At 68.5% G+C, this 56,944-nt stretch carries 47 protein-coding genes (1 of these 47 cut by a window edge); 11 read left to right on the top strand and 36 right to left on the bottom strand.

Annotated features, from left to right (window positions below):
• From tssI to tssB, 17 genes are all read right to left on the bottom strand, one after another.
• Positions 1-1,344, bottom strand: a 1,344-nt coding sequence (gene tssI / locus HPA02_RS10775) for a type VI secretion system tip protein TssI/VgrG (protein WP_146803201.1), incomplete at its 3' end; no start/stop codon positions are given.
• Position 1,345: 1 nt separating this feature from the next.
• Positions 1,346-1,633, bottom strand: a complete 288-nt coding sequence (locus HPA02_RS10780) for a type VI secretion system PAAR protein (protein WP_146803202.1) — start codon at positions 1,631-1,633, stop codon at positions 1,346-1,348.
• Positions 1,634-1,661: 28 nt separating this feature from the next.
• A complete protein-coding gene (locus tag HPA02_RS10785; RefSeq protein ID WP_146803203.1) occupies positions 1,662-2,252 on the bottom strand; it encodes a GNAT family N-acetyltransferase in 591 nt (196 codons plus the stop codon).
• Positions 2,236-5,874 (bottom strand): type VI secretion system membrane subunit TssM, encoded by a 3,639-nt coding sequence (gene tssM / locus HPA02_RS10790; protein WP_244945910.1) that lies wholly within the window; start codon positions 5,872-5,874, stop codon positions 2,236-2,238. Before tssM ends, HPA02_RS10785 begins: the two co-directional genes overlap by 17 nt.
• Positions 5,875-5,933: 59 nt before the next feature.
• Positions 5,934-7,340 (bottom strand): type VI secretion system protein TssA, encoded by a 1,407-nt coding sequence (gene tssA, locus HPA02_RS10795; RefSeq protein WP_146803205.1) that lies wholly within the window; start codon positions 7,338-7,340, stop codon positions 5,934-5,936.
• Between the two features lie 10 nt (positions 7,341-7,350).
• Positions 7,351-7,989 (bottom strand): type VI secretion system-associated protein VasI, encoded by a 639-nt coding sequence (gene vasI, locus HPA02_RS10800; protein ID WP_146803206.1) that lies wholly within the window; start codon positions 7,987-7,989, stop codon positions 7,351-7,353.
• A complete protein-coding gene (locus HPA02_RS10805; RefSeq protein ID WP_232341089.1) occupies positions 7,986-9,509 on the bottom strand; it encodes a sigma-54 interaction domain-containing protein in 1,524 nt (507 codons plus the stop codon). Before HPA02_RS10805 ends, vasI begins: the two co-directional genes overlap by 4 nt.
• 33 nt (positions 9,510-9,542) lie before the next feature.
• Entirely contained in the window at positions 9,543-12,152 is a 2,610-nt protein-coding gene (gene tssH / locus HPA02_RS10810; protein ID WP_146803208.1) for a type VI secretion system ATPase TssH, read from the bottom strand.
• A gap of 8 nt (positions 12,153-12,160) precedes the next feature.
• The gene (icmH, locus tag HPA02_RS10815; protein WP_146803209.1) at positions 12,161-13,000 is read right to left on the bottom strand and encodes a type IVB secretion system protein IcmH/DotU; all 840 of its coding nucleotides are present in this window, start codon (positions 12,998-13,000) and stop codon (positions 12,161-12,163) included.
• Between the two features lie 3 nt (positions 13,001-13,003).
• Entirely contained in the window at positions 13,004-14,338 is a 1,335-nt protein-coding gene (tssK, locus tag HPA02_RS10820) for a type VI secretion system baseplate subunit TssK (RefSeq protein WP_146803210.1), read from the bottom strand.
• Positions 14,338-14,874, bottom strand: coding sequence for a type VI secretion system lipoprotein TssJ (gene tssJ / locus HPA02_RS10825; protein ID WP_146803211.1), 537 nt, complete (start codon positions 14,872-14,874; stop codon positions 14,338-14,340). Before tssJ ends, tssK begins: the two co-directional genes overlap by 1 nt.
• Complete coding sequence (gene tagH, locus HPA02_RS10830) at positions 14,871-16,217, bottom strand: type VI secretion system-associated FHA domain protein TagH (protein WP_146803212.1); 1,347 nt, start codon at positions 16,215-16,217, stop codon at positions 14,871-14,873. Before tagH ends, tssJ begins: the two co-directional genes overlap by 4 nt.
• A 5-nt stretch (positions 16,218-16,222) precedes the next feature.
• The gene (gene tssG, locus HPA02_RS10835) at positions 16,223-17,239 is read right to left on the bottom strand and encodes a type VI secretion system baseplate subunit TssG (protein ID WP_146803213.1); all 1,017 of its coding nucleotides are present in this window, start codon (positions 17,237-17,239) and stop codon (positions 16,223-16,225) included.
• The gene (tssF, locus tag HPA02_RS10840) at positions 17,203-18,966 is read right to left on the bottom strand and encodes a type VI secretion system baseplate subunit TssF (RefSeq protein WP_146803214.1); all 1,764 of its coding nucleotides are present in this window, start codon (positions 18,964-18,966) and stop codon (positions 17,203-17,205) included. Before tssF ends, tssG begins: the two co-directional genes overlap by 37 nt.
• 22 nt (positions 18,967-18,988) lie before the next feature.
• Complete coding sequence (gene tssE, locus HPA02_RS10845) at positions 18,989-19,411, bottom strand: type VI secretion system baseplate subunit TssE (protein ID WP_146803215.1); 423 nt, start codon at positions 19,409-19,411, stop codon at positions 18,989-18,991.
• A gap of 13 nt (positions 19,412-19,424) precedes the next feature.
• Complete coding sequence (gene tssC, locus HPA02_RS10850; protein ID WP_146803216.1) at positions 19,425-20,906, bottom strand: type VI secretion system contractile sheath large subunit; 1,482 nt, start codon at positions 20,904-20,906, stop codon at positions 19,425-19,427.
• A 33-nt stretch (positions 20,907-20,939) separates the two neighbouring features.
• Complete coding sequence (tssB, locus tag HPA02_RS10855) at positions 20,940-21,446, bottom strand: type VI secretion system contractile sheath small subunit (RefSeq protein ID WP_146803217.1); 507 nt, start codon at positions 21,444-21,446, stop codon at positions 20,940-20,942.
• An 849-nt stretch (positions 21,447-22,295) separates the two neighbouring features.
• On the opposite strand from tssB, the gene rpiA reads away from it, so the two are divergent.
• A complete protein-coding gene (gene rpiA / locus HPA02_RS10860) occupies positions 22,296-22,970 on the top strand; it encodes a ribose-5-phosphate isomerase RpiA (protein WP_146803218.1) in 675 nt (224 codons plus the stop codon).
• A 99-nt stretch (positions 22,971-23,069) separates the two neighbouring features.
• Here rpiA and waaA read toward each other — a convergent pair whose 3' ends face one another.
• Genes waaA through HPA02_RS10875 form a run of 3 tightly spaced genes read right to left on the bottom strand, consistent with a single transcriptional unit; the run spans position 23,070 to position 26,877 of the window.
• On the bottom strand, positions 23,070-24,353 hold the full coding sequence (gene waaA / locus HPA02_RS10865) for a lipid IV(A) 3-deoxy-D-manno-octulosonic acid transferase (protein WP_146803219.1): 1,284 nt from the start codon (positions 24,351-24,353) through the stop codon (positions 23,070-23,072).
• A gap of 30 nt (positions 24,354-24,383) precedes the next feature.
• Positions 24,384-25,814 carry a bifunctional D-glycero-beta-D-manno-heptose-7-phosphate kinase/D-glycero-beta-D-manno-heptose 1-phosphate adenylyltransferase HldE gene (gene hldE / locus HPA02_RS10870; RefSeq protein ID WP_146803220.1) on the bottom strand — a complete coding sequence of 477 codons (1,431 nt, stop codon included), beginning with the start codon at positions 25,812-25,814 and terminating at the stop codon, positions 24,384-24,386.
• The gene (locus HPA02_RS10875; RefSeq protein ID WP_146803221.1) at positions 25,804-26,877 is read right to left on the bottom strand and encodes a glycosyltransferase family 9 protein; all 1,074 of its coding nucleotides are present in this window, start codon (positions 26,875-26,877) and stop codon (positions 25,804-25,806) included. Before HPA02_RS10875 ends, hldE begins: the two co-directional genes overlap by 11 nt.
• Here HPA02_RS10875 and HPA02_RS10880 point away from each other — a divergent pair.
• Positions 26,876-27,592: a 3-deoxy-D-manno-octulosonic acid kinase gene (locus tag HPA02_RS10880; protein WP_146803222.1), complete on the top strand. Its 717-nt coding sequence runs from the start codon at positions 26,876-26,878 to the stop codon at positions 27,590-27,592. The two genes, HPA02_RS10875 and HPA02_RS10880, sit on opposite strands and share 2 nt — an antisense overlap.
• Here the strand turns inward: HPA02_RS10880 and HPA02_RS10885 are convergent.
• Together HPA02_RS10885 and HPA02_RS10890 are read right to left on the bottom strand one after the other, a co-directional pair.
• Positions 27,580-28,587, bottom strand: coding sequence for a glycosyltransferase family 9 protein (locus HPA02_RS10885; RefSeq protein WP_146803223.1), 1,008 nt, complete (start codon positions 28,585-28,587; stop codon positions 27,580-27,582). The two genes, HPA02_RS10880 and HPA02_RS10885, sit on opposite strands and share 13 nt — an antisense overlap.
• Positions 28,584-29,726 carry a glycosyltransferase family 4 protein gene (locus tag HPA02_RS10890; protein ID WP_244945911.1) on the bottom strand — a complete coding sequence of 381 codons (1,143 nt, stop codon included), beginning with the start codon at positions 29,724-29,726 and terminating at the stop codon, positions 28,584-28,586. Before HPA02_RS10890 ends, HPA02_RS10885 begins: the two co-directional genes overlap by 4 nt.
• 41 nt (positions 29,727-29,767) lie before the next feature.
• Between HPA02_RS10890 and HPA02_RS10895 the strand changes: the two genes are divergently transcribed.
• Positions 29,768-30,838, top strand: coding sequence for a glycosyltransferase family 9 protein (locus HPA02_RS10895; protein WP_146803224.1), 1,071 nt, complete (start codon positions 29,768-29,770; stop codon positions 30,836-30,838).
• A gap of 61 nt (positions 30,839-30,899) precedes the next feature.
• Here the strand turns inward: HPA02_RS10895 and HPA02_RS10900 are convergent, their stop codons facing one another.
• Positions 30,900-31,682, bottom strand: a complete 783-nt coding sequence (locus HPA02_RS10900; protein ID WP_146803225.1) for a glycosyltransferase family 2 protein — start codon at positions 31,680-31,682, stop codon at positions 30,900-30,902.
• A gap of 171 nt (positions 31,683-31,853) precedes the next feature.
• On the opposite strand from HPA02_RS10900, the gene HPA02_RS10905 reads away from it, so the two are divergent.
• Positions 31,854-33,542: a sulfatase-like hydrolase/transferase gene (locus HPA02_RS10905; RefSeq protein WP_244945912.1), complete on the top strand. Its 1,689-nt coding sequence runs from the start codon at positions 31,854-31,856 to the stop codon at positions 33,540-33,542.
• On the opposite strand, the gene waaF is transcribed toward HPA02_RS10905, so the two are convergent.
• Positions 33,539-34,582: a lipopolysaccharide heptosyltransferase II gene (gene waaF, locus HPA02_RS10910; protein ID WP_146803226.1), complete on the bottom strand. Its 1,044-nt coding sequence runs from the start codon at positions 34,580-34,582 to the stop codon at positions 33,539-33,541. The genes HPA02_RS10905 and waaF overlap by 4 nt on opposite strands.
• A complete protein-coding gene (rfaD, locus tag HPA02_RS10915; RefSeq protein ID WP_146803227.1) occupies positions 34,575-35,531 on the bottom strand; it encodes an ADP-glyceromanno-heptose 6-epimerase in 957 nt (318 codons plus the stop codon). The genes waaF and rfaD overlap by 8 nt, the downstream gene beginning before the upstream one ends.
• A 124-nt stretch (positions 35,532-35,655) precedes the next feature.
• Here rfaD and glyQ point away from each other — a divergent pair, with 124 nt between their 5' ends.
• The 3 genes from glyQ (at position 35,656) to gmhB (ending at position 39,433) form a co-directional block, all read left to right on the top strand.
• The gene (gene glyQ / locus HPA02_RS10920) at positions 35,656-36,606 is read left to right on the top strand and encodes a glycine--tRNA ligase subunit alpha (protein WP_146803228.1); all 951 of its coding nucleotides are present in this window, start codon (positions 35,656-35,658) and stop codon (positions 36,604-36,606) included.
• Positions 36,607-36,608: 2 nt separating this feature from the next.
• Positions 36,609-38,675, top strand: coding sequence for a glycine--tRNA ligase subunit beta (gene glyS / locus HPA02_RS10925; protein ID WP_146803229.1), 2,067 nt, complete (start codon positions 36,609-36,611; stop codon positions 38,673-38,675).
• A 185-nt stretch (positions 38,676-38,860) separates the two neighbouring features.
• Entirely contained in the window at positions 38,861-39,433 is a 573-nt protein-coding gene (gene gmhB / locus HPA02_RS10930) for a D-glycero-beta-D-manno-heptose 1,7-bisphosphate 7-phosphatase (protein WP_146803230.1), read from the top strand.
• 101 nt (positions 39,434-39,534) lie between these two features.
• Here the strand turns inward: gmhB and gyrB are convergent, their stop codons facing one another.
• The 4 genes from gyrB to dnaA all read right to left on the bottom strand — a co-directional run bounded on the left by gyrB (position 39,535) and on the right by dnaA (position 45,758).
• The gene (gene gyrB, locus HPA02_RS10935) at positions 39,535-41,955 is read right to left on the bottom strand and encodes a DNA topoisomerase (ATP-hydrolyzing) subunit B (protein WP_146803231.1); all 2,421 of its coding nucleotides are present in this window, start codon (positions 41,953-41,955) and stop codon (positions 39,535-39,537) included.
• A gap of 26 nt (positions 41,956-41,981) precedes the next feature.
• Positions 41,982-43,070, bottom strand: coding sequence for a DNA replication/repair protein RecF (gene recF / locus HPA02_RS10940; protein ID WP_146803232.1), 1,089 nt, complete (start codon positions 43,068-43,070; stop codon positions 41,982-41,984).
• 56 nt (positions 43,071-43,126) lie between these two features.
• On the bottom strand, positions 43,127-44,233 hold the full coding sequence (dnaN, locus tag HPA02_RS10945) for a DNA polymerase III subunit beta (protein ID WP_146803233.1): 1,107 nt from the start codon (positions 44,231-44,233) through the stop codon (positions 43,127-43,129).
• A gap of 64 nt (positions 44,234-44,297) precedes the next feature.
• Entirely contained in the window at positions 44,298-45,758 is a 1,461-nt protein-coding gene (gene dnaA, locus HPA02_RS10950; protein WP_146803234.1) for a chromosomal replication initiator protein DnaA, read from the bottom strand.
• Positions 45,759-46,314: 556 nt separating this feature from the next.
• Between dnaA and rpmH the strand changes: the two genes are divergently transcribed.
• The 4 genes from rpmH (at position 46,315) to mnmE (ending at position 50,120) form a co-directional block, all read left to right on the top strand.
• Positions 46,315-46,449, top strand: a complete 135-nt coding sequence (gene rpmH / locus HPA02_RS10955) for a 50S ribosomal protein L34 (RefSeq protein ID WP_010626003.1) — start codon at positions 46,315-46,317, stop codon at positions 46,447-46,449.
• 13 nt (positions 46,450-46,462) lie between these two features.
• A complete protein-coding gene (rnpA, locus tag HPA02_RS10960; protein ID WP_146803235.1) occupies positions 46,463-46,846 on the top strand; it encodes a ribonuclease P protein component in 384 nt (127 codons plus the stop codon).
• 115 nt (positions 46,847-46,961) lie between these two features.
• Positions 46,962-48,641, top strand: coding sequence for a membrane protein insertase YidC (yidC, locus tag HPA02_RS10965; RefSeq protein WP_146803236.1), 1,680 nt, complete (start codon positions 46,962-46,964; stop codon positions 48,639-48,641).
• Between the two features lie 105 nt (positions 48,642-48,746).
• Positions 48,747-50,120, top strand: a complete 1,374-nt coding sequence (gene mnmE, locus HPA02_RS10970) for a tRNA uridine-5-carboxymethylaminomethyl(34) synthesis GTPase MnmE (protein WP_146803237.1) — start codon at positions 48,747-48,749, stop codon at positions 50,118-50,120.
• An 83-nt stretch (positions 50,121-50,203) separates the two neighbouring features.
• Here the strand turns inward: mnmE and HPA02_RS10975 are convergent, their stop codons facing one another.
• The 7 genes from HPA02_RS10975 to thiE form a co-directional block, all read right to left on the bottom strand.
• A complete protein-coding gene (locus HPA02_RS10975; protein ID WP_146803238.1) occupies positions 50,204-51,043 on the bottom strand; it encodes a 23S rRNA (adenine(2030)-N(6))-methyltransferase RlmJ in 840 nt (279 codons plus the stop codon).
• 66 nt (positions 51,044-51,109) lie between these two features.
• Entirely contained in the window at positions 51,110-51,784 is a 675-nt protein-coding gene (locus HPA02_RS10980) for a YiaD family glycine zipper/OmpA-like lipoprotein (RefSeq protein WP_146803239.1), read from the bottom strand.
• A 35-nt stretch (positions 51,785-51,819) separates the two neighbouring features.
• Entirely contained in the window at positions 51,820-52,992 is a 1,173-nt protein-coding gene (gene hemW, locus HPA02_RS10985; RefSeq protein WP_146803240.1) for a radical SAM family heme chaperone HemW, read from the bottom strand.
• Positions 52,989-53,588: an RdgB/HAM1 family non-canonical purine NTP pyrophosphatase gene (gene rdgB / locus HPA02_RS10990; protein WP_146803241.1), complete on the bottom strand. Its 600-nt coding sequence runs from the start codon at positions 53,586-53,588 to the stop codon at positions 52,989-52,991. The genes hemW and rdgB overlap by 4 nt, the downstream gene beginning before the upstream one ends.
• A gap of 223 nt (positions 53,589-53,811) precedes the next feature.
• Positions 53,812-55,389 carry a bifunctional aminoglycoside phosphotransferase/ATP-binding protein gene (locus HPA02_RS10995; RefSeq protein WP_146803242.1) on the bottom strand — a complete coding sequence of 526 codons (1,578 nt, stop codon included), beginning with the start codon at positions 55,387-55,389 and terminating at the stop codon, positions 53,812-53,814.
• Between the two features lie 22 nt (positions 55,390-55,411).
• Positions 55,412-56,701, bottom strand: a complete 1,290-nt coding sequence (hemL, locus tag HPA02_RS11000; protein WP_146803243.1) for a glutamate-1-semialdehyde 2,1-aminomutase — start codon at positions 56,699-56,701, stop codon at positions 55,412-55,414.
• Between the two features lie 79 nt (positions 56,702-56,780).
• On the bottom strand, positions 56,781-56,944 hold the 3' end of the coding sequence (thiE, locus tag HPA02_RS11005) for a thiamine phosphate synthase (RefSeq protein WP_146803244.1). Its footprint extends 487 nt past the window's final position; only the last 164 of its 651 coding nucleotides appear in the window; its start codon lies beyond the right edge, outside the window; the stop codon is at positions 56,781-56,783.

Below are 56,944 nucleotides of genomic sequence, written 5' to 3' on the forward strand. Positions count from 1 at the left end.
AAGCGGCTGGTCCGGGTCGCCCTCGAGGAAGGAGACCACCACCTCGTGGCCGATACGCGGGATGGCCATACTGCCGTAGCCGCCGCCGGCCCAGTCCTGGCTGACCCGAATCCAGCAACTGGCGGTGTCGTCGGGCTCGGCGTAGCGGTCCCAGGGGAACTGCACCTTGACCCGGCCGTGTTCGTCGCAGTGAATCTCCTCGCCCTCGGGGCCGACCACGAAGGCCACCTGGGGGCCATCGACCCGCGGCCGGACGGGCGGCGCGGGGCGCCAGGCGCGGTCGGCGGGGGCCAGTACCAGCTCGTTGAAATAGCGGGTGCGACCGTCGCCGCCATCCTCTTCCAGGGCCTGGGGCTGCTCGCCATGGTGCACCACCGCGATCACCTGCCAGTCGCGGTTGAGGGCGGCGATATCGTGATCGGTGAGGGTGAAGCGAGAGCCCGGGGCCAGCTCCGGCAGGTCGCTCTCGGCCTGGGCGGTGTTGGCCTCGGCGCGCAGCGCCTCCAGGCGCACCCGGGTGAAGGGCACCCCGGAGGCCGCGGCCTTGTAGCGGCCCGGGTAGTCGTAGTGCTCGTAGTCGTCGCGCTGGGCGTGCTCGCCGAGGTCCGGTGCCGGGTGCTCGTGGCGCTGGTCATAAGCCGGCTGCTTGAAGGTGTAGTCCTTGAGGGTCACCGCCGCCGGGCGCACCCGCGAGACCTGGGTGAGCTTGCGCACATGGCGGCGCGGCGGGGTGCCGCCGGCACGGCCATGATAGGTGCGCGCGCCCAGGTGGGGCAGCAGCGTCGGCGCGTCGGCGAAGATCAGCCGGTGGGTGCCGCCGACCGCGGGCTCGAACTCATGGAAGTAGACCAGCCCCTCCTCGGCGGCCAGGCGCTCGACGAAGGCCAGGTCGCTCTCGCGGTACTGCACGCAGTACTCGCGCGCCTCGGGCTCGCGGGTCAGGGCGAAGGCCACGTCGGTCAGGCCGCGCTCGGCGCACAGGGTGGCGAGGATGTCCTGGGGCGGGACGTCCTGGAAGATCCGCGCGTTGTGGCGCAGGTCGAGGCGCCACAGCGCCGGGCGGATGACCAGGGTGTAGAAGGTGCGGCGGTGGCCGCGGTCGCCGCGGCCGAACTCGCTGACCACGCCGTGGAGGTGGCGCAGCGGCTCGCCGTCCTCCCAGACGACCAGGGTGGCGTTGCGCTCGAGCACGTCGGCGGGGCCGAGGTCGGGGTCGCGGCTGGCCACGGTAAGCGTCAGGGTGAAGGGGGCGGAGAGCGCCTCGCGATGGGTGAAGTCGACCACCGCCAGGCCGGGGATGCCGGCGAGGCTCAGGGTGAACTGGAGTCCGGTGGCATCGGCCATCTTAGCTGCCCTCCCCGCTGGCGGAGCCGATCACCACGCCGCCGCAGTCCACGGCGTGACCGGTGAGGGCGGCGGGCTTGCCGTCGATCAGAATGGTCCCCGAGCCCTCGGCGATGACGCGCGGGTGGGGCGGGCTGCCGGGCTTGGCGTGGGGGACCAGGGGATCATCCTGGCGAGCCATCGGCTTGCCATCCATGATGACCGTGGGGCTGCCGGCGATCACCGGAGTCGGCGGAAACCCCTCATGGTCGGTGCCGATATCGCCGACGAGTACGAATATGCGTCCCATGCGTCCTTGTCTCCTCTCTTGGGTGGCGTCAATGCCATTCGGCGGGGGCTTCGAAGCTGGCTACCTCGGTGGCATCTACCTGCATGCGCCGGAAGCCGGCGCGCTCCAGGCTAGTCACGGCGGCGCCACAGGCCAGCGGCAGGCGGCAGTGCAGCGGCGTGCCGTCCAGCTCGCGACGGGCGGCCAGCAGCAGGCGGGCACCGTGACCGCTGCCCTGCCACTGGGGGTCGATAAAGAAGAAGCGCAACTGCCAGGCCGCCTCCTCGTCGGGGCGTACCGCCAGCAGCATGCCCAGCGGCGGCCCCTCGCCATGGCGGAAGGCCAGCAGGCGTCCCTGCCAGTGGGCGACGGCCTCGCCTTCCCGCTGCAGCCAGCGACCGCGATGCAGGGTGAACTCCAGGGCGCGGCGCAGGGTGACCAGGTGGGCCTCGTCGCGCAGCACCCAGGGGGCGTGCCCCCGGGAATCGGCGCGGCGGACCGCCTCGAGAAAGGTCTCGAGTTCCTCGGCCCGGGCGGTCACCAGGCCCCCACCGACGGCCTCATGATGAGCCTCAGGCGGTGACTCGGGAGCCGCCACCGCGCTGCCGCGGCCCAGCCAGCGCTTAAGCGTCGTCAGCATCGGGGCCTCCTTCGGCATAGAGGGCGGTGGGCAGTCGGAAGCCGGCGGCCGGCGGCCGGATGAAGGGGTTGCGGCCGCCGTTGGCATGCAGGCGGTAGCTCATGGTGCCGCCATCGACCCGGAAGCGCAGCTCCAGCTCGCGCTCGCCGGTGCCGGTGACCTGCGCCTGGTCGAGCAGCCGGAACCAGGCCCAGGCACCGTTACGGGTCAGGCTGCGCGGCGAGCGATTGACTTCGCTGGGCACCAGGGTCACCCGGCTCTCGGTGTCGCCGCGCAGGGCATTGGGCCAGATCATCGCGACGCGACCGCCACCGCTGTGGGCATAGTCGATCAGTTGGCCGTCGACGCTGATCACGCTGCGCCGCTTGTCGGGGCTGAGGCTCAGGGGCTCCAGGCTGAACTCCACGTCGAGGGCACCGTCGCGGCCGAAGTAGGCCTCGCGGATGCGCGCTCCCTGGCGCACGGCGGTGAGTACCGCGGGGCGGATCAGGGAGTTGCCCTCGGCGTCCTCGAGCTGCTCCGGGGCGGCCTCGATAAAGGGTTGCAGGTTGTCCTGATAGAAGCCGTCGAGGATGCCGCCGGGGGCAAAGAAGGCCTCGAAGTCATTCAGGGCCACCTCGCGGGAGGCGTCCCGGGCCAGTGGGTAGCGGCCCGCCAGGCGCTCCCGATAGGGGGCGACCACCTCATCGAGCCACTGGTGCTCCATATGGCGGATGGCACTGGTCATCAGCAGCCGCCAGCTCTGGTCGGCCAGGCTCTCGAGCATCGGCCCCACCGGGGCCGGGGTCTCCTCGGCCAGGCGCCGCAGGGTATGGATGGGGTCGCCGCCGCTCAGCACCAGGCGGTCGCGGACCGTGACGAAGGCCGCGCGGCCCGGGTCGCTGGCGCCCTGGACTTGGCGCAGGTAGTCGCGCAGCTCTCCGACGGCGCCCTTGATCTCGGTGAGGTCGGCGGGGTTGTCGCCGCGCGCCTCGAGCAGGCCGTTGAGGGGCACGAAGTGGCGTTCGATATCGCCGGCCAGGCGGTAGCGGGGCGAGCGCTCCAGGGCCTGGCGGGCGGCCTCGTCGTCTTCCGGTAGTTCCGGGTAGAGGCGGGTCTGCCGTGCCACCTCGCCGAGCAGCCGGTCCAGCGGCCGGCTGGCGCCGAGTAGGGTGTCAGTGACCACCACCGCCTGGTGCAGGTCGGGCAGCGGCACCAGCTCGATGCGCGCCAGGGCCTCCCGCCAGGTAACGTGATAGTCGCTGATATAACGTTGGCGCAGGGCATCCTGAAGCTGGGCGCGATCGGCCTCGCTGAAGTCGATGTCGTCACGCTGGCCGAGCACCCAGAGGTCGATCAGCGCCAGCTCGGTGGCCTGTTCCAGCTCGTTCAGGAAGTAGCCCTCGAAGCCGCCCCGGGTCACCAGGCTGGGGATGCGCAAGGCATCGTTGTCGTCGTCGCGAGCCATGAAGACGGCGCTGAATGAGGGGCCGACCCCCTGGCGCAGGTCCAGGGTCGCCGCGCTACGCCGGTCACTGCCGGCCTTGAGGGTGGCATAGACCCGCTCGTCCATGGGCAGCTCGGAGAGCACTCGCTGGGCGGCCTGGAGGCTGCCCCCGAAGGGCGCCATGGCCAGTTGGGCGTCATGATCGCCGGCGGCGGCATGGCCTACCAGGTCGGTATGGGCCAGGGCGTAGTCGAGGTGATCGAGGAGGCGGCGCTGTACGCTGCCGCGCTGGGGGAAGTCGCCTTGCCAACGGCGCGCCATGAAATCGTGCACTCGCTCGGGTTGGCGGCCGCTGGCATCGGAGAGCATGCGCAACTGGCGCAGCAGGGCCAGTTGCTCATTGCTGCCCGGCTCGGCGCGGTTCATGTCGTCCATGATGCCGACCATCAGCGAGGGCAGGAAATAGTGCTCAAGCACGGCGCGGTAGGCGTCATCCACGACGCGTCCCACCTTGTGGCCCTGGTAGAGGCCCATATCGGCCAGCCAGGGCAGGTGGGGCTGAATGCCACCGAAGGTCTGGGTCGCCTCGCGCAGGCGATCCAGCGGCTCCAGCAGCGCATAGCCGGTGGGGTCGTCACGGCGCAGCTCATGGGGCTGGGTGGCGAGGAACGCCTCGGCCCGCTCCTCCACCGCTGCCAGGGCCTGGGTGTTCTTCTGATAGAAGTGGCTCCAGCCTCCCACCAGCACGGCGCCGCCGAACAGGCAGGCGAGCAGGCTGAGGCGGTAGGCCTGGCGCCGCCGCCGGGCGGCCCGGGCGTTGTCGCCGGCCAGCCCGGCCTCCGGGTAGATCACCCGCTCGAACAGCTCCTCGGTAAAGTAGAGGGCGCTACGCGTGGCGCGGTGGGCGGGCTGGACCGCATCGCTCATGCCGTAGCGTCGGGCGGCGGCGTCGACGAAGGGGTCCTCCGGCACGCCCTGCTGGTAGACCGAGGTGAAGTAGGTGCCGCGCACCATGGCGGCGGTGGAGAAGCGGTCGCTGGAGAGGGCCTCCTTGAGGAAGCCCAGCAGGACGTCGCGCAGCCCCGCCAGCTGGCGCACGAAACGGAACACCGATTCGCGCTCCTCGCGGTCGCGGCACTCGCTGAGCAGGGTCGGCAGGCTGCGGTTGAGGCGCTCGAGCAGGGCGTCGAAGGCCTCGGCGAACTCTTCGGCCCAGCGATCCGGGGTGTCGAGGCTCGCGGCGCTGAAGGTGAAACCCAGGGGCGCGCGGCGCGCCTGCCGCGAGTAGTGGCGGAAGAAGTCGTCGAAGCCGTGCAGCAGGTCCATCTTGCTGAAGGTGACATAGACCGGCAGGCGGGCGCCGTGGCGCTCCATCAGCTCGCGCAGGCGGGCCCGCAGCAGGGCGGCGTAGGCCTTGCGCACCGCCACCCGGGCGTCGCTGAGGCGCGCCAGGTCGAGGACCAGCACCACCCCGTCCAGGGGGCGGCGGGCGCGGTGGTGCTCCAGCCAGGCGACGAAGTGATCCCACAGGCGCTGCTGCAGCTCCACCGGCTCGCCGCTCTCCAGGGCGCCCTGGGTGAGCAGCTCGCCGTCCGGATCGATCAGCACCGCCTTGTCGCCGATCCACCAGTCGAAGCCGAAGCGGTTGCCCTTGCGGTGGCCGGCGGCCTTCATCACCCGGGTCAGGGCGAACTCCTGGCCGGAGCGGTTGATCAGGCTGGTCTTGCCGGCGTTCTCGACCCCCATCACCAGGTACCAGGGCAGGCGGTAGCGGGCCCCGGGGCCGCCACCGAGGCTATCCACCAGCTCCGCCAGGGTGGCGTCCAGGGTCTCCTCCTGGCGGCGTACCTCGCCGGCGATGGGATCGCTCTGCAGGCGCTCGGCCTCCTGGCGCTCGGCGTCCAGCCGGCGCAGGCGGCGGGCCAGGCGGATCCCCCAGACCACCGCCAGCAGGGTGGCCAGGGCGAGGATCGCCAGCAGGCGGTGCAGCCATGGGCCCAGGGGCCGGGTGCCGCCGACCTCCCAGAGCGGGCCCAGCCACCAGATCGCCGCGGCGGCGATCACCGCCAGCAGGCACCAGAGGGCGAAGGCGAGGCGCCCCAGGCCCTTGGCCCGGTTGCCGTGCATCTTCGCCTGCTTTGCTCCGGCCTCGGCCCGGGCCATGCCGGGCACGACGCGACTCAGCCTGGATTTCACACTTGTCCACATGTGCCGTTAACCCTCGTCCCTGTCGATGTGCTTGGTGGTGCCATTGGTCATTGCAGTGCCTCCTCGAGCCGCGCCAGCAGCGCCGGCTCCCAGGCCTCCAGGCCGATCCCGGCGATGCTCTGCTGGACGGCCCGATAGTGTTGGCTGGCCAGGGCGGCGAGCCCCGCCTCGTGAAGCAGGTCGGCGCTGGCCAGGCGCCAGTAAGCCGCGTCCCGGGGTGCCTGCGCCGCCGCCAGACCCTGGTCGAGGCCGGCCAGGGCCGCCGCCAGGTCGCCCTCGGCGAGGCGCTCGCGGGCCTCCTCGAGGCCGGCCTGCCAGGGATCGCCCCCGGCACCGCCACCGGCCATGGCCGGCGCGGCCGCCGGCTGCAACCAGCGCCGGGTGTCGTCGTCGACGAAGGGGCTGCCGTCGTTGAAGCGCAGCGCCTCCAGGCCCGGCAGGCGGGCCACGAAACGCGCCGCCTCGTCGCGAATCGCCTCGGCGCAGCGCGGATGGCCGAGGCGCTCCGCCAGCCCGGCGCTGAGGCGGTGCCCCTCCAGCCAGTAGGGGCTCAGCGCCAGGCTGGTCTCGATGCGCCGCCACAGGGCGGCGTCGCCGCCGCGGGCCAGGGCCTCCCGGTAGTCGGCCGCCCGGTCCGCGGCGATGGGTGCCAGCTCGGTACGGCCATCGTCGCGGGCGGCGGGCAGCGACTGAATCGAGCCCCAGACGGCATGGCGACGCAGCCGGTAACCCAAGGCCTCGTCGGGGACCTGGTCGTTGAGAAAGTCGGCCATGGCCAGCAGGGCCTGGCGGTTGCCGCGCTCGTTGCCCGCCTCCAGGCGTGCCTCGGGGGCCGCGGGGGGCGGGGCCGCCGCGGGTGCGGCCGTCCCGGCACCGGCCGGCTTGGCCGCCTCGCCCTGATCGGCCGACTGGCCGGGGGCCAGCCGCTGCAGCTCCCGTTGCAGCTCCTCCAGGGCGCCCAGCGGCAGTTCCCGGGCCGCGGCGGCGTCGTGCAGGGCGGCCAGGGCGGTGAGGGCCTCGTCGTGCTGGGCGGCCTGGGTGAAGCGCAGGCCACCGGCGAGCTTGACCGCCCGCTGGGTGAACTGAGCGAACAGCTTGGGACGGGCCCGGGCGCCGCGGGGGCCGGCATAGGGGGCGGCGCTCTCCCACCAGGCCGCCAGGCTGCCGGCCAGCAGCTCCAGGGAGAGGGTGAAGCGCCGCGGGCTGGCGTCGTGCTGCAGGCAGTGCAGCAGGTGGCCGAGCACCCGCAGGTCCTTGCCCGCCTCGGCGAGCAGGCGGGCGGCCCGGGCCTCGGCGCCGGCCCAGTCCATCTCGCCGTGCTGCAGCGAGCCGATCTTCATCATCTCCTCGTCGAGCCAGGCGAAGTCGGCCAGCTCGTCCAGGGGCGGCGCCTCGGGGCGGGTCGCCAGGGGCGCCAGCAGGGGCTCGAGGTGGCTTCGGTCGGTGATTCGCATGCTTGGCTCCTTACCAGCGACAGGCATCGCGCAGGGGCTGGATCTGCTCGCGCAGGTCGCCCAGCTCGAAGCGCAACCCGTCCAGGGCCTCCCGCTCGCTGGTCAGGCTCAGGGTCTCGCTATCCAGCAGCCGGCGCAGGGTATCGATGGCGGGCAAACCGCGTCCGCCGCTGACCACATGGCCGCCGCCGCGGATGCGCCAGGTCTGGGTCAGATCGCCCCGATCGCCCCGCAGGCGCAGCTCCACCCGGGGCGCGTCGAGGGCCTCGGGCAGGTGCAACTGGAAGCGGGTGATCCACTCCTGGCAACTGATCACCAGCACCGGCCGCGGCGGGACCCGGCCCAGGGCCGGGGCGGTCAGCAGCACTTCGTCGCCGCTGACGCCGGCGAGCAGGCCGAAGGCGTCGTCGTCACGGCGCGCCTCCTGGTCGAGCACCGCCTGCCACAGCGCCGGCAACTCGTCGTCGGCGCTGGGGGCCGGGGTGCCCTGGAAGAGGGCGTCATAGCAGTGCAGGCGCTCGAGCCGGGAATCGAGGGTGGCGCATTGCCGGGCCTCGGCCAGGCGCGCGGCCTCGTCGGCCTGGGCCGGCGGCCCGGCCAGCCAGGCCAGGATCAGTAACGGCAGGGGGTAGGCGAACGGTCTCGTCATGGGGTATCCAGCTCCAGCCGTTGACACTTATGGGCCAGGGTGCGCTTGGGCAGCCCCAGGCTCTCGGCGGCCCGGGCGCGGTTGCCGTCGAAGCGGGCCAGCCGCTGGCGGATCAGGGTGGCCTCGAAGTGACGCATCGCCTGACGCAGGTCGTCGATGGCATAGAGGTCGAGCTCGTTGGCCGCGGCACGGGAGGCCGGCGCCAGGGTGCCGGCGTCGACGCCAGGCAGCGCCGAGGGGCCGATGTCCGCCCCGGGACGGGTCATGGCACAGGCGTAGTCGATCAGGTTCTTGAGCTCGCGCACGTTGCCGGGGTAGTCCCGCTCACGCAGCAGGCGCAGGGCCGCGGAGGTGATGCCCATCTCCGGGCGCCCCTCACGGGCGCAGAAGTCGGCGATAAAGGCCTCCACCAGCAGGGGGATATCCTCGCGACGCGCCGCCAGCGGCGGCAGCGCCAGGGGGAACTGGCCGAGCCGGTAGTAGAGGTCGGCACGGAAACCGCGGTCGCGAATGCGCTCGCGCAGCGGCTGGTGGGTGGCGGCGATCAGCCGCAGGTCGGCCTGGCGCTCCTCGTCGGCGCCCAGGGGGCGATAGCGGCCGCTCTCCAGGACCCGCAGCAGCTTGGCCTGGAGCGGCAGCGGCATGTCGCCGATCTCGTCGAGGAAGAGGGTGCCGCCGTCGGCCTGGCCGATCAGTCCCTCCCGGGCCTGGTCGGCGCCGGAGAAGGCGCCCCTGGTGTGACCGAAGAGTTCCGCCTCGAGCAGCGATTCGGGGATGGCGGCGCAGTTGATGGCCAGGAAGGGGCCATCACGACGAGCCGAGAGGCGGTGGATTGCCCGTGCCACCCGGTCTTTCCCGGTGCCGGTCTCGCCCTGCAGCAGCACCGCCAGGCTGGTCTCGGCGGCGCGCACCACCTGGTCGCGCAGCGCCAGGCTGGCCGCGGAGGTCCCCAGCAGGTCCTCACCGAGGCGCTCGGCCAGGGCCCGGCGGCGGGCGCCGTCGCTGAGCTGGGTCAGGGAGTCACGCAGCCGCGCCTGGCGGTCGCGCTCGCCCTGGTGGCGGGCCAGGCGCGCCCAGAGCCGGCACAGCAGGGCCTCGAAGGCGGCGAAGCCGGGGTCGGCGAGCAGCGCCTCGAGGCGCTCGGGGGCATCCGCCAGGGCCAGGGCGCCCAGCCACTCGCGCCGGCCATCTGCGGCGCGCAGGGGACGCACCTCCAGGTGCCACTCATGGGAGAGCCCGGCCACCTGGGCCTGGAAGTCCGGGTGGTCGAGGCGCGAGCGGGCCTCGCCCAGGGCCAGGCGCAGCGGCTCGCCGCGGCGGATGGCATGGGCATAGGGGTGACGGAAGTCGTCGCAGGCCAGGCGCCAGTCGCTGTCGTCGCCAGCCAGCCGGCGGCCGTTCTCCGCCAGGTAGAGGCAGTCGACCCAGGCCGTGGACTGGCAGTGGCCGAGCACCTCCCGGGCCCGCCGGCGCAGGGCCGGGGGGGCCTCGCTCTCCACCAGGGTTAGCGCCAGGGCCATGCCGCCCAAGTCTCGCTCCCGACACGCCATGGCTCAGGCCACCTCCGCGGTGAAGTCGCCGGCGCCATCGACGCCCAGCACCACCCGGGAGATCGGCTCCTGGCGGGCCAGGCGCTCGAGCAGGGCGCGGGAGAGCGGCGGCAGCAGCTCGCCGTCGATCACCGACTCCAGCATGCGCGCGCCGTTCTCGCTGCGGGTGGCCCGGGCACGGATCGCCATCGCCAGGGCCTCGTCCAGCACCACCTCGGCCTGGCGATGGCGGGCGGCGAGGCGCCCGGCCAGGCTCGCCAGCTTGGCGGCGACGATGGCATCCAGGGTGGCGTCGTCCAGGGGCCGGTAGGGCACCACCTCCATGCGCGCCAGCAAGGCCGGGCGGAAGAAGTCCGCGAGCACCGGGTAGAGCGCCTCGTCCAGGGCCTCGGGGGCGTCGGCATGGGCGACGATGGCCTCATAGCCGAGGTTGGAGGTGAGGAAGAAGAGCACGTTCTTGCAGTCGATCAGGCGCCCCTCGCCGTCGGCCAGCTCGCCCTTGTCGAAGGCCTGGTAGAAGAGGTTGAGCACGTCGGGGTGGGCCTTCTCCACCTCGTCGAGCAGCACCACCGAGTAGGGGCGCTGGCGGATCGCCTCGGTGAGCAGGCCGCCCTCGCCGAAGCCCACGTAGCCGGGCGGCGAGCCGATCAGCCGCGAGACGGTGTGCTTCTCCTGGTACTCGGACATGTTGATGGTGGTGAGGAACTGGCGGCCGCCGTAGAGCTGCTCGGCGATCTGCACCACCGTCTCGGTCTTGCCGACGCCGCTGGGGCCCACCAGCAGGAAGGCGCCCAGGGGGCGGCCGGGACGGCGCAGGTCGGCGCGGGCGGTGAGCAGGTGGCGATGGATGCGCTCGATGGCCGGCGCCTGGCCCTGCACCTCGCGGCCCAGGTGCTCGGGCAGCTCGGTGAGTCGGCTCAGGGCATCGCGGGTCATGCGCTCCACCGGAACGCCGGTCCAGTCGCCGATCACCTGGGCGATCTGGGCCTCCTCGACGCTGGCGTTGACCAGGGCGAACTCCCGCTGCAGGGCCTCCAGCTCGGCCTCGCGCTCGGCCAGCTCGGCGCGGTCCGCCGCGCGCTCTGCCTCCGGGGTGGCGTCCTCGAGCAGGCGGCGGTGCAGGGCGAGGATGGCGTCGACGCCCTGGCGCTGGGCTTCCCAGGCGGCCTCCAGGCCGGCCAGCTCGTCGTCGAGGCGGACCAGTCGGCTGGTCAGCTCGTCGACCAGGGCGGCGTCCGGGGTACGCCCCAGTTGCCGCTCGCGGTCGAGCTGGTCGCGCTCGCGCAGCGCCGCCAGGTGCTCGCTCTTGAGGTGGCTGAGGCGCCGCGGCGGGGTGTCCAGGGCCTGGGCCAGGCGGGTGCAGGCGGTGTCCAGGACATCGATGGCCTTGTCGGGCAGCTGGCGGCCGGCCAGGTAGCGGGCCGAGAGCTCGGCGGCGGCGCGCAGGCCGCTGTCGCCGATCAGCACGCCATGGGCGGCCTCGTAGGTGTCGCGCAGGCCGCGCAGGATCACCAGCGCCTGGGCGGTGCTGGGCTCGGCCAGGCTGACCGGCTGGAAGCGCCGCGACAGGGCGGGGTCCTTCTCGAAGTACTTCTTGTATTCGCGCCAGGTGGTGGCGGCGATGGTGCGCAGCTCGCCCCGGGCCAGGGCCGGCTTGAGCAGGTTGGCGGCGTCGCTGCCGCCCTCGGCGTTGCCGGCACCGATCAGGGTGTGGGCCTCGTCGATAAACAGCAGGATGGGCCGCGGCGCGGCCTTGACCTCTTCGATCACCGCCTTGAGGCGCTTCTCGAACTCGCCCTTGACCGCGGCGCCGGCCTGCAGGGCGCCGATGTCCAGGGCTAGCAGCTCGACCCCGGCCAGGGCGCCGGGCACCCGGCCCTCGACGATGCGTGCGGCCAGCCCCTCGACCACGGCGCTCTTGCCGACCCCGGCGTCGCCGATGACGATGGGGTTGTTCTTGCGCCGGCGACCGAGGATATCGAGCATCTGGTCGATCTCCGGGTCGCGGCCCAACACCGGGTCGAGCTCGCCGCGCCGGGCCTGCTCGGTGAGCGAGCTGGCGAAGCGCGCCAGGGCCCCGTCGGCCTCGCCGCCCGGGGCCGCGTGGCGCGGGGTCGCCGCCACCTCGGGGCTCGGCGCCTCGGCGGAGTCGGCGGTGAGGCGGTCGAAGTCGCGACGCAGCGCCTCGCGGTTGATGTCGGCCAGCAGGGCGACGCCGCCGGGCCCCAGGTAACGGGGGGCGTCGTGCAGCAGGGCGGTGAAGATCATGCCGCTGCGCAGGGCGTCGTGGCGGAACTCGGTGGTGGCCAGCAGCCAGGCGTCCTGGAGCAGTTCCACCAGCAGCGGCGAGAAGCTCGGCGTGGTGACCCGCAGGTCCTGGGCCGGGCGGCCCTCCTCGGCGAGGCGGGCGCGCAGCCCGGCGGCGTCGATCCCCGCGGCCTCGAGCAGGCAGCGCAGGTCGCACAGCGGCTGGTCGATCAGCGCCTGCAGCAGGTGGCCGGCGGTGACCTCCGGGGCCTGCTGTTCGGCGCATAGCGCGGCGGCCTGTTCGAGGCCCTGGCGGGCGATGGCGTTGAGGCGGCCGATAAGGGCCGGAAGCTCTACCCTGAGCATGCTATCTCCTATCGAAAGATCTGATCGAGCAGGCCGGTGACCTGGAGGGCCTGCTGGTCCAGCGACCAGGCCAGGCCCGCATAGGTCGCCACCATGGCGCCGGCGAAGAGGGTGAAGAGGGCCCACACCGGCAGGCCCTGGCCGTGGCGGCGGCCACCGCCCATGACGTTGTCGAGGGGGCGGGTCAGCTCGTCCTCGGGGGGCGTCTCCAGGGAGGCCAGCAGGTCGCCGAGGGCGCGTACCACCTGCTCGTATTCGTCGCGGGCCTGGGGAATGACGTGGTAGCGTCCCTCGAAGCCGAGGCACAGGCAGAGGTAGATAAAGGCCAGGATGTCCCGGTAGCGGCGCGGCTCCTGCTGCAGGCGGGCGAGGATCGAAAAGACCTTCTCGCCGCCCCAGGTCTCGTTGTGGAAGCGGGTCAGCAGGGAGTGCTCGGCCCAGACGCTCTGGCGCCCCCAGGGGGTGCCCATCACCGCCTCGTCGATAAAGGAGCAGAGCACGTAGCGGTAGGCCAGCAGGGTGGGGCGGTCGTAGCCCTGCTCGGTGAGTTCGATCTCGATGGCGGCGATCTCGTCCACCACCTGGCGGTAGAGGCGCTCGATATCGTCCAGGGCCTCCAACTGGCGGACCCGCAGTACCATGCCCAACAGGCCGCTGGCGGCATCCACCAGGGGGTTGAGGTTGTAGCCGCGCAGCCGGAACCAGAACGCCTCGTCGGCGTCCAGGTGCTCGGCGTGGCTATGGATCAGGTGCTCGAGGCCGCGGTCGTCGATGCGATCCTCGTGGCGGCCGACCTCGGAAAATTCCGCGTCCTCGATGCCGTCGCGACGGCGCACTAGCTCGTTCATGGCTTAGCTCCTGATCGCCCAGAATTGCAGTTCCAGCCCCGGGAAGTCGCCGGCCACATGGAAGGCGAAGCCGCTGGCGCCCTCCAGCATGCTCCAGGCCTGGCCGCTGCGGTCGAGGCGGAAGTAGCTGTAGCCGGCGTGGTAGGGCAGCTCGCGGGGGGCCACCGGCAGCGGTTCCAGGGGAATCCCCGGTAGCTGCAGGCTGATGAGGTCGCGGATGCGCTCGACGCTGGCCACCTTGGTCTGCTGCAGGAACAGCTTGCGCAGCCGCTCGTGGGGCATATCGGCGCGCACCGCGAGGATGAAATCGGCGTTCTCGATCAGCCCGGGGTCGGCCAACGGGGCCACCAACAGGCCATAGCGGCGGGCCTGCAGCTGGATGGCCATGGCGCGCGGCTCCAGCACCGTGGAGAGAGACTGGCGCAGGCTCTGCATCAACGGCCGGAAGGCGCGCTCCGGATGGTCATGGTCGTAGGCCGGGAACTCCGGCGGCAGCCGCGACTCGTCGGTGAAGGTGACCAGCTCGCTGGCGGTCTCCAGCATCTCGGCGTAGAGGCGCTCCGGGTGCAGCCGGCCGAGGCGCGCCAGGTGGGCGAAGCGCGGCTGGGCACGGTTGAGCTGCTGGAGCAGCATGAAGTCGGCCACGTCCGCCACGCCGCTCTGCTGGGGCGAGGCCAGGCGCTGGGCGATATTGCGGGCACGCTCGCGCATCAGCCCGGCCATCTCGCCGAGGAAGCGCCCCAGCCGGGGGGCCGCCTGGACATTGAGCAGGGTCGGCAGGAACTGCTCGTCCAGCACCAGGCTGCCGTCGGGACGACGCTCGTGGATGCGCGCCACCGCCAGGCAGGCGTAGGCGCTGCGATCCTCGTTCTCCAGCAGCAGTCGGGGCGCCACCCGGGCCAGTTCCAGGTCGGTGGTATCGCCCTCCCGAGAGTGCAGGTCACGCACCCCGCGGGGTTCCAGGCGAAAGCGCGCCGGCAGGTCGTCGCCGGGCCAGCGCACCTCGGCCACCGCATCGGTGGCCAGCGGCAGGCCCAGGTAGACCACCTGGTTGGCAATGGCGGCATCGTCGATCTCCAGGGGGGGAGGCTCGATATCGTCGTCGGGCAGGCGGAAGGCGGTGCCGTCCGGCATCACCCCGCTGGCGCGACTCAGGGCGATGCGCCCGAAGCTCAGGTATTCGACGTTGAGTTCCAGGGAGAGGAAACCGTAGGGGTGCTGGCCGATGCCCTCCAGGCGGGCATCGATCAACCCCTCCAGGCTACGCTGCTGCTGCTGGAAGTGCTGGGGCTTGATAAACAGCCCCTCGCTCCATACCACGCGGTTGCGACTGGCCATCAGCCTTCCTTCCTCAGTTCGACTTCGTGGGCGCGCAGGTGGACCAGCAGGTGGTGGTGTTCGCCGCGGGAGCGCACCCGCACCACCTTCTTCCATTCCGCCTCCTCGGCATCGCCATAGAAGGCGATGATGCCCAGGTAGCGGGTCTCGGGATCCACCTCGAAGGGCTCGTAGAACTTCCACTGGCCGGGCAGCAGGGTGAAGTCGTCATGGCTCAGGTAGTTGGTGCCCAGGGCGCCCTCGAGATCGTCGCGCAGCTGGTCGAGGTCCGCGGCCATCAGCATGGAGTCGTCCTTGAGCTGCAGGACCTGGAAGCGCAGCGGCGCGCCCTCGCCCTCGCGGTTGGGGTTGACGTCGGGCTCGGCAACCATCGCCAGGTCGATGCGGGTCGGGCGATCCTCCGGATAGCCCACCGGGATCGAGGGATCACGCATCACCTGCCAGGTCTTGCCGGCGGCTTCCCGGGTCGAGGCGCAGCCACCCAGCAGGCCGGCGATCAGCAGCAGGGCGAGAGCGGAGACGAGCAGTCGCTTCATGCGTCCTCCCGCTGCTGGCGGCGCACCGAGTGATCGTAGGCCTGCTCGAAGACCTCCCAGAACAGCTTCTGGAAGCCCCGCTGGCGCCCGGAGTTGAGCTCCCGGTAGTAGTGGCGATACATCTCCCAGGCCCAGCCGCCCTCGTCCTCGAGGCGGTTACCGGCGCCGCGATAGGCATGGAAGCGGCGCAGCAGCGCCTCGGGGGCGAAGGCATCGAGGATGGCGCCGAGGGCCTGCTCGATGGCCTCCTCCACGGCCTGCTGGTGCTGTCCCTGGTGGGCCAGGCACTCGGCCACGGCGGCAGGCGGGGAAAGATGTACCGGGCTGCGGTCGGCGGCGAACAGGGTAGTGAGGGTCTCCGGGTAGGCCTGGCCCAGGCGCAGGGGGTTGTCCTCGATGGGTTGCAGGCGGCGGTCGCGCAGCGGGTAGCGGCTGTCGTCCTGGACGCGCTGCAGGGCCATCAGCCCCTCGAGGGCGGCGCGCAGGGTCTGGCCGGCCTCGGCGAGGAAGGCCTGCTGCTCCTCGCTGTCGCGCAGCGGCAGTTGCGCGCCCAGGCCGCGCAGCAGGGGGTCGGCGCCCACATGGCCGGTGGCGGCGGCCTGGGGCTTGTGCCAGCGATCCTCAAGCTGCTCGCCCACCGAGCGCTCCAGGTCATTCAGTAGCCGTTCATCCATGATCAGGTCCTCGTTGGTGCGAATCGTCGGCATGTCCACGGCCGTGGCGTGCCGTGGTGGGGGGCTGTAACCGCGACTCCCGGGCGTGGCCAGGAGGTCGTCGTCGGTGGTCAGGGCCTCGGGCTCGGTCAGCGCCAGCATGGGGTCCTGCTGGCCGGCGCCGGGGCTGACGCCGCCCAGGGCCGCCAGGGGATCCTCCTGATCGGGGCCTCGGCTCGCCTGGGCGCCCAGCGGGGAGAGGGTCGCCGGCAGGCCATCGCCCTCCAGCGCCTCGGGCTCCTCGTCGATCAGTTGGCTCAGCGGCTGGCTGCCCGGGGTGCCCTGCTGGCGGTCACCCAGGTGCACCCGCAGGCAGTAGTCACCCAGGCGCAGTGCGTCGCCGTCGCGCAGGGCGGCGCGTCGGCCGCGCCCCAGGGGCAGGGTGGCCTGGTTGACGAAGGTGTGGCCGCAGCTATCGATCAGGCAGAAGCGCCCATCGATGCGGCGAATTTCGGCGTGATTGGAGCGAATGCGCCCGGCATGATCCTGCAGCAGCCAGTCGTCGCCGCCGCCGCTGCCTATGGTGCCACCGGCCGCGGCGAACACATGGCTGCTGGTGGAACGCCCCTCAAGGCGTTCGCTGTTGGTGACAACCAGGGTGATGGCATCGTGATGGGGGGAGGCGTGCATGGGCATTACCCTGTCATCTGAATGCGGACCCGGCGGCGCCGGCCGGCGCCCCGGGCATCGGGGTTGACGAAGGTGGTCCAGCCGAGCTGGCAGCTGCCGGCCTCGCCGAGGCGCATGGGCAGCACGGCGCTCTCCAGCAGTTCGAGCTCCAGGTCGTAGGCCAGGGGCTCGCGCAGCACGAAGGCCATCAGGGTCTTGAGGGCGGCATGCTCGCGGCCATCGGGCAGGAAATCGCGGAAGCGCGCCAGGCTGAGGCCGCGCAGGCAGAGGACGAACTTGCCCCCCACGTCGGCGACCCGCTCGCCGGCGATCAGGTCCTGGCCCAGGGACATGTTGCCGAGCCCGGTGCGGCTGCGCTGGTCCTCGGGGATCGCCACCCAGCGGTGCACCCATTGCTCGATATGCACCTCGTCCAGGTCGAAGCAATGGGAGACGATGCCGCCGACCACCTCCGGCGAGCGAGAGCGCCCGGCCAGCAGGCCGGCATAGGCCAGCATCTTGCTCCAGTTGATGGGTGTCTCGCCGCGCAAGTCATCGTCGGCCAGGCCCACTAGGGCGAAGATCGCCGCCGAGAAGCCATCCCTGGCGTTGTCCTGGTAGCGGGCGTAGTGGCGATACTTGCGCCAGGCCCGGTGCATCAGGGTCAGCAGGCGGTGGTTGAAGAAGTCGAGGAAGTCGCCGGCGGTGCCTTCGCGGTGGGCGCGGCCGTGGGCCAGGGCCTCCAGGTAGTAGCCGGGCAGCGGCGACTGGGCGCCCTGCAGGCCGAAGAAACTGACCTCCAAGGCGTAGCCGTCGCGCGGCCGCGGCGCCAGCTCGATCACGTCGCTGCCGGGAAAGCCCAGGGAAGCCGAGGCGTGGAAGCGCACCCGCTCATGCCCCGGGACCTCCTGGCGCGCCTCGAGGTCATCCCCGTGGTAGCGATGCAGGAGTTCGACGAGCTGGAAGAAGTCGTAGCGCCGGGCCCCGTCGAGCAGGGGCCGGAGCGCTACATCAGGGGCTGCTGGCCCGGCCGCAAGGTCCATGCGTAGCGCTCTCGGTTGTGACGGTTGATGACATGCAACTCGTGGAAGGAGTTGATGCTGGCGTACAGGGAGAAGAAGTGCGACAGCACGCTGCCGAACAGGTAGAGGCTGCCTTCGTCGCCGAAGGCCGACTGCTCGAGGGTCATGGTCGAGCGCAGGCCGCGCACCGGCAGGCCCCGCTCCAGGCGGTCGATGGGCCGGGTCTCGATGGCGGCGATGCCGGCCAGGCGCTGCTGGGAGACCCGTTCCGCCTGGCGGTCGACCAGGGCACGGAAGTCATAGGCGCGCAGCACCGAGCTGAGGGCGTCGCGCTCCAACAGCGACAGGTAGTTGAGCGACAGGTTGGAGATCAGCGTCCACAGCAGGCTGCCGTCCAGGGTCGGGCGCAGCGTCGGCGTCGGCCGGGTCAGGTTGCGGAAGTCGGCATAGGCCGGGCTCGACTCGGTGGGGACGCAGATATCGCCCACGGTGAGTCGCTCCGGCAGGGCCCGATTGCTGCAGGTGAGGCGCAGCGACAGGGTCTCGCGCAGCCCCAGGCAGGCCCGTTCGTCGCCACGCACGAAGGCGATGTCATGGTCGAAGCCATCACCGCGCAGGCTGTCGCGGACCCGCACTCGATAGTAGAGGGACTCCCGCTGACGGTCGCGCTCGATCTGGTGCTGGAAGCTCTCGAAGGGCACATAGTCGCGGGGCTTGCCGCGGATCTTGCCGGAAGCGCTCTCCAGCCAGCCCTGCACCGCGTCGACGCTGAACACCTCGTAGTGATCGGGATGGCGGCTGCTGGGGTGGATGCGGTATTCGCTGCGCTCGCCGCTCAGGTCGATGGGGTCGGCATCGTGGGTGAAGAGGTTGATGGCCGGGGTGCAGTAGAGCGCCAGGTGCTCGTCGTGCACCTTGGCGTCCGCCGGCAGGGTCCGCGAGAAGACGAAGCGCAGGGTCAGGCGCCGGGCCTGGCGCGGCGGGAGCCGACGCCCCAGGGCCTCGAGCTCCACGAACTGGAAGGCCTCGGGGAAGCACAGGTACTCCTGCAGGATGCGATAGCCCTGATGGACATTGCGTGGGTAGGGCAGCAGGGCATGCTCGCGCTCGAAGCCCACCGGTTTGAGGGTGCCGACCGGCAGTCGCTGGGTGTCGCCATCCACCTCCAGCTCGATACGCGCCAGGTAGTGGTTGAGCCACAGGTAGAGGGTGCGGGCGGTATAGCCGTCGCCGCCCAGGTGCAGGCGCAGTGCCTCGATACCCAGCTCGTCCAGGGGCTGGTCGCTATGCACGTCCAGGGCCAGCTCGACGATGGAGGCCTCCCGGGAGTGCTGGGCGGTGACCCCGGCATGTTCCAGGGGATAGAGCGCCACCTCGTGGCAGGTGTGGAAGCGGCAGGGGGTGCCATCCACCGGCTGGCTGGCCAGGGCGGTGCCCGCGGCGATGCGCTGGCTGGCGCTCAGCGCGTGCCAGATCGGCTGGAACTGCACCAGGGTCATGCTGGGCACCGGACGCAGGTAGTTGGGCCACAGCATGTTGATCAGCGAGTGGGTCAGTTCCGGGAACTCGTCTTCCACCTTCTCGCGCATGCGCCCGGTGAGGAAGGCGAAGCCCTCGAGCAGGCGTTCCACGTCCGGGTCGGTGCTGCGCTCGGAGAGGAAGCGGCTCAGGCCGGGGTTGGCTTCGGCGAAGTCCCGCCCCTGGCGTTTCAGGAAATTGAGCTCATCCCGGTAATAGCGATTGAGCATACGGACCTCGCCGCGGTGGTGGTCAGTTCAGGCACTGGTAGCGCTTGTCGTTGAGCAGCAGGTCGATGGTGGCCTCCGCCTGGTCGGCGCCGAGGTCCAGGGTGGCGTGCACCTGGAAGCGCAGCTGCAGCGGCGCGCCGCTATTGGGCAGCGACTCCACCTCGGCACGGCGAATACGCGGCTCGAAGCGCTCGATGCACTGACGGATGGCGCGCTGGACGTTGAGTTCCAGGTCCAGCACACCGATGGTGGCATCGTTGAAATCGAGCAGGCCCAGCTCCGGGGCGGACTCGCTGTGCCCCGGATGGCTGTTGAGCAGGTCGACCAGGTGGCGCTTGACCGACTCCACCGTCTCGAGGGTGGAGTCGGCGCTCGGCGCGTCGGGAGGCGCCGTCAGGCGCTCGAAGAGCCGTCCGCGGGACCGGCCATCACGAGGATGCGTCATGGCTCGGGGCCCCTCACTCCTTGTCGAGGCGACCCACCAGCGACAGTTCGAAGTTGGCGCCCATGTACTTGAAGTGCGGACGCACCGCCATGGAGACCTGGTACCAGCCCGGATCGCCTTCCACGTCGGAGACCTGGATGGAGGCGGCGCGCAGCGGCCGGCGGCTGCGTACGTCGGCGGGCGGGTTCTCCTGATCGGCCACGTACTGGCGGATCCAGGCATTGAGCTCTCGCTCCAGGTCCTGACGCTCCTTCCAGGCACCGATCTGCTCGCGCTGCAGCACCTTGATGTAGTGGGCCAGGCGATTGACGATGAACATGTAGGGCAATTGGGTGCCGAGCTTGAAGTTGGTCTCGGCGGCCTTGCCCTCGGGGGTGTTGGGGAAGGTCTTGGGCTTCTGCACCGAGTTGGCGGAGAAGAAGGCGGCGTTGTCGCTGCCCTTGCGCATGGTCAGCGAGATGAAGCCCTCTTCGGCCATCTCGAACTCGCGGCGGTCGGTGACCAGCACCTCGGTGGGGATCTTGGCCTGCAGCTGACCCATGGCCTCGTAGGTGTGCACCGGCAGGTTCTCCACGGCGCCACCGCTCTGGGGGCCGATGATATTCGGGCACCAGCGGTACTTGGCGAAGCTGTCGTTGAGGCGCTCGGCCAGCAGGTAGGCGGTGTTGCCCCATAGATAGTGCTCGTGGCTCTCGCTCACCGTCTCCCGGTAGTTGAAGCTCTTGACCGGGTTCTCCACCGGGTCGTAGGGCATGCGTAGCAGGAAGCGCGGCGCGGTCAGGCCCAGGTAGCGGGCGTCCTCGGATTCGCGCAGGCTGCGCCAGCGGGCGTACTTGGGCCCCTCGAAGATCGCCTTGAAGTCCTTGATATTGGGCAGCTCCTCGAAGCTGTCGATGCCGAAGAAGCTGGGCGCCACCGAGGAGAGGAAGGGCGCATGGGCCATGGCACCGACGGCGGCGGTGTATTGCAGCAACTTGATGTCCGGGGTCGAGGGCGAGAAGTCGTAGTTGCCCACCATGGCGGCCACCGGCTCGCCGCCGAACTGGCCGTACTCCGCCGCATAGACGTGCTGGTAGAGGCCGCTCTGGCTAAGCTCCGGGGCGAACTCGAAGTCCTCCAGCAGCTCCTCCTTGGTGGCGTGCAGGACATCGAGCTTGATGTTCTCGCGGAAGTCGGTGCGATCCACCAGCAGCTTCAGGCCGCGCCAGGCGGATTCCAGGTGTTGGAAGGAGGGATCGTGAAGGACCTCATCGACCTGCTGGCCGATCTTGCGGTCCAACTCGACGATCATGCGGTCGACCACCGCCTTGTTGACCTGGGGGGTGCCGTCGTCGCTGCGCAGGAGTTCGCCGATAAAGGCGGCGACGCCTTGCTTGGCGATATCGTAGCCGTCGTCGGCGGGGGCCATGCGGGTCTGGGCCATCACCTGGTCGAGGAGGCTCTCCTCGGCTTGGGTCTGGGTCGCCTGTTGCTGCTGTTGTGCCGTGTCGGTCATGAGCGTGCCTCGGTTCCGTTGCCGTGCGATGGGTTAGGCGTTGTCGCCGCGGGTCTCGAGCAGGTCCAGCTCGGCCAGCAGCTGTTGACGCGCTTCGTCGCTCTCCAGCAGGCGCTGCAGGCGGTCGCGGAAGGCGGGGACATTGCCCAGCGGGCCCTTGAGGGCCACCAGGGCCTCGCGCAGCTCCACCAGCTTGCGCAGCTCGGGGACCTGGCGGGCGACGCTATCGGGCGCGAAATCTGCGAGGGACTGGAAGGCCAGCTCCACCGGAAGATCTCCGGGCTCGTCGCCCTCCGCGAGGCGGTTGGGCACGCTGGTCTGCAGCGACAGGCCGGCCTCGCGCATCACCGACTGGAAGTTGTTCTTGTCCACCGAGACGGTGCTGCGCTCCTCGATCGGTGCCTCTTCCGCCCCCCCCTTGAAGTCGCCGACGATCAGCAGCTTCTGGGGCAGCTCGGTCTCGGCCTGCTGGTCGCCGGTGGCGGGCACATACTTGATATTGATCCGTTCCTTCGGTGCGACGGTGCCTTCTTTGGCCATGATCAAACTCCCTGACGAACCTGGTGCGTCTATCCGTGATTTGTATCGGCAAAAAATTGCTGCTGGCCCCGCTAAGAAACGAGCCAACAGCAACTTTTTGTTATTTACAGAAATAAGAATCCGCCACAGGCCGCGCAGAGCCGAGCGGTGACAGCGGATCGCAACTTTTCTCAGTTGCGCGATGATAGCAGCATTGATTTCCACTGTGCAGGAGGGGGGGGAAGGCGCAGCTAGCCGACCTATCAAATTCAACAATATTAGGAATTAAAAATAAATCTATGAAATATATGGATTATTTTTCCAGACATCTTGCCGAAATCGATAGTCTCACAGGTATCGCCAGGATTTTTCTACAGAAAACATGGCAAATCTCCTACAAGATAACCGTTATAGGGTATCTTGCTAGTCGATCCCCACCCATGAGCTCCGACAGAATCTAATTAAGATTAGGCAAAAAATTGCCCATACCGAGCAACTCACTTCCCGGCCTGACAATCACATCTCCTGACAATCACATCTCCTGACAATCACATCTCCTGACAATCACATCTTCTTACATTTCTTATAATATATATAACTCTTGCGTTTTCGATCACGCTTCCAAAGTGTCTTCCATCCAGACAGGCACCAAAAATTTATGGCGGTCCAATCCTTCGCTCCTGAATTCACGCACCGCCTCTTGCCTAACGGTCTAGGGATATGCCTGCCACCGACGAAAGCAGGAGACGACTTCCCCCACGGCAGCCCCTGGCGGGAAGGGGCTGCGCGCCGGCAGTGATACCCATGTGGTCTCCGCTCCCACTGCCTTATAATGGGCCCACACTCATCCAGCCCCATGGACCCGCTCCCATGACCCAAGACGAACTCAAGGCCGCCGTGGCCGCCGCCGCCATCGACGAGATCCGCCCCCATCTGCACCGCGACACCGTGCTGGGTATCGGCACCGGCTCCACCGCCAATCTCTTTATCGATCAGCTGGCCCGGCTGCGCGACGACTTCGCCGGTGCCGTGGCCAGTTCCGAGGCCAGCGCCGAGCGCCTCAAGGGGCATGGCATCGAGGTCTTCGAGCTCAATTCGACCGGCAGCGTGCCCTTCTATATCGACGGTGCCGACGAAGTGAACGCTCACCTGCATATGATCAAGGGGGGCGGCGCGGCCCTGACCCGGGAGAAGATCGTCGCCGCCTGCGCCGAGCGCTTTATCTGTATCGCCGACGCCTCCAAGCGGGTGGCCACCCTGGGCGCGTTTCCGCTGCCCGTCGAGGTGATTCCCATGGCCCGTTCCTATGTGGCCCGGGAACTGGTCAAGCTAGGCGCGGACCCGGTCTATCGGGAGGGCGTGGTCACCGATAACGGCAACCAGATCATCGACTGCTATGACTTTATGATCGAGGACCCGGTGGCCATGGAGGCCCGCCTCAATGCCATCGTCGGGGTGGTCACCAATGGCCTCTTCGCGGCCCGCGGCGCGGATGTGCTATTACTCGGCACCGAGACCGGCGTAGAGCGGCTGCCCCCGGCCTGATCGACGATAGCGATAGCGCCCCGGGCGCGACTCTCGAAAGTTTTCTGTTGCTGGGTATCGACAAGGGTGTCGAACGACTCAGCCCACAGGAGTAAGCGCCTACTGACTCTGGAAGGGCGGCTTTGCGAGCCCTTCCAGGGTGCGTGCCAGGGCGCCACGATTGGCGGCCACCACGCGACGCCCCGCCTCACCGAGGCGCTGGCGCCTCGGTTCATCGGCGAAGAGCGCCGCCAACCGCTCGGCCAAGGCCGTGCCATCCGCCACTTCCTCCAGGGCCTCGGCCTCGCGCAGCACCTCGGCGACCTCCTCGAAGTTGGCCAGGGCCGGGCCGCTCAGCACCGGCACCCCCAGGGCCGCCGGCTCCAGCAGGTTATGACCACCCACCGGCACCAGGCTGCCCCCCACGAAGGCCAGGTCCCCCGCCGCGTAGAGGGTCATCAGCTCGCCCAGGGTATCGCCCAGGTAGACCGCCGTCTCGCCATCCACCGCCTCCTCCCGGGAGCGCCGGGCGGTAGACAGGCCCCGACGCTCGCAGAGCTCGGCCACGGCGTCGAAGCGCTGGGGATGACGGGGCACCAGGATCAGCAGCGCCTGGGGATACTGCTCGCGCAGCCGGGCATGGGCGCCCAGCAATTGCTCGTCCTCGCCCTCATGGGTCGAGCCGGCCACCCAGACCGGGCGCTCGCCCAGCCGGGTACGTAAGCGCCGACTCGCCTCGCGTAGGGCCTCATCCGGACGGATATCGAACTTCAGGGAGCCCACGATGCTGGTTCGCTCGGCGGCCATGCCGAGGGCCCGGAAGCGCTCGGCATCCGCCGCCGACTTGGCGGCCAGCCAGTCGACGCTACTCAGGGCTTCGTGCATCAAGGGGCGCAGGCGCCGATAGCCGTGGAAGGCTCGGGGGGAGAGGCGACCATTGAGTACCGCCACCGGCACCCCGCGGCGATGGCAGGTGGCCAACAGATTGGGCCACAGCTCGGTCTCGAAGAACAGTGCTCGTGACGGGCGCAGCCGGGACACGAAACGCCGCGCCGCGCCGGGAAAGTCCAGGGGCAGGAAAACGTGCCCCACCCGGCCCCGACCTGCCTCGGTGAGCTGCTCGGCCAGGGCCAGGGCGCGCTGGGCCCCGGTGGCGGTCATGGTGGTGATCACCAGGCGCTCGCCGGGGCGAGCCAAGGCCTCGATCAGCGGGCGGGCGGCGACCACCTCGCCCAGGGAGGCGCAGTGTAGCCAGGTGACCCGCTCGCCGGGAGGCGACGGGGGAATCCACCCCAGACGCTGGCGGCGCGGGTGAGTGAGCAGTGACTCACGCCACACCCGTCGCCAGATCAGCGGTGCCAGGCCATAGAGAGCCGCCGAATAGAGCCAGCGAGGCCAGCCCATCAGCGCTTCCCGGGCTCGGTCGGCATCCGCCTAGTCCTCGCGATCGAGGATGGTGGAGATCATCGCGGTGGTGGAGACCCCGTCCTCGAAGCCCAGCACCTTGACCTCGCCGCCGTGGGCAATCACCGCCTCGCCGCCGGCGATCTCCTCGGGGCGGTAGTCGCCGCCCTTGACCAGCACGTCCGGCAGCACCCGGCCGATCAGCTCGGCGGGGGTATCCTCGGCGAAGGGCACCACCCAGTCCACGGCGCCCAGGCCGGCCAGGACCTGCATGCGCCGCACCAGGGGATTGATGGGGCGCTTGGGGCCCTTGAGGCGGGCGATGGAGGCGTCGTCGTTGACCGCCACGATCAGGCGGTCGCCCAGCTTACGGGCCTGCTCCAGGTAGGCCACATGGCCGGCATGCAGGATATCGAAGCAGCCGTTGGTCATCACCACCCGCTCGCCGCGGGCCTGGGCGGCGCGCACCGCCTCCGTCAGGGCCGGTGCCTCGATCATGCCAAACTCGGCCAGCTTGTCGCCGTGCAGGGCGGTGTAGAGCTCGGCGATGGAGAGGGTCGCGGTGCCGGGCTTGGCCACCACCAGGCCGGCGGCCAGGTTGGCCAGGGTCATGGCCTCGGGGAAGCCGTGGCCGGCGGCCAGCGCCAGGCCCAGCACGCCGATCACGGTATCGCCGGCGCCGGTGACATCGAACACCTCCCGGGCCCGGGTGGGCAGGTGCAGGGGCTCGTGATCGGCGCGGATCAGGGTCATGCCCTTCTCGCTGCGGGTGATCAGCAGCGCCTCGAGATCGAGCTCCCGGCGCAGCGCCTCGCCCTTGGCGGCCAGCTCGGCGTCGTCGCGACAGGGCCCCACCACCGCCTCGAATTCGGTGAGGTTGGGGGTGATCACGCTGGCCCCGCGATACTTGCGGAAGTCGCTACCCTTTGGGTCGACCAGTACCCGCTTGCCGGCGGCGCGCACCGCGTCGATCAGCGCCTCGACCCGGTTGAGGGTACCCTTGCCGTAGTCGGAGAGGATCACCAGGCCGACCTCCGCCAGGCGTGCGGCGACCCGTTCGCCCAGCTCGCCGGTATCCACCTCGCAGAGCCCCTCCTCGAAGTCGAGGCGAATCAGCTGCTGGTTGCGGCTCATCACCCGCAGCTTGGTGATGGTCGGAATCTCGGCGCTGCGCTGAAAGTGAACACTCACTCCGGCGTCTTCCAGGCGCTCGCTCAGCAGGCTAGCGTTGTGGTCATCGCCCACCAGGCCGGCCAGTTCGGCCTGGGCCCCCAGGGAGGCGATATTCAGCGCCACGTTGGCGGCGCCGCCGGGGCGGTCCTCGCTCTCGCCCACCTTGACCACCGGCACCGGCGCCTCGGGGGAGATACGCGAGGTGCCGCCGTGCCAGTAGCGATCCAGCATGACATCGCCCACCACCAGCAGGCGGGCCTGTTCCAGGGCGGTCAGATCAAGCTTCATTCCTTGGCTCCGATAGCAGGGCGTCGAGACGCGCGATCACGTCCTCGGCACGAATCAGGGACATGGCGTCCGGGTGGCGCACCCGTTGGCCCCATTCCAGCGCCTCGGGGTCCTTGTTCAGGTAGGTGCGTACCGCCTCGGGGTAGCGATTCACCACCGAGTCGCGCCACCGATAGGGGCCGGCCCGCTCCGGGTTAGTCGTGGCGAAGAGCCCCACCACCGGAGTATCGAGGGCGTTGGCCATATGCACCGGGCCGGAATCGGGGGCGACCACCACCCGCGCCCGGTCGATCAGCGCCAGGAGTCCCTTGAGGGAGGTGGCACCGATGGCATCGATCAGCACCTCGTCCTGGCACAGCCGGCGAATCTGCTCGGCCATCTCCCGCTCCTGGGGCGTGTCGCTGCCGGTGAGCACGGTTTTCAGGCCATATTGATGCCAGGCGTGATCGATCACCGCGGCGAAGCCCTCGGCCGACCAGTTGCGGAAATTACGCAGCCGCGCGCTGCTGCAGGGGCTGATCAGCAGATAGGGCGCCTCGCCGGTGAGCCGACGAGCCTCGCCCACGGCGGCCTCGGGAATCGGCAGGTCCCAGGTCAGGGAGCTGTCCTGCACGCCCAGTAGGCGGGCGAAGTCCATAAAGGAGTCGAGCACATGGGCGCGGGGATGGGGCGCCAGGTGACGCTGCACGAACCAATGCTGCTTGTCCTTGGCGCGGGCCGGGTCGTAGCCGATGCGTACCCGGGCCTTGAGGCCGAGGGAGAGCACGCTGGCGCGCACCGCCTGCTGCATGTGCAGCAGGGCATCGAAGCGGGTCTCGCGCAGTTGGCGCCAGATGGCGCGCATACCGGCCAGGCCGGTGGCCTTGTCGTAGACCACGAACTCGACCCCGGAGAGGCCGGCCAGTAGACTGTGCTCGCCCTTGCCGATGATCCAGGTGATGCGCACGCCGGGCCACTGGCGTTGCAAGGCACGCACCGTCGGCACCAGGTTGCAGACATCGCCCAGGGCGGAGAGCCGCAGCACGCAAAGGTGCTCGGGGTGGGCGGGCAGAGGATGCTTCATGCGGTTGGCTATATCCCGAACGGAAAAGGCGGTCATTCTATATGATGCCGACAGTTTAAGTGACGCCGCCCCCGGGCCACAAATCGGCCCCGGCAGCGCACCAACGCCTACCTGGTTCCAGGGCGCCTTCTGGGAGGCCCGTCAGGCGGTGGTCGGCCAGGCCCCGGGGCGGGGCGCCAGCCTGTTTCTCGAGGCGGGCCCCGAGGAGTGGGTACTGCGTCCCTATCGCCGCGGCGGGCTGATCGCCCGGCTCAGCGAGGCGCGCTACCTGTGGACCGGCGAGGCGCGCAGTCGTGCCTTCCGCGAACTGCGCCTGACGGCGGCACTCCATGAGCGGGGCCTGCCGGTACCGCGGCCGGTGGCGGCCTGCCTCTGGCGCCATGGCCTGACCTACGAGGCGGCACTGATTACGGTGCGCCTGCCCGGCGCCAAGGCCCTGGCCGAACGCCTGACCCGCGCCGACGCCTGCCTGCTGGCGCGGGTCGGCCGCACCATCCGCCAGTTTCATCGGGCGGGGCTGGATCACGTCGACCTCAATGCCCGCAACCTGTTGGTGGACGAGACCGGCCAGGTGTGGCTGATCGACCTCGACCGCTGCCGCCTGCGCCACCCCGGCCCTTGGCGCGAACGCAACCTGCAACGCCTGGAGCGCTCGCTGAAGAAATTCGGCGTCCCCGAGGCCATGGCCGCCATTCGCCGCGGTTACGCGGAGTAGAGGCGCGACAACAGGGACTCCTGCGTGCCCAGGATATCGCTTGTCTCGGGCACCCGGCCGTCACGATGGAAGACCGCCTCGTGGCACGCCTCGTAGTGGGGCCAGTAGCGGAAGGGTACCGTCATATAGAAGATCCCCAGCGTCGGCGTATGAGTGGCCAGGGCCAGGTTCCTGACCCCAGTGTCCCCGGAGACCAGCAGCGCGCTCTCGGCGAGGAAGGGCGCCAGGGCATCCAGGTCGAGGCGCCGTTGCACCGAGACATTGGCATGCCGACCGGCGATATCCATCAGGAAGTCACCGCTCTCTTCCGCCTTGTTCCCTTCCAGCAGCACATGCTGATAGCCGGGGAAACGGATGGCGGCCTGATCGATCAACGCCGCCCAGGATTCTCGAGAGAGGGACTTGCGGCTCACCGCCGCATAGGGGAAATAGACGATGCGGTGGCGCGCCTCCCCTGGCCGATGGCGAGGCAGGGAGAACTCCAGCGGATACTGCGGCTTATGCCCCATGATCTTGAGGAAATCGAGCAGGATCTCCGCCTCATAGTGGAAGTCGGAACGCAGGATCCCCACATCGAAGAGCAGCCGATTAAAGACCTGGCGATAGGGAAAGCCGAGCTTGACCCGCGCCCGGGTCACCAGGCTGAGCAGCCGGGAGCGGGAGGTGTCGGCCAGGTCGAAGAGCACGTCATAGCGCCCCGGCTCGCGCAGCGAGCGCCATTGCTCGGCCAGGAAGCCTTCGCCATCCAGCACATGCACCTCGTCGATCAGGTCCCTCGGTAGGGCGTACTGATAGCGGCTGACCGTACTCAGGGTGATATGGGCCCGCGGGAAGACGCGACGCAGCTCCACCAGGAAGGGGCGCGCCGCCATCATGTCACCGAAGGCGCACTGGCGAATCACTAGGATTCGGCGCACCTCCTGCGGATCCAGTGCCGATAGCCAGCGCCGCCCGCGCTCATTCAGATACCCGCCCTTCTCCACCCAGGCCTTCATGGTGCCTTCTCCGTTTCTATGTCCCGATAAATCGCCGTCAGGGCAGCGATATGTGCACTGATCTCGAACTCCTGGGCAACCCGCTCCGCGGCGGCCTTCCCCAGGGCCCGGCGCAGGCCGGCATCCTCGGCCAGCTCGCGTAGGGCCTCGGCCCAGGCCAGGGGCGAATCCGGTGGCGCCAGGCGCCCACACGTCGGCGGCAACAGCTCGGGGATGGCGCCGCTGTCGGCGCCGATCACCGCCTTGCCGGCGGCCATCGCCTCGATCACGGTGAGGCCGAAGGCCTCGTTCACCGAGGGCACGCAGACCACGTCCAGGGCCTCCATCAGCCGCGGCAGGTCGCGACGAAAGCCGGTCAGGGTGACGCGCTCGCCCAGGGCCAGCTCGGCGATACGCGAGCGCAGCCGCGCCACATAGGCTTCGTCGCTGCCCTCGCTGGCCTCGAGGCCGCCGATCAGCACGCCCTGGAAGCGTAGCGCCGGCGCCAGCCGCGCCAGTTCCGCCAGGGCCTCCAGCCACAGTTCCTGGCCCTTGCCGGGCGTCAGCCGCCCCGGCAGGCCGATGGCGATGGCGCCGTCGGCAATGCCCAGTTCGCCGCTCAGGGTAGCGCATTCTCGCGCCGTCAGCCGCGGCCGATAGGGCGCGGTGTCGATGCCCAGATAGAGGCGCCGAATGCGTTCCGGGGGCAGCGCGAAGGCCTTGAGGTTACGGGCCCGGGTCGCCTCGCTGATGGAGAGCAGCCCGCTCAGCTTGCCGTAGGCCCAGCGGTGGTAGGGCCCCTTCTTGGGCCGGGTCACCCCCATGTGCTCGGTGAACACCAGGCGCAGGGCGGGCCAGAGAGTGGCCAACAGGGCGGCCAGGCGCAGGTCGCTGGACTTGTGACAATGCACCACGCGGATATCATGGTGCTTCAGGTAGCGCAGGATCCGCGGCGCCGCCAGCAGGGCGCGCCCCCGGGAGGGCACCGTCAAGGGCGTGATGCCGGCCTCCTCGAGGCTGGCCGCCACCCGGGAACCCGCCAACGCCAGGCCGTGGGCCTGCCAGCCCTGGCGTTCGAGCTCGGGGATCATCCGTGCCGGGTACATTTCCAGTCCACCCCACCCTTCAGAGAGGCAGATATGCATTACCTTGTGGGACAAGGTCGTCTCCTTCGTTGCCAAGCCGGGATCCGGGCCCGCCGATGACCGATGCCACCGCCTCCCCGCGGCGCATCCTGGTGGTGCGCAACGACAAGCTGGGCGATTTCATGCTCGCCTGGCCGGCCCTGGCGAGCCTTAAACGGGCCAGTGGCGCTAACCATATCACCGTCCTGGTGCCCGGCTATACCGCGCCCCTGGCGCGGGCCTGCCCCTGGGTGGACGAGGTGCTGGTGGATCCCGGCGATCACGCCGGGCGTCGTGCCCAGCGCGAGCTATTGGACACCCTGCGCCGGGGACGCTTCGATGCCCTGCTGACCCTCTTCTCCACGCCACGTATCGGCTGGTTGGGCTGGCGGGCGGGCATTCCCCTGCGCCTGGCGCCGGCCACCAAGTGGGCGCAGGTATTCTACAACCGCCGGATCACCCAGCGCCGCTCCCGTTCCGAGAAACCGGAGTACGTCTACAACCTGGAGCTCGCCCGCGCCCTGCAGCGCGAGCTGGGGCAGGTCACGCCGGAGGTGGCGCCCCCCTACTGGCCACTGCCTGCCGCGGAGCGCCAGGCCCAGCGCCAACGGCTCGGTGACGAGCTGGGCCTGGCCTCCGAGCGCCCCTGGCTCTTCCTCCACCCGGGCAGCGGCGGCTCGGCGGTCAACCTGACGGCGGCACAGTATCGCGACCTGGCGGTCGGCGTCTCCGCCCGCCTGACCCACCCGCCCCTCTGGCTGCTCACCGCCGGCCCCGGCGAGGAGGCCGCCGCCGATGGCCTGGCCCAGGATCTGGGTGACGCGGGCCTCGAGGCCCATCGGGTGCCCGCGCGCCCCGACCTGGCCGCCTTCGCCAGGACCCTGATGGCGGCGGACCTGTTTATCGCCGGCTCCACCGGCCCGCTGCATATCGCCGGCTGCCTGGATCGCCCCACGGCGGGGTTCTATCCCGCCAAGCGCTCGGCGACGCCGCTGCGCTGGCAGACCTGTAACCGGGCGGAGCATCGACTGGCCTTCAGCCCGCCGGCCCTGCCGGGTCAGGAGACCGAGATGTCGCGGATCGACTTGCAAGCGGCCGCCGAGGCCATCGCCGAGCGGATCCATCAGCAAGACAAAAGCGAAGAATAATTAACCATCGGAACTCGGCGGTGATCCTGGAGAGCGGCGAAGGACCTTCGCCCTTCGGCCGTTAGTGACTATCGGAGGTATCGCCGGGCGGCGGGCTAGTGCGGGTCCGTACCCAGAGGTCCGCATACTTGGCGAAGGTGGAGTGCGCCGAGAGCAGCGCCAACAGCAGCCCCTGGCGCCCGTCCAGGAAGCCCGCCTTGAGCAGGTACATGCGCAGGAAACAGCCGATGCCGTGCACCACCCCCGCCCCCAGGCTGCCGCGCTTGCCCCGGGCGGCTCGCTGCTCCGCCCAGGCCTGGGCGTAGTGGGCCGACTTCTCCAGGTAGTGGCGCAGGTCACGGTAGGTGAAGTGGAGCAGGTCTCCGGCGAGCGCCTTGACCGGCAGGCTCTCGGGATTCTCCAGCTTCTCGTGCACCAGGGCATCGTTATAACCGGCGCGGCCCCGGGGATAGAGGCGGGCGACCCGATCCGGGTACCAGCCAGAGTGGCGAATAAAGTCGCCGAAGCACCAGGAGAGCCGCGCCAGGGTGTAGATCGCCGGGGTCGCCTCGGCCAGGGCGGCCTGGAGGCTCCGGCGCAGCTCAGGGGTGACCCTTTCGTCGGCATCCACCATCAGGATCCAGTCGCTCTCCACCAGGGCCTCGGCCCGGCGACGCTGGATACCGAAGCCCTGCCAGTCCGCCGCCACCGCCACCTTGTCGGTATAGCGGGCGGCAATCTCGCGAGTGGCATCCTGGCTGCCGGCATCCAGCACCACGATCTCGTCGACCCAGGTGAGGGTATCGAGACAGGCGGCGAGGTGCTCGGCCTCGTTCTTGACGATGAGTACGGCGGCCAGCGACATGGGACGATCCTGCGCGACGATGGGGAAGGCGCCAGTGTAAGGGGGCCCCGGGGCCATCGCAACGCGCCCTCTCCAGCCCGGTAGCGAAGCTTGTTAGGCTAGGAGGTTGCCGAATGCGCTAGTGGAGTCGGCAGTCTTCCAGGTCCCACCTCAACCGCCAGAGAAACCGCCTTGAAATCGAGCCTCCCCCTGCTGAGCCATCCTTTTCGCCACCCCCGCTGGTGGGCCCTGGGCTTCCTGGGCCTCTGCCTGGGACACGCCCTGAGCGTGCTGCTGCCGATCCCCTGGTTCAGCCTGCTGCCCATCGCCGGCCTGTGGCTGGGCCTGGCCGCCAGGCTGGGCTGGGGAGCGCCCCGCCATGCTCGCTATCGACGCGTCTGGCCCTGGTCGCTGCTGCCCCTGGCCCTGTGGTGGGTCTACCTCTACCTCTCCCATGGCTTCGGCATCGTCGACCTGGGGGCGGTTTTCTTCCACCTGCAGGCGGGCATCTCCGAGCACGGCGGCGCCGGGCGCATCACCGCGGCCATCCTCTATACTCTGGCGGGCCTGCTGAGCCTGGTGGCCTTCACCTGGCTGATTCGCACCGACAGGCGCTGGCGACTGTGGGAGAAGGTACTGATGCTGGCCCTGGTGGCCGGCAATCCCCTGCTCTTCGGCCTGGGGCAGCGCGGCGCGGCCATCGTGGTGGAGGACGACGGCGCCTGGCTCGACCGCCGCTATCAGCAGCCCGTGCTCCAGGGCCGCCCGGCCTCTCCCCCCAATCTGCTGGTGATCTATCTGGAGAGCCTCGAGCGCACCTATGCCGACCGGGAGCGCTTCGGCGATGCCTATGCCGACCTGGATCGGCTCGGCGCGCGGGGCAGCGTCTTCGCGGGGGTGCGCCAGCTCGACAATACCGGCTGGACCATGGCCGGGATGATCGCCAGCCAGTGCGGGGTGCCGTTGATGCCCGCCGGCCTGCTGCATGACCGCCAGTTCGAACCCCTGGAGGCGGTGGCCCCCGGGGTCGACTGCCTGGGCGACCTGCTGAGCGAGGAGGGCTATCGCCTCACCTACCTGGGCGGCGCCAGCACCGACTTCGCCGGCAAGGGCCTGTTCTACGAGGGGCATGGCTTCGATCGGGTGCTGGGCCGCGAAGCGCTGACCCCGCGCCTGACCGACCCGGATTACCTCAACAGCTGGGGGCTCTACGACGACACCCTCTTCGACATCGCCATGCAGGAAATCGACGCCCTGGAAGCCGAACCAGGCCCCTGGGGCCTGGTCATGCTGACCCTGGGCAGCCATGCCCCCAATGGCTACCCGTCCCGGCGCTGCCGGGAGCGCCAGGGCGAATTCGATGGCGTGGATATCCTCTACTCGGTGGAGTGCACCGCCTGGCTGACCCGCGACTTCCTGGAACGCCTGGAGGCCAGGGGCCTGCTGGACGACACCCTGGTGATGATCGCCAGCGATCACCTCAGCATGCGGGTCTCGGCCTGGGACCAGTTGGTCCTCGGCGAGCGGGACAACACCTTCATGCTGTTGGGGCCGGGCGTCGAGGCGACCCGCATCGAGCGGCAGGCCTCGACCCTGGACCTCTACCCCACCCTGCTGGAGGCCATGGGCTACGACCTGCCCCAGCACCGGGCCGGCCTGGGCGTCTCCCTACTGGCGCCGACCCTCAACCTGGTGGAACGCCACGGGGTCGAGGAGATCAACCGGCGCCTGACCCAGGAGCGTGCCCTGCAGCAGCGTCTCTGGGAGGGGTTGGCCCCGCGGCCCAGGGCCCAGGGCGACGAGGACGCCGCTTCGGGTGGCGTGGAGCAGGTCACGGAAATGCCCCGGGACAAGCCCGCGGGAGAGATGCCGCCGCTTTAACCCTCGCCCCCGAAGGGCTCGGCGAGCAGGGCCGCCAGCAGGCGTTCGGGGGCCATCCGGGTCAGGCAGTGGGTATGTCCCAGGGGACAGGTACGCTGAAAGCAGGGCGAGCACTCGAGGGACAGGGTATGGATCTCGGCGTTGCCGGTCAGCGGCGGCGTATAGGCCGGCGAAGAGGAGCCGTAGAGGGCATGCACTCGGGTCCCCACCGCCGCCGCCACATGCATCAGGCCGGAGTCGTTGGTCACCACCTGGCGGCAATCGGCGAGCAGGTCCACCGCATCCGCCAGCCGGGTCTTGCCGCACAGGTTATGGGCATGCTCGAGCCCGGCGCCGATCGTCTCGCCGGCCTCCACGTCCTTGGGGCCGCCCAGCACCCGCACCTCGAAGCCTCGCTCTACCAACGCCTCGGCCAGGGCCCGGAAGTGTGCCAGGGGCCACTGCTTGGCGGGCCCATACTCGGCCCCCGGCATCATGCCGATGGCGGGCCGCGACGACAGGCCTTGGGCCAGGCGCAGCTCCACCAGGTTATCGGCATCCACCGCCAACCGCGGTCGCGGGATCGGGAAGTCCCCAGCGGCGGCCGCCTCGGCGGGCATCCCCAGGGCCACGAAGCGCTTCACGGTCTGATCGAGTACCGCCTTGTCGAGGCGCCGACGATCATTGAGCAGGCCATAGCGCTGCTCGCCGGTGAAGCCGGTGCGCCGGGGAATGCGCGCCAGGAAGGGTACCAGGGCCGACTTCAGGGAGCGCGGCAGGACGATGGCACGATCGAAGTGCCCCTTGAGCCGGGCGGCCAGGGCTCGACGCGCACCCCAGCCGAACTGCCCATGCCCCACCTCCAGGCCATGGGCCTCGTCCACCTCGGCCATGCGCTCGAGGATCGGCAGCGACCAGGGCGGCGCCACCACGCCGATGCGGCAACCGGGGTGGCGCGCCTTGAGGGTCATGAACAGGCTCTGGGCCATCACCATGTCGCCGACCCAGGAGGGGCCGACCACCAGGATGCGCGGCCCCCCGGTGGCCTCGGCGCTAGCCATTCAGCCACTCCAGGTAGGCGCGCACGCCCTGGGCCACGCTCTTGAACTCGGCGTCATAGCCGGCCTCCCGCAGCCGCGAGATATCGGCACGGGTGTAGCTCTGGTAGCGCCCCTTGAGCTCCTCGGGAAAGTCGATGTACTCGATCTTGCCGCGGCCGTAGTAGTCGATCACCGCCTCGCCGATGGCCTTGAAGGGCTCGGCGCGGCCGCTGCCCAGGTTGAAGATGCCGGAGCGCTCCGGGTGATCGAGGAACCATAGGTTGACGTCGACCACGTCGCCCACATAGACGAAGTCGCGGCTCTGCATGCCCGCCTCATAGCCGTCCCAGGCACCGAACAGCTTGAGGTCCTGGCCGGCGCTCACCTGGGTATGGTGGTGATAGGCGACGCTGGCCATCTTGCCCTTGTGCTGCTCCCGGGGGCCATAGACGTTGAAGTAGCGGAAGCCCACCACCTGACTGGTGAACTGATCCCAGCGAGCGCGCACGTACTGATCGAAGAGCAGCTTGGAGTAGCCGTAGACGTTGAGCGGTTTCTCGTGCTCCGGCGCCTCCACGAACACCTCGCTGCCGCCATAGGTGGCCGCCGAGGAGGCGTAGAGGAAGGGGATGCCACGCTGCTGGCAGAAGTGCAGCAGCACCTTGGAATACTCGAAGTTGTTGTCGAGCATGAAGCGGCCGTCCCACTCGGTGGTGTCGGAGCAGGCCCCCTCGTGGAAGATCGCCTCGATGGTCGGCAGGGTCGCCGGCCCACCGGCGAGCTCCGCCTCGGCGCGACGCCGGAAGTCATCCTTGTCCAGGTAGTCACCCAGGGTGCAGTCGGCCAGGTTGACGAACTTGGTGCCGTCGGAGAGGTCGTCCACCACCATCACGTCCTGGTGGCCGCGGGCATTCAGGGCCTTGACCAGATTCGAGCCGATAAAGCCGGCCCCGCCTGTTACTACGATCATCGCTTGAGTCCTCTATCGTCCGGGCCGGCGCCGCGGACCAACTTGCCCGGGTGCCTATAACCGATTCCCCACTGATTGTATACTTGACGCCTTGTGAATTCATGGGCCAACCGGTGCTTCACCAATGACAGAGTCGACGCCTGACGCGAAAACCTTCCAGGGCCTGATCCTCGCCCTGCAGCAATACTGGGCCGAACAGGGCTGTGTGGTCATGCAGCCGCTGGATATGGAAGTCGGTGCCGGCACCTTTCACCCGGCCACCTTCCTGCGCTCCATCGGCCCCGAGACCTGGAACGCTGCCTATGTGCAGCCGTCCCGCCGCCCCACCGACGGCCGCTATGGCGAGAACCCCAACCGCCTGCAGCACTACTACCAGTTCCAGGTGGTGATGAAGCCCTCGCCCAAGAACCTCCAGGACCTCTACCTGGGGTCCCTGAAGCGCCTGGGCATCGACCCCCTGGTACACGATATCCGCTTCGTGGAAGACAACTGGGAATCACCGACCCTGGGCGCCTGGGGCCTGGGCTGGGAGGTGTGGCTCAACGGCATGGAGGTGACCCAGTTCACCTACTTCCAGCAGGCCGGCGGCATCGAGTGCTTCCCGGTCACCGGCGAGCTCACCTATGGCCTCGAGCGAATCGCCATGTACCTGCAGGACGTGGACAGCGTCTACGACCTGGTCTGGACCATCGCCCCAGACGGCTCCCGAGTCACCTATGGCGACGTCTACCTGCAGAACGAGCGCGAGCAGTCCGCCTACAACTTCGAGCACGCCGACGTGCCGGCGCTGTTCAATGCCTTCGATCACCAGGAGAAGGAGTGCGCCAAGCTGCTCGAGGCCGGCCTGCCGCTGCCCGCCTACGAGCAGGTGCTGAAGGCCTCCCACACCTTCAACCTGCTGGACGCCCGCCACGCCATCTCGGTCACCGAACGCCAGCGCTATATCCTGCGGGTGCGCACCATGGCCCGGGACGTGGCCCACGCCTACTACGACTCACGCAAGGCCGCCGGCTTCCCCATGGCCCCCGAGGCCCTGCGCCGTGAACTGCTGGCCGACGAACAGGGAGACGCTTGAGCATGGCATCCTCTACTTTCTTGCTGGAACTCGGTGTCGAGGAACTGCCTCCCGGTGCCATCGATAGCCTCGCCGAGGCCCTGGCCGAAGGCCTGCGTCGTGGCCTGAGCGACGCCGAGATCGACTTCGGCGCCATCCGCGCCCACGCCACCCCCCGCCGCCTGGCGGTGGAGATTCTCGAGCTCGCCGACAAGCAGCCGGACCGCGAAGTCGAACGCCGCGGCCCGGCCCTGGCCGCCGCCTTCAAGGACGGCCAGCCCACCAAGGCCGCCGAGGGCTTCGCCCGCTCCTGCGGCGTCGGCGTCGACGAGCTGATCCACCTGGAGACCGACAAGGGCACCTGGCTCGGCTACCGGGAACAGCAGCAGGGTGAGGCCACCACCGCCCTGCTGCCGGGCATCGCCGACAAGGCGATCACCGCCCTGCCGGTGCCCAAGAACATGCGCTGGGGCGCCTCGCGCATCGAGTTCTCGCGCCCGGTGCACTGGCTGGTGATGCTCTATGGCGACGCCGTGGTGGAGGCCGAGATCCTCGGCCTCACCGCCTCCCGCACCACCTATGGCCATCGCTTCCATGCCCCCGAGGCCATCGAACTGGCCCAGGCCGACGGCTACCTGGCGACCCTGGAAGAGGCCTATGTGCTGGCCGATCGCCACAAGCGTCGCGAGCGTATCCGCGAGCAGGTACTGGCCGAGGCGGAGTGCCAGGAGGCCGAGGCGGTGATCGACGAGGCGCTGCTCGACGAGGTCAGCGGCCTGGTGGAGTGGCCCGTGGCCCTGACCGGCAGCTTCGACGAGCGCTTCCTGGAGGTGCCGCCGGAGTGCCTGATCTCCTCGATGAAGGCCAACCAGAAGTACTTCCACCTGCTGGACAGCGACGGCAAGCTCAAGCCGCTGTTTATCACCGTGGCCAATATCGAGAGCCGGGATCCCCAGCAGGTGATCGAAGGCAACGAGCGGGTGATCCGCCCGCGCCTGGCCGACGCCGCCTTCTTCTACGACACCGACCGCAAGACGCCGCTGGCCGAGCGCCGCGACGGCCTGGCCAGCGTGGTCTTCCAGCAGCAGTTGGGCACCCTGGCCGACAAGGCCGACCGCTCCGCGGTGGTGGCCCGGCATATCGCCGAGCGCATCGGCGGCGACCCCCTGCATGCCGAGCGTGCCGCCCAGCTGGCCAAGTGCGACCTGGTCACCGAGATGGTGCTGGAGTTCCCCGAGCTGCAGGGCATCATGGGCTGCTACTACGCGCGCCAGGATGGCGAGCCCGAAGCCGTGGCCCGGGCCCTCTACGAGCAGTACCTGCCGCGCAACGCCGGCGACGAGATCCCCCAGAGCCAGACCGGCCAGGCCGTGGCCCTGGCCGACCGCCTCGACACCCTGACCGGCATCTTCGGCATCGGTCAGCGCCCCACCGGCACCAAGGACCCCTTCGCCCTGCGCCGCGCCGCCATCGCCGTGCTCAATATCCTGGTCAAGGGCGAGCTGGATCTCGACCTGCGCGAGCTGCTGAGCCTGGCGGTGGAGCAGCATGGCGAGCTGCCCAAGGTCGAGGGCCTGGTGGATCTGGTGCTCGACTATATGCTCGAGCGCTTCCGTGCCTGGGCCCAGGACGAGGGCATGGCGGTGGAGAGCTACCTGGCGGTGCGTGCCCGCCCGGTTACCAAGCCCCTGGACTTCGCCCGCCGCATGCGCGCCGTGCACGGCTTCGCCGCCCGCGACGAGGCCACGGCCCTGGCCGCCGCCAATAAGCGGGTCTCCAATATCCTCGCCAAGCAGGAACATGACGGTAGCACCCGGGTGAACCCCGAGCTGTTGCAGGAACATGCCGAGCAGGTGCTGCACCAGGCCCTGGCGGCTCGCCGCGAGGAGGTGGCCCCGCTGTTCCGGGCCGCCGACTACAGCGCCGCCCTGGACCGCCTGGCGGCCCTGCGCGAGCCCGTCGACACCTTCTTCGACGAGGTGATGGTGATGGCCGAGGAGCCGGCGGTACGCGCCAATCGCCTGGCCCTGCTCGCCGACCTCCAGGCGCTGTTCCTGGAAGTGGCGGATATCGCCGAACTCCAGCAGTAAGCAGAGCCCCCGCAAGACCAAGGGCCGGCGAGTGTGACTCGCCGGCCCTTTTCTATTCACTCCGCCCATCCGGGCGTTTCACGTGAAACACCGCCGGCGCCAGAACCGACTAGCCGACTTGGCAGGCGATGTTCCACGTGAAACACTCCCCACCACCTAACGACAGCCATGAGGACGCGATGCCCATGCCCTCCCCCGACCGATTGGTCATTCTCGATCGCGATGGCGTAATCAACCAGGACTCCGATGCCTACGTGAAGTCCCTGGAGGAGTTCCTCCCCTACCCCAGCGCCATCGCCGCCATCGGCTGCCTCTGCCGGGCGGGGTGGACGGTGACGGTGGCCACCAACCAGTCGGGCATCGCCCGGGGCTACTATAGCGAGGCCACCCTGGGAGAGATGCACGCGGAGCTTCGGCGTCGAGTCGCCGCGGCCGGCGGGGAGCTGGCGCATATCGCCTACTGCCCCCATGGTCCCGACGACGACTGCGACTGCCGCAAGCCGCTGCCCGGCCTGCTCGAGCAGATCCGCGATGCCCTGGATCTCGACAGCCTGGAGGGGAGCTGGATGGTGGGCGATAGCCTGCGCGATTTGCAGGCCGGTGAGACGCAAGGATGTCACCGCGTGCTGGTCAGGACCGGCAAGGGCGAGCGCACCCTGGCCAAGCATCCGGAGCTCGCCGCCCGCGGCAGTGAGCCCCGCGTCTTCGCTGATCTGGCCGCCTTCGTCGACTGGCTACTGGCCGAACAGGCGCCATAGGTACAAGTTGCCTAAACGAAATCGCCCCCATGGCCAGGCCATGGGGGCGATGTTTCTTCCGACTTCCAGCTTAAGGCTTCGAGCGCCCGACGCAACCGGGATCACACATCGAGGTTGGCGACCAGGGCATTGCGTTCGATAAAGTCGCGACGCGGCTCCACCTCGTCGCCCATCAGGGTGTTGAACATCATATCGGCGGCCACCGCATCCTCGATGGAGACCCGCAACATGCGCCGGGTGTCCGGGTTCATGGTGGTCTCCCACAGCTGGTCGGGGTTCATCTCCCCCAGCCCCTTGTAGCGCTGGATGGAGAAGCCGCGCTGGGCCTCCTTCATCAGCCACTCCAGGGCCTCGTAGAAGGTCGCCACCGGCCGCTGGCGCTCGCCGCGGGCCACGTAGGCGCCCTCCTCCAGCAGACCGTCCAGGGTCTCGCCCAGGGCGGCCATGGCGCGGTAATCGGCGCTGCCGAAGAAGTCGTTGCCCCAAATGTAGTCGGTGGTCACCCCATGGGCGATCAGCGACACCTTGGGCAGGTAGAAGCCCCGCTCGCTGTCCTCATGGAGCTGGAAGACATAACGGGGCCCGCCCTCGTAGGCCACCATGGCATCCATCTCCGCCTGCAGGCCATCGATCCATTGCTGCATGGTGCCACGATCGCGAAGGCTCTCGTCACCATTGAGGACCGCGGCGTGCACCATCTTGCGCAGCACCTCGATGGGATAGACCCGAGACAGGCGATCGATGCGATTCATCACATCGCGATACTGCTTGACCAGCGCCTCGAGTTGCTCGCCGGCGATGCCAGGCGCGTCGGCATTGACGCAGAGGCGAGCACCGTCCAAGGCGGTCGCGGTGAGGTAATCGGTGAGCGCCTGCTCGTCCTTGAGGTAGCTCTCCTGCTTGCCACGCTTGATCTTGTAGAGCGGCGGCTGGGCAATAAACACATGGCCCCGCTCGATCAGCTGCGACATCTGACGGAAGAAGAAGGTCAGCAGCAGGGTACGGATATGCGAGCCGTCCACGTCCGCATCGGTCATGATGATGATGGAGTGGTAGCGCAGCTTGTCCGGGTTGAACTCCTCCCGGCCGATGCCGCAGCCCAGGGCGGTGATCAGGGTGCCCACTTCCGCCGAGGAGAGCATCTTGTCGAAGCGCGCCTTCTCTACGTTGAGGATCTTACCCTTGAGCGGCAGGATCGCCTGGGTACGGCGATCGCGCCCCTGCTTGGCGCTGCCGCCGGCGGAGTCACCCTCCACCAGGTAGAGTTCGGAGAGGCTCGGATCCTTCTCCTGGCAATCCGCCAGCTTGCCGGGCAGGCCGGCGATATCCAGCGCACCCTTGCGGCGGGTCATGTCGCGGGCTTTGCGCGCCGCCTCCCGGGCCCGGGCGGCGTCGAGCATCTTGTTGACCACCGCCTTGGCCTCGTTGGGATGCTCGATCAGGTACTCGGAGAAGAGCCGCCCCATCTCCTGCTCCACCGCGGTCTTCACCTCGGAGGAGACCAGCTTCTCCTTGGTCTGGGAGGAGAACTTCGGATCCGGCACCTTGACCGAGATGATCGCCGTCAGGCCCTCCCGGGCGTCGTCGCCGGAGGTGTTTACCTTGGCCTTCTTGAGTAAACCCTCGGCCTCGATATAGCCATTGAGGGTACGGGTCAGCGCCGCCCGGAAGCCCGCCAGGTGGGTGCCGCCATCGCGCTGGGGAATGTTGTTGGTATAGCAGAAGATATTCTCGGCGAAGGTATCGTTCCACTGCATCGCCACCTCGACACCGACCCCGTCCTCGCGCTCCACGTTGAAGTGGAAGACCGAGTTGAGCGTGCTCTTGTTGGTATTGAGGTGATTGACGAAGGCCTTGAGGCCCCCCTCGTAGTGGAACAGCTCTTCCTTGCCGCTACGCTCGTCGATCAGGCGAATCGCCACCCCCGAGTTGAGGAAGGAGAGCTCGCGCAGGCGCTTGGCCAGGATATCGTAGTGGAACTCGATATTGGCGAAGGTCTCCGGCGAGGGGCGGAAGTGGACCCGGGTACCGCTCTGCTCGGTCTTGCCCACCACGCTCAGGGGCGCCTCGGGCACGCCGTGGCGATAGATCTGTTCATGAACCTGGCCGGCACGCCAGACAGTCAGCTTGAGCTCCTCGGAGAGGGCGTTGACCACCGAGACCCCCACGCCGTGTAGGCCGCCGGAGACCTTGTAGGAGTTGTCATCGAACTTGCCGCCGGCGTGGAGCACGGTCATGATCACTTCCGCCGCCGAGACCCCCTCCTCCTCGTGGATATCGGTGGGGATACCGCGGCCATTATCGCTGACGGTGATCGATTCGTCCGGATGGATCACCACCCGGATCTCGCTGCAGTGTCCCGCCAGTGCCTCATCGATGGAGTTGTCCACTAGCTCGAAGACCATGTGGTGCAGGCCCGTGCCATCGTCGGTGTCGCCGATATACATGCCGGGGCGCTTGCGTACCGCATCCAGGCCCTTGAGGACCTTGATGCTCGATGAGTCGTAAGCCTGTTCGCTCATTGACTACTCCATCATGTGAAGTCTTTTCATTCCGTCGCCTGGAACTCTAGCCGGCCCTGTTTCACGTGAAACATGGCGACCGGGGTCTCCGGTCGCCAGCGTCCGGCGAGTGCCTGGGGTTCGACACTGGTGATGAATGCTTGACAGTCCAGACACGACAGCCAGTGGCAGAACATCTCGCGATGACCCGCATCCAGCTCCGCGGGTAGATCGTCGATCAAATAAAGGCAGGTGCGGCCGGTCATCGCCTCCAGCACCCGTCCCTGGGCCAGTTTCATGGCACTGACCACCAGCTTCTGCTGGCCGCGGGAGAGCACCTCCACCGCCGGCCGCCGCTTGAGGCGGATACGCAGATCGGCGCGCTGGGGCCCCTGCTGGGTAAAGCCCATCTGGCGGTCGGTGTCTCGCCCCTGGTGCAGGAGCTCGGCCAACGGCCGGCGCTTGTCCCAACCACGGGAATAACGTAGCTCGAGACCCGGCAGCGGCAGCAACTCCTTGAGGGTCTCGTCGAAGACCGGCAGGAAGTCGTCCATATAGGCACGGCGCAACTCGTCCAGGCACTCGCTCCAGCGCACCAACTCATGCTCCCAACTATCGAGGGAGCGTCGATCGATTCTATCATGTCTGAGCAGGGCATTCCGATGTTTCAGGGCCCGCCGCACCCCCTTCCACACTTCCATGAAGCCATGTTTCACGTGAAACACGCCCCAGTCGAGAAACTCTCGACGCGCCGCCGGCCCTCCCTCCAGCAAGCGGAAGGCATCGGGATTGATGAGTTGCAAGGGCAGGGCCTCGGCCAGCTGCGCCAGGCGGGCGATCCGCTCGCCGCCCAGGCGTAGCTCCAGCTCGCTGGCATCGCGCTGGCGACGTACGCCCAGGGCGAGATCACCCGACAGGCGGGCATGCAGGGTCAAGGCGGGCTGGTCATGGGCGATGGCGTGACGCAGTTGCTGAGTGCGAAAAGAGCGCCCCATGCCCAGCACATGAATGCCCTCCAGCAGGCTGGTCTTGCCGCTGCCGTTGGGGCCGAGGATCAGGTTGATCCCGGGCTGCGGGCGCATCTCGAGGGGCTCGAGGTTACGCAGGCCGCTGAAGGCGAGACGCTCGATGGCCATCGTCAGGGCTCGCCGCCTCTCGAAAAGGCGACAAAAAAACTTGAAAAATCAGCCGATTAAAGCCGCATCGGCATGACCACATACATGGCATCACCGCCCCCGGGCTGCTCCAGCAGGGCGCTGCTGTTGGGGTCGGAGAGGGTCATCTGCACCCGTTCGTCATCGACGGTGTTGAGCACGTCGATCAGGTAGCCGACGTTGAAGCCGATCTCCAGGGTGTTGCCGCTATATTCCACGGCCACATTCTCTTCGGCTTCTTCCTGCTCGGGGTTGTTGGCCATGACCCGCAGGTTGCCCTCCTCCAGCAGCAGGCGTACGCCACGATACTTCTCGTTGGAGAGGATGGAGGTACGCGACAGGACCTGGCGCAGCTCGGCGCGGTCGGCCAAGAAGACCTTGTCGCCCCCCCGGGGCACCACCCGCTCGTAATCCGGGAACTTGCCGTCCACCAGCTTGGAGGTAAAGGTGAAATCGCCGGTATGGGCGCGCACATGGCTGGCCCCCAGGGTCAGGGTCACCGGCTCGTCGCTGCCGTCCAGCAGGCGCGCCAACTCCAGCACCCCCTTGCGCGGCACGATCAGCTTCTGGGCCGGAGCGACCTGGATATCGGCGGGCCGCGAGCAGACCGCCAGGCGGTGACCATCGGTGGCCACGGTGCGCACCAGGTTGTCCTTCAGCTCCAGCAGCATGCCGTTGAGGTAGTAACGCACGTCCTGCTGGGCCATGGCGAAGGCGGTGGCATCGATCAACTGCTTGAGGGTGCCCCGCGGCAGGCTCAGCTCGGTACTGCCCTGCCCCTCCTCGATGCTCGGGAACTCCGCCACCGGCAGGGTCGAGAGGGTGAAGCGGGAGCGCCCGCTGCGCAGTACCGCGCGCCCCTCCTCGAGGGCGAAGTGCAGCTCGGCCTGGTCCGGCAGCGACTTGCAGATGTCCATCAGCTTGCGGGCCGGCACGGTGACCGCCCCGGGGGCCTCCACCTGGGAGGCGGCGGTACGCCCGATCAGCTCGACCTCCAGGTCGGTGCCGGTCAGGGCCACTTGCTGGGCCTCGTCCACCTGGATCAGCACATTGGACAGCACCGGCAGGGTCTGGCGCCGCTCCACGACGCCAGCGACCAGGGCCAGCGGACGCAGCAGGGCTTCGCGGGAGATGGAAAATTTCATGGGGGCTCCACTTGTCCTGGAATGGGATGACGGCCAATCATCGCGCCTTGCCTGGCGCCTGGCCTCAACTGGTCAGCAAACGCAGTAGGTTCTTGTAATCCTCGCGGATATCCGCGCTCTCTTCCTGCAATGACTGCACCTTGCGGCAGGCATGCAGCACCGTGGTGTGATCGCGACCGCCGAAGGCATCGCCGATCTCCGGCAGGCTATGGTTGGTCAGTTCCTTGGCCAGCGCCATGGCAATCTGCCGCGGCCGGGCCACCGAACGGGAGCGCCGCTTGGAGAGCAGATCGGCTAGCTTGATCTTGTAGTACTCCGCCACGGTGCGCTGGATATTGTCGACCCCCACCTGCTTGTCCTGCAGGGCCAGCAGATCCTTGAGGGATTCGCGGATAAAGTCCTGGGTGATCGGCTTGCCCATGAAGTGGGAGTCGGCGATCACCTTCTTCAGCGCCCCCTCCAGCTCGCGCACATTGGAGCGGATCTTCTGGGCGATAAAGAAGGCCGCGTCGTGGGGCAGATCGACCTTGGCCTGATCGGCCTTCTTCATCAGGATCGCCACCCGCGTCTCCAGCTCCGGCGGCTCGATGGCCACCGTCAGCCCCCAGCCGAAGCGCGACTTGAGGCGCTCCTCTACCCCGCTGATCTCCTTGGGATAGCGATCCGAGGTGAGGATCATCTGCTGGCCGCCCTCGAGCAGGGCATTGAAGGTGTGGAAGAACTCCTCCTGGGACCGCTCCTTGCCGGCGAAGAACTGGATATCATCGATCAGCAGGGCGTCGACGCTGCGGTAGAAGCGCTTGAAGTCGTTGATGGCATTGAGCTGCAGCGCCTTGACCATATCGGCCACGAAGCGCTCGGAGTGCAGGTAGACCACCTTGGCGTTCTCGCGACGCCCGGCCAGGGCATTGCCCACCGCATGCATCAGGTGGGTCTTGCCCAGGCCCACGCCGCCATACAGAAACAGCGGGTTGTAGGCCCCGCCGGGGTTCTCGGAGACCTGGCGGGAGGCGGCTCGAGCCAGTTGGTTCGACTTGCCCTCGACGAAGGTCTCGAAGGTGAAGTTGGGGTTGAGGCCGCTGGAGTGCTTGAGGCTACCCTCCACCTGCACCTGCCGCTCGCCGCGGCGCGGGGCCTTCTCCTCGAGGGCCTCGATCTCCCGCTCGTCGGCATAGTCGTCGCCGCGGGGCGGTGTCTTCACCGCCGGGGCACTGGGACGGCGAGGCGTCGCCGAGACCGGGGTCCCCAGGTTGCGGGGCTGCGGGCTGGGCACGCTGCCGCGGCTGCCCACCGTGAGACTCACCTTGGGCGGTTTGCCCGAGGCCAGCTCACGCAGCAGTTCATTGATGCGCTTGATGTACTTGTCGCTGACCCAATCGCGCACGAAGCGATTGGGAGCCAGCAGGCGCAGCTCATTGGACTCGCCTTCCTCCGCCTGCAGGGGACGAATCCAGGTATTGAACTGCTGCGAGTTCAGCTCGTCCTGCAGGTAATCCAGACACTGTTGCCAAAGAGCGACGGACACGCGACCTCACCATGCAGTTGTCGAATGACCGGCCATTGTATCGTCACAGGCCCGGGTTATCCACACGAGAGGCACCACCGGCGGTGCTGTGGACAACTTGTCCCCAACCCCTGGGAGAAACGGAGGACCCAGGGTGGACGCCCCGGGTCCTGTGGACGAACGCGCCTCTCGTCACCAGGCTCCTCCCAGCTTCCCCACCGTTTCCCGGCACTTTTCCCACACCCTTTTCTAAAGGCTAGCCCACTGATATGAAATGACTAATATCAGTTATCCACAAATCTTTTCCCCAGTATTAATAACAACATCGTTTAAAAGGGCTAAATTATTATAATTGAGTGCACTAGCCTGGCCGAATGGCGCGCCCCTCCCATTCCGGCACGCCGGCTCCCCCATCGTGGCGCAGTTTCTTCGCCCTGGCGGCGCGGAAAAATTGCACCGGGGCAGCGAATTCTCTAGAATTCCCGGTCTTGACCCGAAAGCTCCCGCGTAATCCGTCGGGGAAACCGGGCCGCTACTCTGACGTTCAGTCCAACCAACCACGTGGGAATCGAGAGTTATGAAACGCACCTTTCAACCGAGCGTTCTCAAGCGCAAGCGTGTGCACGGCTTCCGTGCTCGCATGGCCACCAAGAACGGTCGTGCCGTCCTGGCGCGCCGTCGCGCCAAGGGCCGTAAGCGTCTGAGCGCCTGATCGCGGATCACGCGTGTCCTGTCAGGGCTTTCCCCGGCGGCTGCGTCTGCTGACGGCCGGGGACTATCGACATGTCTTCGACCATGCGGACTTCAAGGTCCATGGCAAGGGGCTGATGGCCCTGGCAAGGCGCAATGATCTCGGTCATGCGCGCCTCGGCCTGGTCTTCAGCAAGAAGAATGTGCGTCGTGCCGTCGATCGCAACCGCCTCAAACGGCTGGTGCGCGAGTCGATCCGACTGCAGCAGCAGCGCCTGCCCGCGGTGGATATCGTGGTCCTCGCTCGACGCGGGGCGCATGAGCTGGACAATGCCACCCTGCACCGCCAGCTTCACGGCATGTGGCGACGCCTGGAAAAAGACGCTCGCAAGATGGCGGTCGACGCCACAGGGTCCTGACCTGACACCGCCGTTGTCGCCGTAACGGTGACGCCTTCAGCCTGCCTCCGGCAGGCTTTCGTGTGTCTCGAAGACGGCGTGCTCACACCTTCATCACCCACCGGGCAGGATCCCCATGGACGTAAAACGACTACTCCTACTGATTCCATTGGCCGTGCTCGCCTATCTGCTGATCGTGCAGTGGAATCAGGATTACGGTCAGGCCACCCCCGAGCCTACCGCCCCCACCATCACCCAGAGCGGTGAAGCCGCCTCCCCCGGCGATGATGGCCTGGCCGTGCCGACGGCGCCTCGGGCGAACGCCATCGATGGCGAGATGCCGGAAGCACCAGGCGCCCAGGGTAGCCGCCGCGACCTGATCGCCGTGACCACCGATGTACTGGACCTGCGCATCGATCCCCAGGGAGGCGATATCGTCTATGCCGCCCTGCCCCAGCACCGCCTGACCCTGGATTCCGACCGCCCCTTCGTGCTGCTCTCCGATACCGAGGCCCGCAGCTATGTGGCCAAATCGGGCCTGCAGCTGGAAGGTCACCAGGGACGCATTCGCTTTACGCCGGAGCAGACCGAGTATCGCCTGAGCGAGGAGGCGGATCGCCTGGAAGTCGATATGCGTGCCGACGTCAACGGCGTCGCGGTGCTCAAGCGCTTCACCTTCGAGCGCGATAGCTATGCGGTGAATGTCAGCTACCACCTGGCCAACCAGGGCGAGGCCCCGGTCACCGCCCGCTTTATCGGCCAACTGGCCCGGGACAATAGCCCCGACCCCACCAGCGGCGTGGCCATGGGCATGAAGTCCTACCTGGGCGCGGCCTTCTCCACCCCGGAGACCCGCTACGAGAAGGTCGACTTCGAGGACATCCAGGACGGCAGCTTCGCTAACCAGGATGCCCAGGGCGGCTGGGTCGCCATGATCCAGCACTACTTCGTTTCCGCCTGGGCCCCCAGCCAGGATCAGCAGAACCTCTACTACGCCACCACCGATTCCCGCGATCGCAACGTGGCGGCCTTCGCCGGCCCCAGCCAGACCCTGGCCGCCCAGGGCGAGGCGACCCTCGCCGCGACCCTCTACCTGGGTCCCAAGGTGCAGGAGCGCATGGAGGCGATCGCCCCCAACCTGGAGCTGACCGTCGACTTCGGCTGGCTGTGGTTCCTGGCCAACCCCCTGTTCTGGCTGCTGGACAATATCCACGACGTCCTCGGCAACTGGGGCTGGTCCATCGTGGTGCTGACCCTCTTCGTCAAGCTGGTGATGTGGCCGCTCTCCGCCAAGGCCTACAAGTCCATGGCGCGGATGCGCAAGCTAGGCCCGGAGATGCAGCGTCTCAAGGAACTCTATGGCGACGATCGTCAGAAGATGTCCCAGGAGATGATGAAGTTCTACCAGAAGGAGAAGATCAATCCGCTGGGGGGCTGCCTGCCGATCCTGGTGCAGATGCCGGTATTCATCGCCCTCTACTGGATGCTGCTGGAGTCCGTGGAGCTGCGCCACGCGCCCTTTATGTTCTGGATTCAGGACCTCTCGGTGAAGGATCCCTTCTTCATCTTGCCGATCCTGATGGGCGCCTCCATGTTCGTGCAGCAGATGCTCAATCCGGCACCGCCGGACCCCATGCAGGCCAAGATCATGAAGATGCTGCCCATCGTCTTCACCTTCTTCTTCTTGTGGTTCCCGGCCGGCCTGGTGATCTACTGGGTGGTGAACAACATCACCTCCATCGCCCAGCAGTACGTGATCACCCGCAAGATCGAGAACGACCCCACTATCGGCAAGGGCATGAAGACCAAGGGCTAGTCCCCGGCTTCGCGACCGATACGTCCCAGACCCCCGCCCCGGCGGGGGTCTGGCGTTTCTGGCCCACCGCCACGACAATAGCCCCATCGCCGCAAGGAGCCCGACATGTCCACCACGCCGCTCTATACCCAGGACACCATCGCCGCCCTGGCCACCCCCCCGGGGCGAGGCGGGGTGGGTATCATCCGCGTCTCCGGCCCCCTCAGCGCCACCCTGGCGGAGGCCATCCTGGGCCATTGCCCCCGCGCCCGCTACGCCCACTACGGGCCCTTCCGGGGCGCCACGGGCCAGCTCGACGAGGGCATCGCCCTCTACTTCCCCGGGCCTCACTCCTTCACCGGCGAGGACGTCCTCGAGCTCCAGGGGCATGGTGGCCCGGTGATCATGGACCTGCTGCTGGAGCGCTGCGTCCAGTTGGGCGCACGGCTGGCCCGGCCCGGTGAATTCTCCGAGCGCGCCTTCCTCAACGACAAGCTCGACCTGGCCCAGGCGGAGGCCATCGCCGACCTGATCGACGCCAGCTCCCGGGCCGCCGCCGAGAACGCCCTGCGCTCCCTGCAGGGGGAGTTCTCGGCCCGGGTCGCGGCCCTGGTCCAGCGCCTGATCGAACTGCGCATCTATGTGGAGGCGGCCATCGATTTCCCCGAAGAGGAGATCGACTTCCTGGGCGACGGCAAGGTGGCGGAGATGCTCAAGGGCGTCGGCGATGAGCTGGCGGCGGTGCGTGGCGCCGCCGGCCAGGGCGCCCTGATGCGCGAGGGCATGAGCGTGGTGATCGCCGGGCGCCCCAATGCCGGCAAGTCGAGCCTGCTCAATGCCCTCACCGAGCAGGAGACCGCCATCGTCACCGATATCGCCGGCACCACCCGGGACGTGCTGCGGGAGCATATCCATATCGACGGCATGCCGTTGCATGTCATCGATACCGCCGGCCTGCGCGACACCCCGGACGCGGTGGAACAGATCGGCGTGGCCCGGGCCTGGGACGAGATCGAGAAGGCCGACCGGGTGCTGCTGCTGGTGGATGCCACCACCACCGAGGCCACCGACCCCATGGCCATCTGGCCGGAGTTCGTGGCGCGCCTGCCGGACCCTACGCGGCTGACCCTGATTCGCAACAAGATCGATACCAGCCGGGAGTCGCCGCAACTCGACTTATCCACAACCCCGCCGGTGATTCGTCTCTCCGCCAAGACCGGCGAGGGTGTGGATAACCTCAAGGAGCATCTCAAGGCGGTGATGGGCTATAGCGCCACCACCGAGGGGCGTTTCTCGGCCCGGCGCCGCCACCTGGACGCCCTGGATCGCGCCGGGGAGGCGCTGGAGAACGGCGAGGCCCAGCTCCATGGCCACGGCGCCGGCGAGCTGCTGGCGGAGGACCTGCGCGAAGCCCAACAGGCGCTGGGCGAGATCACCGGCGAGTTCAGCGCCGATGATTTACTAGGCGAGATCTTCGGTAGCTTCTGTATCGGCAAGTGATTATCTCACCCGGCCCCGCTTATCGTCGGTTACTCTCGCCATCGGCTCGCTTAACCGACCTACGCGTTCCGGATCGGCGCCTTCTACTCCGGTAGCCACCATTCGGCCCGGTGGCGGGCCGGGGCGCCCCAGATGGCGGTGACCTGGTTCATCGCCTCCTCCACCGCCTGATCCAGTCCCCAGGGCGGATTGAGCACCAGCATGCCGCTGCCATACATGCCGTGGCGTTCCGCCCCCGGTTCCCTGAGCCGCACCTCGCTGCGCCAGACCTTGCGCAGGCCGGTGTTCTTGAGCCCCTCCAGCAGCTCCTGGTGACGCCCCGCCGGCAGCAGCGGGTACCACACCGCCACCACCGCATGGCGCGCCTTGCGCCCCACCCAGGCGAGGATCGCCACCAGGTCGCGATACTCCTCCTTGAGTTCGTAGCTGGGGTCGATCAGCACGCAGAGCCGGGGGGTCGCCACCGGCAGCAGGCGCTTGAGCCCCGCCAGGCCATCGCCATGCACCCGTCGCACCCGGGCGTCCTCGTCGGCCCGCTCCAGGTGCCCGAACTCACCGGGATGCAGCTCGAAGAGACTGAGGCGATCCTGAGCTCGCAGCCCCGCGCTCAACCACCGAGGCGAACCGGGATAGTGGGTCAGGTCATTGCCCGGCTGTGCCTCGGCCAGTTGCGCCAGCCAGGCCTTGAGGGCCCCCGAAGCGGCGCTACGGGCGCGCCATATCGGCTCGACTCCCTCACGGTGCTCCTGGAGCTTGCGGGCCTCCTCGGCGTGGAGCGGATAGTGCCCCCGTCCCGCATGGGTATCGATGTACGTAATTGCCGACTCTTTACGTAACAGGCGATCCCGTAGCGTGACCAGGAGCAGGTGTTTATGCACATCGGCAAAATTGCCGGCATGGTAGGCGTGTTGATAGGCGAGCATGACGATTTCCATGAAAAGGCCCACGGAATCGCTTCCGTGGGCCGGGATGCCGAGCGGCCAGCGAGATTACATCTGCTGCTGCATCGGGCTCAGGGTGATCTCGACGCGACGATTCTGGGCGCGCCCCTGCTCGGAGGCGTTGCTGGCCACCGGCATGGTCTCGCCATAACCCATCATATTGAGCCGATACATGGCCACGCCGCTCTGGGCCAGGTAGTTACCCACCGCCTGGGCACGGCGTTCGGAGAGCCCCTGATTGTAGCGGTCATCCCCGGTACTGTCGGTATGACCGGCGATATTCACGCGGGTATCGGGAAAGTCGCGCAGCACCTGGGAAACGTCGTTGAGGGCGGAGCGCGCGGTAGGGGTCAGCTCGCTGGAGTCGAAGCCGAAGGTCACGCTGCTGGGCATATTGAGGATGATATCGTCGCCGCGGCGATCCACCTCGATACCGGTGCCCTCCATGCTCTGCCGCAGTTGTGCCTCCTGGCGATCCATATAGGCGCCGATTCCGGCCCCGGCGGCGGCCCCCACGGCGGCGCCGATCAGGGCGCGATCGCGACGGCTGGTGCTGCCGCTACCGCTCAGGGCCCCGGCGGCGGCGCCCACGGCGGCCCCGATACCGGCACCGCTCAGGGTGCGGTTGCGGTCGGTCTGTGAGCCGTAGGGATCGGTGGTGGCACAACCGGCCAGCAGCAATCCGGCTGCCAGGGGATAGGCCAAACGAAGCATCTTGGGCATAACGTAACTCCTAAACGTCGTGAAATGGCTATGGATCACTCCTCGAGGGAGGCCAACAGCTCATTCAAGAATAATAGACCCTGAGGGGTAGCTTGCAGGCGAGAGTCATCTTCCACAAGAAGTCCCAGATGTCGGGCCCGCGCCAGGCGCGCCTCCAGGGTCGCCCGAGATAGACCACTATGTGCCTCCCAGAGTGCCATGGGCACCCCCTCGGTAAGGCGCAGGGCATTCATGGCGAACTCCAGGGGCAACTCCTCCGCCTCGATACGGCGATGGCCGGCGACGAAGCCCCGCGGATCCTCGCGACGACGCAGATAGGCCTCCGGCTGGCGACTCTTCCAGCGCCGCTCGATGATCAGGCCACCGTCCTGCGGCGTCTCTCGACTCAGCTTGCCATGGGCGCCGGCGCCGATGCCCAGGTAGTCGCCGAAGCGCCAGTAATTGAGGTTGTGCCGGGCCTGGCGTCCGGGGTGCGCGTAGGCGGAGATCTCGTAGCGGGCGAGGCCGGCGGCCTCCAGGCGTTCATGGCCGGCGTCCTGGATCGCCCACAAGGCCTCTTCCTCCGGCAGCACCGGCGGCCGCGAATGGAATTCGGTATTGGGCTCCAGGGTCAGCTGATACCAGGAGAGGTGGCTGGGGGAGAGCGCCAGGGCCCGGTCGATATCGTCCAGGGCCAGCGCCGGGCTCTGCCCCGGCAGGCCATGCATTAGGTCGATATTGAGGTTGTCGAAGCCCGCCGCCCGGGCCTCCCTCACCGCCCGCTCTGCCTCCAGGCCGCCATGGATCCGCCCCAGGGCCTGGAGCTGGGCGTCCTGAAAACTCTGTACCCCCAGGGAGAGGCGGTTGATGCCCACCTCGCGATAGGCGGCGAAGCGCGCCTGCTCGAAGGTGCCGGGGTTGGCCTCCAGGGTGATCTCGATATCCGCGGCCCAGGGCAGCGCCTCCTCCAGCCGCGCCAGGAAACGCCGATAGAAGTCCGCCGACATCAGGCTGGGGGTGCCGCCGCCGATAAAGACGCTGACCAGCTCGCGCCCCGCCACCAGGGGCAGCTCCGCCTCCAGATCGGCGAGCAGCGCCACCAGGTAGTCGTCCTCGGGCAGGCTGGCCCCGGCACCCACCCCGTGGGAGTTGAAATCGCAGTAGGGGCACTTGCGCACGCACCAGGGCACGTGCAGATAGAGCGACAGGGGCGGCAGGGGGCGATTCATGCCCGCAGCCGCTCCACCAGCTCGGCCATGGCTCGGCCGCGATGACTCAGGCGGTTCTTCTCCTGGGCCGAGAGCTCGGCGGCGCTCATGCCGGCGCCCCGGGGCCAGAACAGCGGATCATAGCCGAAGCCCCCTTCGCCTCGGGGGTGGGCCAGGATCTCGCCCTCCCAGCACGCCTGGACGATCAGCGGTACCGGATCCTCGGCGTGGCGCAGGTAGACCAGCACGCACCAATAGCGGCCACTGCGCTGGCCCTCCGGTACCTCCGTCAGGGCCTCCAGCAGCTTGTGGTTGTTGCGTTCATCACTCTTCGGTTCGCCGGCATAGCGGGCCGAGTAGATCCCCGGCGCCCCCTTGAGAGCATCCACCTCCAGGCCCGAATCATCGGCCAGGGCCGGCAGGCCGCTGATTCGGCACGCCTCCCGGGCCTTGAGCAGGGCATTCTCCACGAAGGTCAGGCCGGTCTCCTCCACCTCGGGGACCCGGAACTCGGCCTGGGGCCGCACGCGAAAGCCCAGCGGCGCCAGCAGGGCCTCGAACTCGCGCAGCTTGCCGGCGTTACCGCTGGCCAGCACCAGGGACTGGGGTTCACTCATTCACTACTCCTAACATGGCTTATCTCTTGGTCAATCGACCTCACCCACCGCATGGCCCATAGGTTGGCGAATCAGGCTGACCGCTCGGTCAATCGCCGCTGGCATCTTCCCAGCGGCCCGACTTAGGTCAATTCACCTCGCCCACCGCATGGCCCATAGGTTGGCGAATCAGGCTGACCGCTCGGTCAATCGCCGCTGGCTTCATGCCAGCGAGTGACATAGGTCAATCGACCTCACCCACCGCATGGCCCATATGTTGGCGAATCAGGCTGACCAGGGTCTCGCTGGCATCCGCGGCCGTGGTATCCAGATGCACCAGATGACAACGTTCCTCCTCGGCGAAGGGCTCCCGGGTGGCCAGCTGGCGCTCCAGCACCGCCAGGCCCGCCTCGGAGGGGTCGCCGCCGCGGCGGGTGCGCTTCTCGATGCGTCGGCGCAGGGTCGCCTCGTCGGCCTCGAAGCTGACGATCAGCTGCGGCAGACCGCGGGCCTCCGCCTCGTGGCTCAGCAGGTCCCGCTGCCAGCGAGCCAGGCAGGTGGCATCGATGCACACCGGCAGCCCCGCCTCCAGCAGGGTGCCGGTCAACCGGGCCAGGCGCTGGTAGGTGCGTCGGGTGGCCTCGGGGGCATAGAGAGCCACGTCGCTGCCGCGGCTATCGGCCAGGGGTGCGAAGCCGTAGAGGCGCTTGCGCTCCACGTCGGAGCGCAGCCGCACCGCGCCCAGGCGGCGCACCATCTCGCCGGTGAAGCGGCTCTTGCCGCTGCCGGAGACGCCGGCCCCCAGCACCAGGTAGGGGAAGCGGAACTCCGCATAGCCCTCGGCCAGGCCCAGGTAGTGATCGATCTCGGCCAGTACCGCCTCGCGCTCGTCGCCACCGACCTGTTCCAGGCGCAGCGCCGCCACCTTGACCCGCACCAGGGCCCGATAGAGCTTGTAGTAGCCCAGGGCCCTGACCAGGCCGTAGTCGCCGGAGAGCTCCAGGTAGCGATTCAGGGCGTGATGAGCCAGGGCACGCTCGTCCCGGGCCTCCAGGTCCATCAGCAGGAAGGCCAGGTCACAGCCCACATCGCTCCAGCGCAGCGCATCGTTGAACTCGATGCCGTCGAAGAGCAGCGCCCGCCCCCGGTGCCGCACCGCGTTGCCCAGGTGGATATCGCCATGGGTCTCGCGCACGAAGCCCTGGGCATGGCGTTCGGTCAGGACCGGTGCCAGGCGCGCCTGGGTCTCCTCGACCAGGGCCTGGAGTCGCTCCAGGCGAGCCAGGCGTGCCTCCCCCGGCAAGCGTGGGGCGATCAGGGTGAACTCCCGGGCGAGGATCTCGGCGGTGGCCTCGGCCCCGCCCAGGGGATCGTCCGGGGCGATGCGCGCGGCGCTCTCGTGGAAATCCACCAGTTGATCGATCAGGTCATCGATCAGCTCCAGGGAGAGGCTGCCCTCTTCCTGGAGGGTGCTGAACAGGTGGCGATTGCTGAACTGGCGCATCTTCACCGCGTACTCGAAGGGCGCGCTGGCATCATCGACCCGCGGCGCCTCCGGGGTGCCGGAGATGGGCACCGCCGCCAGGTAGAGGCTGGGCGCCAGGCGCCGGTTGAGACGCACCTCCTGCTCGCAGAGCCGGCGACGCTGCTCCAGGGTCGAGAAGTCGAGGAAGCTACCGAACTCCAGCGGCTTCTTGATCTTGTAGGCGTAGTCACCGGTGAGCAGGATCCACGAGATATGCGTCTCATGGACCTCGACGCCCGTGACGTCATGGTCGTAGCAGGCCGGGTCCCGCAGGGCCTGGATCAGGGTCTCGCTCACCGTGACACCTCCTGACGACGAGTTAGCGCTGGGCCAGTCGGGCGAAGGCCCGCTCGGCGGCATCCAGGGTGGCCTGGATGTCCTCCGCAGTATGGGCGCTGGACATGAAGCCCGCCTCATAGGCGGACGGCGCCAGGTAGACACCCTCGTCGAGCATGGCCGAGAAGAAGGTGCGGAAGGCCGCCGCATCGCAGGCGGTGGCCTGGGCGAAGTTGTCGACCCGGGACTGGCCGGTGAAGAAGACCCCGAACATGCCGCCGGCGCGCTGGGTGATCATCTCGATGCCGGCCGCCTTGGCGCGTGTCTCGAGGCCGCTGCAGAGGGTCTCGACCCGCTGGGCCAGGGCATCGTGGAAACCGGGCTCGCGCACCTTGGTGAGCAGGGCGATGCCGGCGGCCATGGCCAATGGGCTGCCGGAGAGGGTGCCGGCCTGGTAGACCGGGCCCAGGGGCGAGATCTGCTCCATGATCTCGCGCTTGCCCCCGAAGGCCCCCACTGGCATGCCGCCGCCGACGATCTTACCCAGGCAGGTCAGGTCCGGGGTGATGCCGTAGTAGGCCTGGGCGCCACCCAGGGCGACCCGGAAGCCGGTCATCACCTCGTCGAAGATCAGCACGCTGCCGTGACGGTCGCAGGCCTTGCGCAGCCCCTCCAGGAAGCCCGGCAGCGGCGGGATGCAGTTCATGTTGCCGGCCACCGGCTCGACGATGATGCCGGCAATCTGCTCGCCCAATTCGGAGAAGCACTGTTCCACGGCATCCAGGTCGTTATGCGGCAGGGTGATGGTGTGCTCGGCCAGGGAGGCGGGCACCCCCGGGGAGCTGGGCTCGCCATGGGTCAGGGCCCCAGAACCGGCCTTGACCAGCAGGGAGTCGGAGTGGCCGTGGTAATCGCCCTCGAACTTGACGATCTTGTCTCGGCCGGTATAGCCCCGGGCCAGGCGGATCGCCGACATGGTGGCCTCGGTGCCGGAGTTGACCATGCGCACCAGCTCGATGCTGGGCAGGATCTCGCAGATCAGATCCGCCATGGTGGTCTCGATGGCGGTGGGGGTGCCGAAGGAGAGCCCCAGGTCGAGGCGCTCGCGCACCGCGCCCAGCACCTCCGGGTCGGCATGGCCGGTGATCATGGGCCCCCAGGAGCCCACGTAATCGATATAGCGCTGGCCCTCCACGTCGAAGAGGTAGGCGCCCTGGGCGCGCTCGATAAACACCGGCGGCCGCTCGAGGCCCTTGAAGGCACGCACCGGCGAGTTGACGCCCCCGGGGATATGACGGCAGGCCTGTTCGAAGAGCTGTGCGGAGGTGGTCATGGAAGCCTCTCATGATGAAATTGTGGATAACTATCTGGATAGTGCGGATAACTTTCGTGAGCAGCCTGTGGATAAGCGTTTAACAGGCGCTCAGCCGGCGGTTCAGGTCGCGGACGCTGGCCTCGATATCGGCGGCGGCGAAGACCGCCGCCACCGTGGCCAGCAGGTCGGCGCCGGCCCGACGGGCCGCGCCGATGGTCTCGGCGTCGATGCCGCCGATGGCCACCCGCGGCAGGCCGATGG

It is taken from the genome of Bisbaumannia pacifica (assembly GCF_007989625.1).
GTDB lineage: Bacteria > Pseudomonadota > Gammaproteobacteria > Pseudomonadales > Halomonadaceae > Bisbaumannia > Bisbaumannia pacifica.

Excerpts from the sequence above, each read along its gene's own strand:
- HPA02_RS10780 (WP_146803202.1), bottom strand. The coding sequence starts at position 1,633 with ATGGGACGCATATTCGTACTCGTCGGCGATATCGGCACCGACCATGAG.
- HPA02_RS10785 (WP_146803203.1), bottom strand. The coding sequence starts at position 2,252 with ATGCTGACGACGCTTAAGCGCTGGCTGGGCCGCGGCAGCGCGGTGGCG.
- tssA (WP_146803205.1), bottom strand. The coding sequence starts at position 7,340 with ATGCGAATCACCGACCGAAGCCACCTCGAGCCCCTGCTGGCGCCCCTG.
- vasI (WP_146803206.1), bottom strand. The coding sequence starts at position 7,989 with ATGACGAGACCGTTCGCCTACCCCCTGCCGTTACTGATCCTGGCCTGG.
- HPA02_RS10805 (WP_232341089.1), bottom strand. The coding sequence starts at position 9,509 with ATGGCCCTGGCGCTAACCCTGGTGGAGAGCGAGGCCCCCCCGGCCCTG.
- tssH (WP_146803208.1), bottom strand. The coding sequence starts at position 12,152 with ATGCTCAGGGTAGAGCTTCCGGCCCTTATCGGCCGCCTCAACGCCATC.
- icmH (WP_146803209.1), bottom strand. The coding sequence starts at position 13,000 with ATGAACGAGCTAGTGCGCCGTCGCGACGGCATCGAGGACGCGGAATTT.
- tssK (WP_146803210.1), bottom strand. The coding sequence starts at position 14,338 with ATGGCCAGTCGCAACCGCGTGGTATGGAGCGAGGGGCTGTTTATCAAG.
- tssJ (WP_146803211.1), bottom strand. The coding sequence starts at position 14,874 with ATGAAGCGACTGCTCGTCTCCGCTCTCGCCCTGCTGCTGATCGCCGGC.
- tagH (WP_146803212.1), bottom strand. The coding sequence starts at position 16,217 with ATGCACGCCTCCCCCCATCACGATGCCATCACCCTGGTTGTCACCAAC.
- tssG (WP_146803213.1), bottom strand. The coding sequence starts at position 17,239 with ATGGACCTTGCGGCCGGGCCAGCAGCCCCTGATGTAGCGCTCCGGCCC.
- tssF (WP_146803214.1), bottom strand. The coding sequence starts at position 18,966 with ATGCTCAATCGCTATTACCGGGATGAGCTCAATTTCCTGAAACGCCAG.
- tssE (WP_146803215.1), bottom strand. The coding sequence starts at position 19,411 with ATGACGCATCCTCGTGATGGCCGGTCCCGCGGACGGCTCTTCGAGCGC.
- tssC (WP_146803216.1), bottom strand. The coding sequence starts at position 20,906 with ATGACCGACACGGCACAACAGCAGCAACAGGCGACCCAGACCCAAGCC.
- tssB (WP_146803217.1), bottom strand. The coding sequence starts at position 21,446 with ATGGCCAAAGAAGGCACCGTCGCACCGAAGGAACGGATCAATATCAAG.
- rpiA (WP_146803218.1), top strand. The coding sequence starts at position 22,296 with ATGACCCAAGACGAACTCAAGGCCGCCGTGGCCGCCGCCGCCATCGAC.
- waaA (WP_146803219.1), bottom strand. The coding sequence starts at position 24,353 with ATGGGCTGGCCTCGCTGGCTCTATTCGGCGGCTCTCTATGGCCTGGCA.
- hldE (WP_146803220.1), bottom strand. The coding sequence starts at position 25,814 with ATGAAGCTTGATCTGACCGCCCTGGAACAGGCCCGCCTGCTGGTGGTG.
- HPA02_RS10880 (WP_146803222.1), top strand. The coding sequence starts at position 26,876 with ATGCGGTTGGCTATATCCCGAACGGAAAAGGCGGTCATTCTATATGAT.
- HPA02_RS10875 (WP_146803221.1), bottom strand. The coding sequence starts at position 26,877 with ATGAAGCATCCTCTGCCCGCCCACCCCGAGCACCTTTGCGTGCTGCGG.
- HPA02_RS10885 (WP_146803223.1), bottom strand. The coding sequence starts at position 28,587 with ATGAAGGCCTGGGTGGAGAAGGGCGGGTATCTGAATGAGCGCGGGCGG.
- HPA02_RS10895 (WP_146803224.1), top strand. The coding sequence starts at position 29,768 with ATGACCGATGCCACCGCCTCCCCGCGGCGCATCCTGGTGGTGCGCAAC.
- HPA02_RS10900 (WP_146803225.1), bottom strand. The coding sequence starts at position 31,682 with ATGTCGCTGGCCGCCGTACTCATCGTCAAGAACGAGGCCGAGCACCTC.
- waaF (WP_146803226.1), bottom strand. The coding sequence starts at position 34,582 with ATGGCTAGCGCCGAGGCCACCGGGGGGCCGCGCATCCTGGTGGTCGGC.
- rfaD (WP_146803227.1), bottom strand. The coding sequence starts at position 35,531 with ATGATCGTAGTAACAGGCGGGGCCGGCTTTATCGGCTCGAATCTGGTC.
- glyQ (WP_146803228.1), top strand. The coding sequence starts at position 35,656 with ATGACAGAGTCGACGCCTGACGCGAAAACCTTCCAGGGCCTGATCCTC.
- glyS (WP_146803229.1), top strand. The coding sequence starts at position 36,609 with ATGGCATCCTCTACTTTCTTGCTGGAACTCGGTGTCGAGGAACTGCCT.
- gmhB (WP_146803230.1), top strand. The coding sequence starts at position 38,861 with ATGCCCTCCCCCGACCGATTGGTCATTCTCGATCGCGATGGCGTAATC.
- gyrB (WP_146803231.1), bottom strand. The coding sequence starts at position 41,955 with ATGAGCGAACAGGCTTACGACTCATCGAGCATCAAGGTCCTCAAGGGC.
- recF (WP_146803232.1), bottom strand. The coding sequence starts at position 43,070 with ATGGCCATCGAGCGTCTCGCCTTCAGCGGCCTGCGTAACCTCGAGCCC.
- dnaN (WP_146803233.1), bottom strand. The coding sequence starts at position 44,233 with ATGAAATTTTCCATCTCCCGCGAAGCCCTGCTGCGTCCGCTGGCCCTG.
- rpmH (WP_010626003.1), top strand. The coding sequence starts at position 46,315 with ATGAAACGCACCTTTCAACCGAGCGTTCTCAAGCGCAAGCGTGTGCAC.
- yidC (WP_146803236.1), top strand. The coding sequence starts at position 46,962 with ATGGACGTAAAACGACTACTCCTACTGATTCCATTGGCCGTGCTCGCC.
- mnmE (WP_146803237.1), top strand. The coding sequence starts at position 48,747 with ATGTCCACCACGCCGCTCTATACCCAGGACACCATCGCCGCCCTGGCC.
- HPA02_RS10975 (WP_146803238.1), bottom strand. The coding sequence starts at position 51,043 with ATGCTCGCCTATCAACACGCCTACCATGCCGGCAATTTTGCCGATGTG.
- HPA02_RS10980 (WP_146803239.1), bottom strand. The coding sequence starts at position 51,784 with ATGCCCAAGATGCTTCGTTTGGCCTATCCCCTGGCAGCCGGATTGCTG.
- hemW (WP_146803240.1), bottom strand. The coding sequence starts at position 52,992 with ATGAATCGCCCCCTGCCGCCCCTGTCGCTCTATCTGCACGTGCCCTGG.
- rdgB (WP_146803241.1), bottom strand. The coding sequence starts at position 53,588 with ATGAGTGAACCCCAGTCCCTGGTGCTGGCCAGCGGTAACGCCGGCAAG.
- hemL (WP_146803243.1), bottom strand. The coding sequence starts at position 56,701 with ATGACCACCTCCGCACAGCTCTTCGAACAGGCCTGCCGTCATATCCCC.